General features: G+C 60.4%; 50 protein-coding genes and 3 pseudogenes (2 of these 53 cut by a window edge). 39 read left to right on the top strand and 14 right to left on the bottom strand.

The window, feature by feature from the left end; translation table 11 throughout:
* The 9 genes and pseudogenes from FNL56_RS20360 to FNL56_RS20320 all read left to right on the top strand — a co-directional run.
* Nucleotides 1-890: pseudogene (locus FNL56_RS20360) on the top strand (2-hydroxy-3-oxopropionate reductase); it begins 1 nt to the left of the window's first position.
* Between the two features lie 20 nt (nt 891-910).
* Entirely contained in the window at nt 911-2,188 is a 1,278-nt protein-coding gene (locus FNL56_RS20355) for a glycerate kinase type-2 family protein (RefSeq protein WP_143574775.1), read from the top strand.
* A 99-nt stretch (nt 2,189-2,287) separates the two neighbouring features.
* Complete coding sequence (garD, locus tag FNL56_RS20350) at nt 2,288-3,835, top strand: galactarate dehydratase (protein WP_143574774.1); 1,548 nt, start codon at nt 2,288-2,290, stop codon at nt 3,833-3,835.
* A gap of 629 nt (nt 3,836-4,464) precedes the next feature.
* Nucleotides 4,465-4,665, top strand: a complete 201-nt coding sequence (locus FNL56_RS20345; RefSeq protein WP_143574773.1) for a hypothetical protein — start codon at nt 4,465-4,467, stop codon at nt 4,663-4,665.
* A gap of 78 nt (nt 4,666-4,743) precedes the next feature.
* Nucleotides 4,744-5,370, top strand: a complete 627-nt coding sequence (gene nthA / locus FNL56_RS20340) for a nitrile hydratase subunit alpha (RefSeq protein WP_143574772.1) — start codon at nt 4,744-4,746, stop codon at nt 5,368-5,370.
* Nucleotides 5,370-6,026, top strand: coding sequence for a nitrile hydratase subunit beta (nthB, locus tag FNL56_RS20335; RefSeq protein WP_143574771.1), 657 nt, complete (start codon nt 5,370-5,372; stop codon nt 6,024-6,026). The genes nthA and nthB overlap by 1 nt, the downstream gene beginning before the upstream one ends.
* Nucleotides 6,026-6,412, top strand: a complete 387-nt coding sequence (locus FNL56_RS20330) for a nitrile hydratase accessory protein (protein ID WP_143574770.1) — start codon at nt 6,026-6,028, stop codon at nt 6,410-6,412. The genes nthB and FNL56_RS20330 overlap by 1 nt, the downstream gene beginning before the upstream one ends.
* Before the next feature lie 87 nt (nt 6,413-6,499).
* The gene (locus FNL56_RS20325) at nt 6,500-6,733 is read left to right on the top strand and encodes a hypothetical protein (RefSeq protein WP_143574769.1); all 234 of its coding nucleotides are present in this window, start codon (nt 6,500-6,502) and stop codon (nt 6,731-6,733) included.
* Nucleotides 6,734-6,824: 91 nt separating this feature from the next.
* Nucleotides 6,825-7,475 (top strand): glutathione S-transferase family protein, encoded by a 651-nt coding sequence (locus FNL56_RS20320; protein WP_143574768.1) that lies wholly within the window; start codon nt 6,825-6,827, stop codon nt 7,473-7,475.
* A 47-nt stretch (nt 7,476-7,522) separates the two neighbouring features.
* On the opposite strand, the gene FNL56_RS20315 is transcribed toward FNL56_RS20320, so the two are convergent.
* Nucleotides 7,523-7,954, bottom strand: a complete 432-nt coding sequence (locus FNL56_RS20315) for a GlcG/HbpS family heme-binding protein (RefSeq protein ID WP_143574767.1) — start codon at nt 7,952-7,954, stop codon at nt 7,523-7,525.
* A gap of 30 nt (nt 7,955-7,984) precedes the next feature.
* Nucleotides 7,985-10,945 (bottom strand): FAD-binding and (Fe-S)-binding domain-containing protein, encoded by a 2,961-nt coding sequence (locus FNL56_RS20310; protein ID WP_143578224.1) that lies wholly within the window; start codon nt 10,943-10,945, stop codon nt 7,985-7,987.
* Between the two features lie 226 nt (nt 10,946-11,171).
* Here FNL56_RS20310 and FNL56_RS20305 point away from each other — a divergent pair, with 226 nt between their 5' ends.
* From FNL56_RS20305 to FNL56_RS20285, 5 genes are all read left to right on the top strand, one after another.
* Nucleotides 11,172-12,368: a pyridoxal-phosphate-dependent aminotransferase family protein gene (locus tag FNL56_RS20305; protein ID WP_143582308.1), complete on the top strand. Its 1,197-nt coding sequence runs from the start codon at nt 11,172-11,174 to the stop codon at nt 12,366-12,368.
* A gap of 86 nt (nt 12,369-12,454) precedes the next feature.
* Complete coding sequence (locus FNL56_RS20300; protein WP_143574764.1) at nt 12,455-13,249, top strand: enoyl-CoA hydratase/isomerase family protein; 795 nt, start codon at nt 12,455-12,457, stop codon at nt 13,247-13,249.
* Nucleotides 13,250-13,433: 184 nt separating this feature from the next.
* Nucleotides 13,434-14,429 (top strand): Bug family tripartite tricarboxylate transporter substrate binding protein, encoded by a 996-nt coding sequence (locus FNL56_RS20295; RefSeq protein WP_143579176.1) that lies wholly within the window; start codon nt 13,434-13,436, stop codon nt 14,427-14,429.
* A gap of 283 nt (nt 14,430-14,712) precedes the next feature.
* A complete protein-coding gene (locus tag FNL56_RS20290; protein ID WP_143579175.1) occupies nt 14,713-15,252 on the top strand; it encodes a tripartite tricarboxylate transporter TctB family protein in 540 nt (179 codons plus the stop codon).
* 10 nt (nt 15,253-15,262) lie between these two features.
* Nucleotides 15,263-16,780, top strand: a complete 1,518-nt coding sequence (locus tag FNL56_RS20285) for a tripartite tricarboxylate transporter permease (protein ID WP_143578220.1) — start codon at nt 15,263-15,265, stop codon at nt 16,778-16,780.
* A 74-nt stretch (nt 16,781-16,854) separates the two neighbouring features.
* Here FNL56_RS20285 and FNL56_RS20280 read toward each other — a convergent pair whose 3' ends face one another.
* Complete coding sequence (locus FNL56_RS20280) at nt 16,855-17,298, bottom strand: NUDIX domain-containing protein (protein ID WP_143579174.1); 444 nt, start codon at nt 17,296-17,298, stop codon at nt 16,855-16,857.
* A 174-nt stretch (nt 17,299-17,472) separates the two neighbouring features.
* Here FNL56_RS20280 and FNL56_RS27825 point away from each other — a divergent pair, with 174 nt between their 5' ends.
* Entirely contained in the window at nt 17,473-17,640 is a 168-nt protein-coding gene (locus tag FNL56_RS27825) for a hypothetical protein (protein ID WP_168202985.1), read from the top strand.
* Nucleotides 17,641-17,691: 51 nt separating this feature from the next.
* Here FNL56_RS27825 and FNL56_RS20275 read toward each other — a convergent pair whose 3' ends face one another.
* Nucleotides 17,692-18,885, bottom strand: a complete 1,194-nt coding sequence (locus FNL56_RS20275) for a CaiB/BaiF CoA transferase family protein (protein WP_143578218.1) — start codon at nt 18,883-18,885, stop codon at nt 17,692-17,694.
* 311 nt (nt 18,886-19,196) lie between these two features.
* Between FNL56_RS20275 and FNL56_RS20270 the strand changes: the two genes are divergently transcribed.
* The 3 genes and pseudogenes from FNL56_RS20270 to FNL56_RS20255 all read left to right on the top strand — a co-directional run.
* On the top strand, nt 19,197-19,334 hold the full coding sequence (locus FNL56_RS20270; RefSeq protein WP_441351239.1) for a hypothetical protein: 138 nt from the start codon (nt 19,197-19,199) through the stop codon (nt 19,332-19,334).
* Nucleotides 19,335-19,546: 212 nt separating this feature from the next.
* A complete protein-coding gene (locus tag FNL56_RS29015) occupies nt 19,547-19,810 on the top strand; it encodes a hypothetical protein (protein WP_143582307.1) in 264 nt (87 codons plus the stop codon).
* Nucleotides 19,811-20,392: 582 nt separating this feature from the next.
* Nucleotides 20,393-21,165, top strand: a pseudogene (locus tag FNL56_RS20255) (tripartite tricarboxylate transporter permease); the annotation flags it as partial.
* Between the two features lie 120 nt (nt 21,166-21,285).
* Here the strand turns inward: FNL56_RS20255 and FNL56_RS20250 are convergent.
* Nucleotides 21,286-22,478: pseudogene (locus FNL56_RS20250) on the bottom strand (CaiB/BaiF CoA transferase family protein); the annotation flags it as partial.
* Between the two features lie 178 nt (nt 22,479-22,656).
* Entirely contained in the window at nt 22,657-23,583 is a 927-nt protein-coding gene (locus tag FNL56_RS20245; RefSeq protein ID WP_143579172.1) for a class I SAM-dependent methyltransferase, read from the bottom strand.
* Between the two features lie 347 nt (nt 23,584-23,930).
* On the opposite strand from FNL56_RS20245, the gene FNL56_RS20240 reads away from it, so the two are divergent.
* Both FNL56_RS20240 and FNL56_RS20235 read left to right on the top strand, forming a co-directional pair.
* The gene (locus FNL56_RS20240; RefSeq protein WP_246661466.1) at nt 23,931-24,815 is read left to right on the top strand and encodes an NAD-dependent epimerase/dehydratase family protein; all 885 of its coding nucleotides are present in this window, start codon (nt 23,931-23,933) and stop codon (nt 24,813-24,815) included.
* Between the two features lie 90 nt (nt 24,816-24,905).
* Nucleotides 24,906-25,835, top strand: coding sequence for a glycosyltransferase family 2 protein (locus tag FNL56_RS20235; protein WP_143582306.1), 930 nt, complete (start codon nt 24,906-24,908; stop codon nt 25,833-25,835).
* Nucleotides 25,836-25,847: 12 nt separating this feature from the next.
* Here the strand turns inward: FNL56_RS20235 and FNL56_RS20230 are convergent, their stop codons facing one another.
* The 4 genes from FNL56_RS20230 to FNL56_RS20215 form a co-directional block, all read right to left on the bottom strand.
* Nucleotides 25,848-26,765: a rhamnan synthesis F family protein gene (locus FNL56_RS20230; RefSeq protein WP_168204683.1), complete on the bottom strand. Its 918-nt coding sequence runs from the start codon at nt 26,763-26,765 to the stop codon at nt 25,848-25,850.
* 90 nt (nt 26,766-26,855) lie between these two features.
* Nucleotides 26,856-27,641 (bottom strand): ABC transporter ATP-binding protein, encoded by a 786-nt coding sequence (locus FNL56_RS20225; protein ID WP_168204682.1) that lies wholly within the window; start codon nt 27,639-27,641, stop codon nt 26,856-26,858.
* Nucleotides 27,642-27,643: 2 nt separating this feature from the next.
* Nucleotides 27,644-28,399: an ABC transporter permease gene (locus FNL56_RS20220; protein WP_143582566.1), complete on the bottom strand. Its 756-nt coding sequence runs from the start codon at nt 28,397-28,399 to the stop codon at nt 27,644-27,646.
* Nucleotides 28,400-28,718: 319 nt separating this feature from the next.
* Nucleotides 28,719-30,821, bottom strand: coding sequence for a glycosyltransferase family 2 protein (locus FNL56_RS20215; protein WP_143582304.1), 2,103 nt, complete (start codon nt 30,819-30,821; stop codon nt 28,719-28,721).
* Between the two features lie 316 nt (nt 30,822-31,137).
* Between FNL56_RS20215 and FNL56_RS20210 the strand changes: the two genes are divergently transcribed.
* From FNL56_RS20210 to FNL56_RS20180, 7 genes are all read left to right on the top strand, one after another.
* Nucleotides 31,138-32,604, top strand: coding sequence for a UbiA family prenyltransferase (locus FNL56_RS20210; RefSeq protein ID WP_210245415.1), 1,467 nt, complete (start codon nt 31,138-31,140; stop codon nt 32,602-32,604).
* Nucleotides 32,601-33,929 (top strand): FAD-binding oxidoreductase, encoded by a 1,329-nt coding sequence (locus tag FNL56_RS20205; protein WP_143582302.1) that lies wholly within the window; start codon nt 32,601-32,603, stop codon nt 33,927-33,929. The genes FNL56_RS20210 and FNL56_RS20205 overlap by 4 nt, the downstream gene beginning before the upstream one ends.
* Nucleotides 33,926-34,681 carry an SDR family NAD(P)-dependent oxidoreductase gene (locus FNL56_RS20200; RefSeq protein WP_143582301.1) on the top strand — a complete coding sequence of 252 codons (756 nt, stop codon included), beginning with the start codon at nt 33,926-33,928 and terminating at the stop codon, nt 34,679-34,681. Before FNL56_RS20205 ends, FNL56_RS20200 begins: the two co-directional genes overlap by 4 nt.
* 4 nt (nt 34,682-34,685) lie before the next feature.
* Complete coding sequence (locus FNL56_RS20195) at nt 34,686-35,615, top strand: NAD-dependent epimerase/dehydratase family protein (RefSeq protein WP_143582300.1); 930 nt, start codon at nt 34,686-34,688, stop codon at nt 35,613-35,615.
* Between the two features lie 9 nt (nt 35,616-35,624).
* Complete coding sequence (locus FNL56_RS20190) at nt 35,625-36,938, top strand: NAD(P)/FAD-dependent oxidoreductase (protein WP_143582299.1); 1,314 nt, start codon at nt 35,625-35,627, stop codon at nt 36,936-36,938.
* Nucleotides 36,935-37,321, top strand: a complete 387-nt coding sequence (locus tag FNL56_RS20185; protein ID WP_143582298.1) for a GtrA family protein — start codon at nt 36,935-36,937, stop codon at nt 37,319-37,321. The genes FNL56_RS20190 and FNL56_RS20185 overlap by 4 nt, the downstream gene beginning before the upstream one ends.
* Nucleotides 37,322-37,383: 62 nt before the next feature.
* Nucleotides 37,384-38,907 (top strand): hypothetical protein, encoded by a 1,524-nt coding sequence (locus FNL56_RS20180; protein ID WP_143582297.1) that lies wholly within the window; start codon nt 37,384-37,386, stop codon nt 38,905-38,907.
* 171 nt (nt 38,908-39,078) lie between these two features.
* Here FNL56_RS20180 and FNL56_RS20175 read toward each other — a convergent pair whose 3' ends face one another.
* Nucleotides 39,079-39,909 (bottom strand): class I SAM-dependent methyltransferase, encoded by an 831-nt coding sequence (locus FNL56_RS20175; protein ID WP_143582296.1) that lies wholly within the window; start codon nt 39,907-39,909, stop codon nt 39,079-39,081.
* 72 nt (nt 39,910-39,981) lie between these two features.
* Nucleotides 39,982-40,194 (bottom strand): hypothetical protein, encoded by a 213-nt coding sequence (locus FNL56_RS20170; protein ID WP_143582295.1) that lies wholly within the window; start codon nt 40,192-40,194, stop codon nt 39,982-39,984.
* Between FNL56_RS20170 and rfbC the strand changes: the two genes are divergently transcribed.
* From rfbC to FNL56_RS20140, 6 genes are all read left to right on the top strand, one after another.
* Nucleotides 40,189-40,758: a dTDP-4-dehydrorhamnose 3,5-epimerase gene (rfbC, locus tag FNL56_RS20165; RefSeq protein WP_143582294.1), complete on the top strand. Its 570-nt coding sequence runs from the start codon at nt 40,189-40,191 to the stop codon at nt 40,756-40,758. The genes FNL56_RS20170 and rfbC overlap by 6 nt on opposite strands.
* A 3-nt stretch (nt 40,759-40,761) precedes the next feature.
* Entirely contained in the window at nt 40,762-41,811 is a 1,050-nt protein-coding gene (rfbB, locus tag FNL56_RS20160) for a dTDP-glucose 4,6-dehydratase (RefSeq protein ID WP_143582293.1), read from the top strand.
* A gap of 7 nt (nt 41,812-41,818) precedes the next feature.
* The gene (gene rfbD / locus FNL56_RS20155) at nt 41,819-42,706 is read left to right on the top strand and encodes a dTDP-4-dehydrorhamnose reductase (RefSeq protein WP_143582292.1); all 888 of its coding nucleotides are present in this window, start codon (nt 41,819-41,821) and stop codon (nt 42,704-42,706) included.
* A 14-nt stretch (nt 42,707-42,720) separates the two neighbouring features.
* Nucleotides 42,721-43,590 carry a glucose-1-phosphate thymidylyltransferase RfbA gene (gene rfbA / locus FNL56_RS20150; protein ID WP_143582291.1) on the top strand — a complete coding sequence of 290 codons (870 nt, stop codon included), beginning with the start codon at nt 42,721-42,723 and terminating at the stop codon, nt 43,588-43,590.
* A 94-nt stretch (nt 43,591-43,684) separates the two neighbouring features.
* Nucleotides 43,685-44,671 carry a GDP-mannose 4,6-dehydratase gene (gmd, locus tag FNL56_RS20145; RefSeq protein WP_143582290.1) on the top strand — a complete coding sequence of 329 codons (987 nt, stop codon included), beginning with the start codon at nt 43,685-43,687 and terminating at the stop codon, nt 44,669-44,671.
* Nucleotides 44,672-44,679: 8 nt separating this feature from the next.
* Complete coding sequence (locus FNL56_RS20140; protein WP_143582289.1) at nt 44,680-45,648, top strand: NAD-dependent epimerase/dehydratase family protein; 969 nt, start codon at nt 44,680-44,682, stop codon at nt 45,646-45,648.
* A gap of 370 nt (nt 45,649-46,018) precedes the next feature.
* Here the strand turns inward: FNL56_RS20140 and FNL56_RS20135 are convergent, their stop codons facing one another.
* Nucleotides 46,019-49,285, bottom strand: coding sequence for a methyltransferase domain-containing protein (locus FNL56_RS20135; RefSeq protein WP_143582288.1), 3,267 nt, complete (start codon nt 49,283-49,285; stop codon nt 46,019-46,021).
* A gap of 336 nt (nt 49,286-49,621) precedes the next feature.
* Between FNL56_RS20135 and FNL56_RS20130 the strand changes: the two genes are divergently transcribed.
* Nucleotides 49,622-51,145 carry a hypothetical protein gene (locus FNL56_RS20130; RefSeq protein ID WP_143582287.1) on the top strand — a complete coding sequence of 508 codons (1,524 nt, stop codon included), beginning with the start codon at nt 49,622-49,624 and terminating at the stop codon, nt 51,143-51,145.
* 12 nt (nt 51,146-51,157) lie between these two features.
* Here FNL56_RS20130 and FNL56_RS20125 read toward each other — a convergent pair whose 3' ends face one another.
* Nucleotides 51,158-51,784, bottom strand: a complete 627-nt coding sequence (locus FNL56_RS20125; RefSeq protein WP_143582286.1) for a class I SAM-dependent methyltransferase — start codon at nt 51,782-51,784, stop codon at nt 51,158-51,160.
* Nucleotides 51,785-52,024: 240 nt separating this feature from the next.
* On the opposite strand from FNL56_RS20125, the gene FNL56_RS20120 reads away from it, so the two are divergent.
* The 5 genes from FNL56_RS20120 to FNL56_RS20100 form a co-directional block, all read left to right on the top strand.
* The gene (locus FNL56_RS20120; RefSeq protein WP_246661594.1) at nt 52,025-53,296 is read left to right on the top strand and encodes a glycosyltransferase family 2 protein; all 1,272 of its coding nucleotides are present in this window, start codon (nt 52,025-52,027) and stop codon (nt 53,294-53,296) included.
* A gap of 4 nt (nt 53,297-53,300) precedes the next feature.
* Complete coding sequence (locus FNL56_RS20115) at nt 53,301-54,260, top strand: SDR family NAD(P)-dependent oxidoreductase (protein WP_143582285.1); 960 nt, start codon at nt 53,301-53,303, stop codon at nt 54,258-54,260.
* A complete protein-coding gene (locus tag FNL56_RS20110) occupies nt 54,257-56,170 on the top strand; it encodes an HAD-IIIA family hydrolase (RefSeq protein ID WP_143582284.1) in 1,914 nt (637 codons plus the stop codon). Before FNL56_RS20115 ends, FNL56_RS20110 begins: the two co-directional genes overlap by 4 nt.
* A 77-nt stretch (nt 56,171-56,247) precedes the next feature.
* Nucleotides 56,248-57,231, top strand: a complete 984-nt coding sequence (locus tag FNL56_RS20105) for a GHMP family kinase ATP-binding protein (protein ID WP_143582283.1) — start codon at nt 56,248-56,250, stop codon at nt 57,229-57,231.
* 111 nt (nt 57,232-57,342) lie between these two features.
* Nucleotides 57,343-57,671, top strand: the start of a protein-coding gene (locus FNL56_RS20100; RefSeq protein WP_143582282.1) for a hypothetical protein. The gene runs 1,309 nt beyond the window's last position; only the first 329 of its 1,638 coding nucleotides appear in the window; the start codon lies at nt 57,343-57,345; its stop codon lies beyond the right edge, outside the window.

Below are 57,671 nucleotides of genomic sequence, written 5' to 3'. Positions count from 1 at the left end.
TGAGCAAGCTAGGTTTCGTCGGTCTCGGCATCATGGGCACGCCGATGGCGGGCCATCTCATCACCGCTGGTCACTAGGTGTTCGCCTATGACCAGAAGGATCTGCCGGCCGAACTGCTCGCCAAGGGCCTCGTCAAGTGCGATTCCAGCAAAGACGTCGCCAAGGCGTGCGACATCTTCTTCGTGATGGTGCCGGATACCCCGCATGTCGGTGCTGTGCTGTTCGGCAAAAACGGCGCCGCTGAAGGCCTGTCGAAGGGCAAGATCGTCGTCGACATGAGCTCCATCTCGCCGATCGAGACCAAGGAATATGCCGCCAGGATCGAAGCGCTCGGCTGTGAATATGTCGATGCGCCGGTATCGGGCGGCGAAGTTGGCCCCAAGGCGGCCACGCTCTCCATCATGGTCGGTGGCAAGGACGAGGTGTTCGAGATCGTCAAGCCGCTGTTCGAACTGATGGGCAAGAACATCACGCTGGTAGGCGGCGCCGGTGCCGGCCAGACCGCCAAGGTCGCCAACCAGATGATCGTTGCGATGACCATCGAGGCGGTGGGCGAGGCGCTGCTGTTCGCCTCCAAGGCGGGCGCGGATTCGGCGCGCGTGCGCCAGGCGCTGATGGGCGGCTTTGCGTCGTCCAAAATTCTTGAAGTACATGGCGATCGCATGGTCAAACGGACCTTCGACCCGGGCTTCCGGATTGCCCGGCACCAAAAGGACCTCAACCTCGCCCTGACCGCCGCACGCCAAATGGGCATTTCGCTGCCCAAACCCGCGACATGTCAGGAACTCTTCAACTCCTGCGCCGCCAACGGTGGCAGTGCCTGGGACCATTCGGGTATGGTCAAGGCGCTCGAATTGCTGGCCAACTTCGAGATCGGCCAGAAAGCCTGATCTCCACGAAAGACGACACCATGAGCTTCGACCCACGTGCCCTGTTGCGACAGATGTTTGATGCGGCGATCGAGGCGGCCCAGCCGTCGCATTGCATCCCGCCTCATCTGCCTAAAACGCCGAAAGGACGATTGATCGTCCTCGGCGCCGGCAAGGCGTCCGCCGCAATGGCGCGTGCGGTCGAAGATCATTGGTCCGGCGAAATGTCCGGGCTGGTCGTCACCCGCTACGGCTATGCCGTCCCGTGCGAGCGGATCGAGATCGTCGAAGCCTCGCATCCGGTTCCCGATGCTGCCGGCCTCGCGGCCGCAAAGCGGATCCGCGACATCGCGGTGGCGGCGGGGCCGGGTGACACCGTGCTGTGTCTGATCTCCGGTGGCGGCTCCTCGCTGCTGGCACTGCCGGCCGAAGGCATCACCCTGGAAGACAAGCAGGCGGTCAACCGCGCGCTGCTGAAGTCGGGCGCGACCATCTCGGAAATGAACTGCGTCCGCCGCCATCTGTCGGACATCAAGGGCGGCCGTCTTGCCGCGTTGGCCTATCCAGCCAAGGTGGTGACGCTGCTGATCTCGGACGTGCCCGGCGACGTCGAGGCCGACATCGCTTCCGGTCCAACTGTCGCCGACGTAACGACCTGCGCCGATGCGCTCGCCATCGTTACGCGTTACGGCATCGACCTGCCGGCCGCCGTTCGCGACACGCTGGAGAGCGGCCGCGGCGAAACGGTGAAGCCGGCCGATCCGCTGATCGCCGGCGTTGAGACCCATCTGATCGCGACGCCGCAGATGGCTTTGGAAGCCGCCGCCGCCGTGGCGCGCGAAGCCGGCATGCCGGTGCATATTCTGGGCGATTCCATCGAAGGCGAAGCAGGGGACGTAGGCACGGTATTGGCCGGCATCGTCAAGCAGGTCGCGAAGCGCGGCCAACCCTTCAAAGCGCCCTGCGTGCTATTGTCCGGCGGCGAGACGACGGTGACGGTCCGCGGCCATGGGCGCGGCGGCCGCAATGTTGAATTTCTGCTGTCGTTTGGCGTGACCCTCGACGGGCTGGCCGACATCTGGGCGCTGGCCGGCGACACCGACGGCGTCGATGGCATCGAAGAAACCGCCGGCGCGATCCTGACGCCGGATACGCTCGCGCGCGCCTCGGCTGCCGGCATCAAGCCGAGGCAGGCGCTCGCCGACAATGACGGTCACGGTTTTTTCGGCGCGCTCGGTGACGCCGTCGTCACCGGGCCGACGCTGACCAATGTCAACGATTTCCGCGCGGTCATCATAGGCCGACCGGACACGAAGTGATGCGTATGTGAGCCAACCGCGCAGGCCGGCCGCTCTCGAAATGTTTCGAGAGTGCGCGAGCAGGGGTGGCGAGCTGAACTGAAGATGGAGGCTATTGATATGACCAAAGCCGTGAATCCAGACGAACTGGCGACGCCCCGCTACATCAGGATCGACCCCCGCGACAACGTGGCGATCGTCGTCAATGATTTCGGCTTGCCGGCGAAGACGCGTTTTCCGGATGGCCTGGAGCTGCGTGATTTCGTTCCACAGGGTCACAAGGTCGCGCTGGTCGACATCGCCGAAGGCGATGCGGTCCGCCGCTACAACGAAATCATCGGCACCGCGATCCGCCCGATTTTCGCCGGCGAATGGGTCGACGAGTCCCGCATCTCCATGCCGGAGGCGCGCGAACTTGATCACCTCGAACTCGCCACCGCGGTGCCCGCGGCGCAGCCGCCGCTCGAGGGCTACACCTTCGAGGGCTTCCGCAATCCCGACGGTTCGGTTGGCACCAAGAACGTGCTGGCGATCAGCATGAGCGTGCAATGCGTTGCCGGCACCGTCGATTATGCGGTCAAGCGGATCAAGGAGGAACTGCTTCCGAAGTATCCGAATGTGGATGATGTCGTCGCACTCTCGCACAATTACGGCTGTGGCGTCGCCATCAATGCGCCGATGGCGATCGTGCCGATCCGTACCCTGCAGAACATCGCGAAGAACGCGAATTTCGGCGGCGAAGCGATGGTCGTCAGCCTCGGCTGCGAGAAGCTGGCGCCGGAGCGCCTGCTACCGCTGGATACGGATGGCAGCATCGTCCGCATGCAGGACGAAGCGTTCGATGGCTTTACTGCCATTGTCGATTCGATCATGGCAATGGCCGAAGCGCGGCTCGAAGTTCTCAACAAGCGCCAACGCGAGACCTGTCCCGCTTCGGATCTGATCGTCGGCCTTCAGTGCGGCGGCTCTGATGCATTTTCCGGCGTCACGGCCAATCCGGCCGTCGGCTTTGCCGCCGATCTGTTGGTGCGCGCCGGCGCCAAAGTGATGTTCTCAGAAGTGACCGAGGTGCGCGATGCAATTCATCTGCTGACGCGCCGCGCCATCGACGAGGAGGTCGGCCGAGCGCTCATCCGCGAGATGAAATGGTATGACGATTACCTGGCAAAGGGGGAGGTCGACCGCAGCGCCAACACGACGCCCGGCAACAAGAAGGGCGGCCTCGCCAACATCGTCGAGAAGTCGCTCGGCTCGATCGTCAAGTCCGGCTCGACCGCCATCGTCGACGTGCTGTCACCCGGCGAGCGCATCCGAAAGGCGGGCATGACCTTCGCGGCGACGCCCGCCAGCGACTTCATCTGCGGCACGCTGCAACTCGCCTCCGGCATGACGCTGCAGGTGTTCACCAGCGGACGCGGCACGCCCTATGGCCTGGCCGCCGCACCGGTGATCAAGGTGGCCACGCGTACCGAGCTGGCCAACCGCTGGAAGGATCTGGTCGATTTCGACGCCGGCCGCATCGCCACCGGCGAGAAGACGATCGAGGAAACCGGTTGGGACCTGTTCAAACTAATTCTCGACGTCGCCAGCGGACGCACGAAAGTCTGGTCCGACAAGTGGGGTATTCACAACAGCCTCACTTTGTTCAATCCCGGCCCGGTGACCTGAGCGGCGCAACCGATCAAGCATGAAGCGGGCGGCCCTTGGGCTGCCCGTTTTGCGTTTAGGCGTCATCGATCCAACGAATGCCGAAGGCAAAGCGGGATTTTCTCGCCCGCGTTTGCAAGGGCGGATCAATAGGCACAAAGCCTGCGTCGTGTAGACATCGGATGACGAGCAGCCGCGACCTCGTGCGAATGGCTCGCTGTCATCGTGCTCCGCGCGGGGCGTTGCTGGTGAGCCTGTTCGTCTGTTTGGTCGAATCTTTCCGCCGGACCGGCCGCATTGGAGCCAGCGCGCATTTTCCACCGCATTTCCGAAACTATCGTTCGCGGCTCCTCTTGGCCGAGAAACTCAACCGTCGCCGGCGCACGACGATGCGCAGAAGGAATTCCTTTATCGCGCAGGTTCTGTTCGAAATATTAGCAAGACGTCTGTCGTATTAATTATGTCGTCAACAATATCACGCCATTTGAACCGACTTTTTGCGTCTCAATTCTCGAATTGTAGTTCAGTGATCTAGATCAAGGCAGTATTCGATGCATGTCTTATGACGACTTACGAGACATTCGCGTGCTTCAACTCGATCGTACAGATCGAAGAGGGGACGCCGATTTCGCGAAGACGGCGATTTCCAGATGTCGAGACAGAAGGACTTCTCCGACATGCGACGTCATCGCCGAGCCAAGATCGTTGCCACCGTGGGTCCCGCCAGCGCTTCGCCGGAGATGCTGAAAGCCGGCGAAAAATATCGGCTGGCCGATACGCCTCCGCCCTCGCACGAACTGCTCGCGCGCACCCGCGCCGCCTTCAGCAATCAGGGGCTGATCGTCACCTGAACCCGATTTCCGTGGGCCTAGGTGCTGCACCTTGATGTCCCGGACCGCTGCGCTACAATGCGGGCCGAAGGAGACATCATGTCCGGTCACGATCATCACCACGACCACGAGCATTCCGAACTGTCGGAGACCGAGCTGCGCGTGCGCGCGCTGGAAAGCATTCTGACCGAGAAGGGCTATGTCGATCCCGCCGCACTCGACGAATTGATCCAGACCTACGAGACCAAGGTCGGCCCGCGCAACGGCGCGCGCGTGATCGCGCGGGCCTGGAGCGATCCGGAATATCGCGCGCGGCTGCTGGCCGATGCCACGCCGGCGATCCTCGAATTCGGCTATGCCGGCCGGCAGGGCGAGCACATCGTCGCGGTCGAGAACACGCCGGACCTGCACAACATGGTCGTGTGCACCCTATGCTCGTGTTACCCGTGGCCGGTGCTCGGCCTGCCACCGGTCTGGTACAAGGCCGCACCCTATCGCTCGCGCGCGGTGAAGGATCCGCGCGGCGTGCTGAAGGATTTCGATGTCACGCTGCCCGAAGGCACCAGGATCAAGGTGTGGGATTCCACCGCGGAGATCCGTTACCTCGTGGTGCCGCAGCGCCCTGCCGGCACCGAGGGCATGAGCGAGGAAGAGCTTGTCGGTCTCGTCACCCGCGACAGCATGATCGGCACCGGGCTAGCGCTCTCGCCCGCCGGGGTGGCGTAATGGACGGCGCACATGACATGGGCGGCGTGGCCGGCTTCGGCGCGGTTCAGCTCGAGCCGAACGAGCCGGTGTTTCACGCCGAATGGGAACGCCGCGTCCTGGCGATGACACTGGCGATGGCAAGGCCCGGCCAATGGAACATCGACGCCTCGCGCTTTGCCCGCGAAAACCGTCCGGCCGAGGATTATCTGAGCAAGAGCTATTACCAGATATGGCTGGCCGGCATCGAACGTCTGATGGCCGAGCGCGGTCTGGTGGCGCCGGAGGAGATCGAAGCCGGCGAGCCCTTGCTGCCGCGCAAGGACGTTCCGGTGCTGAAGGCCGACGAGGTGCCCGCCATGTTGCGCAAGGGCGGCCCGACGGTGCGTCCGACACAGGCGCCGGCGCGCTTTGCCGTCGGCGACCGCGTCCGCGCCAGAATGATGCATCCGCCGACCCATACGAGGCTGCCGAACTATGTGCGCGGCCATGTCGGCGTGATCGAGCTGCTGCACGGCGCGCATGTGTTTCCCGATAGCCATGCGATGGGGCAGGGCGAACAGCCGCAGTGGCTCTATACCGTGGCGTTCGACGGTCGCGAGCTGTGGGGCGAGGACGGCGATCCGACGAGCTTGATCTCCGTGGACGCCTGGGAATCCTATCTGGAGCCGTTGTGATGGCGCTCGATCCGCAGGCCGCCGCAGCGGCGGTGATCGCGGTGCCCGGCATTCCGCGCGACCACGACGGCCCGGTGTTTCGCGAGCCGTGGGAGGCGCAGGCCTTCGCGATGGCCGTGGCGCTGCATGCGCGCGGGCTGTTCTCCTGGACCGAATGGGCGGCGACACTCGCCGCCGAGATCAAGCGCGCACAGGCCGCGGGCGATGCCGATACCGGCGAGACCTATTACCGGCACTGGCTGGCGTCGCTAGAAACGCTGGTCGCCGAGAAGGGCGTCGCCAGCGCCGACACGCTGCACCGCTATCGCGACGCCTGGGACCACGCCGCCGACCGCACGCCGCACGGCATGCCGGTTCTGCTGCAGCCGGACGATTTTCACGGCTGAGGCGTGTGGCCGGCGTCGTTGCGCCATATCGCAATGTGTGGGAAGCCGCACTGTCGCCAGCAGGGCGGGGCGGTGCCGGGAGCGGATATGAGCAAGGCCTTCGAAAAACTGATCGACAAATATGCCGAGCGGCGGGATTTCGATCGCCTGACGGCGTTTCACGCCAAGCGCGTGGAGATGCTGCAGCAGCTGCAGAGCGGCACCTATGACAAGCCGCACCTCGTCTCCGAGGAAGATCCCGTGCCGCTGATGGCAGAACTCGCGCGCGAGATCGCCTATCTGGAAAAGGCGCTGGCGACGCGGAGCGACCCCGCGACCTGACCCCGCGCGATCTTGACGTTGCCGCGCGCATGGGTCTCACTGCCCGCCAATGCGGCGAACGTCGCCGCGCGCTGAGGGGATGAACCGCCGCATGATCACGCTCTATCACTGCGCTCGCGCGCGCTCGTTCCGACCGTTGTGGACGCTGGAGGAAATGCAGCTTCCCTATGAGCTGAAGATGCTGCCGTTTCCGCCGCGCGCGCTCGCCAAAGAGTATCTGGCGGTCAATCCGCTCGGCACCATTCCGCTGCTGATCGACGGCGACACGCGGATGACGGAATCGGCGGCGATCACCCAATATCTCGTTTCGAAATATGGTCCGACGCCACTCGCGGTCGGCGTCGATGAGCCGGACTACGGCGCCTTCCTGAACTGGCTGCATTTCGGCGAGGCGACGCTGACCTTTCCGCAGACTTTGGTGCTGCGCTATTCCGAGATGGAGCCGGAAGAGCGCCGGCAGCCGCAGGTCGTGGCCGACTACGCCAAATGGTTTCTCGCCCGGCTGCGCGTCATCGAAACGCTGACCGCGACATCGGAATATTTGTGCGCCGGCCGGTTCACCGCGGCCGATATCTCGGTCGGCTACGCGCTACTGCTGGCGCAGCGGCTCGGCCTGTCCGCGCAGTTCGGCCCGGCCGTGACGGCGTACTGGGCGCGGTTGCAGCAGCGCGACGGTTACCTCCGCGCGGTGGCGGCGGAGAATGCCGCCGGCGACGCGCAGGGCTTGGCGCGTCGCGCGTAAGGCGTTCCGTAAGCAAACTTCCCGGGAATCGCTGACGTCGGGCGGCTTCAGCCGGCGTTTGCTTTCAGGCCGGCCGTTTCGATGCCGGCGATTGCACAGATCTCGTCATTGTCCGAGGTGTCGCCGGAGATGCCGACCGCGCCGAGCAGCGCGCCCGCGGCATCGTGAAACAGCACGCCGCCGGGCACCGGGATCATCGCGCCTTTGGCGAGCGTGTTGGCGGCGGCAATGAAATAAGGCTGCTCCTGCGCGCGCTGGAAGATTGCGCGCGAGCCCATGCCCATTGCGAGGGCGCCATAGGCCTTGCCGTGGGCGATCTCGCCCCGCATCAGGCTGGTGCCGTCCTGGGCGACCGACAGTTTCACGCAGCCGCGCGCGTCGAGAATGGTGATGACCATCGGCTTCAGCTTCTTCTCGACCACCTTGGCGAGAGCGGCGTCGAGGATCTTTTGGGCAACAGCGAGGGTCAGGTCGGCCATGAAGTCAGTTCCTTGTGATTTGGCGACAAACTAGGGGCGGGGGGCGGCGCTGTCGAGGCTCATCGCCAGCACGCGCGCGACGTGCATGGCCTGGCGCGACGCGCCGTCCTTGATCTGATGCCGGCACGAGGTGCCGTCGGCCACGATCAGCGTGGCGGCGTCAGCGCGGCGCACGGCCGGGAGCAGCGACGCCTCGGCCATCTGCATCGAGACCTCATAGGTGTCGGCGCCGTAGCCGAACGCGCCGGCCATGCCGCAGCAGCTCGATTCGATGCTCTCGACTTGAAGGCCGGGAATCAACCGCAGGATCTGTTCGACCGGCTTGAAAGCGCCGAATGATTTTTGGTGGCAATGGCCGTGCAGCAGCGCTTTGTCGGCGATGGCGTGCAGTGGCAGTTGCAGGCGGCCGGCCTCTGCCTCGCTTACCAGAAACTCCTCGAAAAGCAGTGCCTGCGCACTGACGCGCTTCGCCGCATCGTCCGAACGCAGCGACAGCAACTCGTCGCGCAAGGTCAGCAGGCAGCTCGGCTCGAGGCCGACGATCGGTACACCGCGCTCGGCGAACGGCGCGTAGGTCGCGACCAGACGGTCGAGTTCGGCCCGGGCATGATCGACAAGCCCGGCGGACAGAAAGGTCCTGCCGCAGCACAGCGCGCGGCCGTCGTCGGCCGGTTTTGGCAGATGCACGCGGTAACCGCCGGCGACCAGCACCTGGATCGCGGCATCGATGTTCTCGCGCTCATAGGCGCGATTGAACGTATCGGCAAACAGCACGACCTCGCGGCCATCGGCGGGGCCGACGGCTTCTGCCTCGGGGGCGAACACATCGCGCCGCCACGCCGGCAGGTCGCGCTTGGCGCTAATCCCCGCCGTGCGCTCGAGCAGCCGGCGCAGCCACGGGCGCTGGTTGCGTGCATTGGCCAGGGGCGCGATCCTCGCGGCGAGGCCGGCATAATGCGGGAGATAGCCGACCAGACGGTCGCGCAGCGTCAGACCATGCTTCTTAACGCGTGCGGCCAGCACCTCGATCTTCATCTTCGCCATGTCGACGCCGGTCGGGCATTCGTGGCGGCAGGCCTTGCATGACACGCAGAGCTCGAGCGTGTCGGCCATCGCGTCCGAACTCAGCGCATCCGGCCCGAGCTGGCCGGAGATCGCGAGACGCAGCGTGTTGGCCCGGCCGCGGGTGACATCCTTCTCGTCGCGCGTAGCGCGATAGGACGGGCACATCACGCCGCCCTCGAGCTTGCGGCAGGCGCCGTTGTTGTTGCACATCTCGACCGCACCCTGGAAACCGCCGCCGGCGCCCGGCCAGGCCGACCAGTCCAGTTCGGTCTGCAAGCCGTCGATGCGATAGCCCGGCGGATAGCGGAACAGCGAACGGTCGTCCATTTTCGGGGGATCGACGATCTTGCCGGGATTGAGAATGTTGCGGGGATCGAAGCGCCGCTTCACTTCGGCGAAGTCGTTGACGATGCGCTCGCCGAACATCTGCGCGTGGAATTCCGAACGCACCAGCCCGTCGCCATGCTCGCCGGAATGCGAGCCCTTGTAGTCCCGCACCATCGCGAACGTCTCCTCAGCGATCGCGCGCATCGCGTGGACGTCCTTGTCGAGCTTCAAATTGAGCACCGGGCGAACATGCAGGCAGCCTTCCGAGGCGTGCGCGTACATCGTGCCGGTGGTGCCGTGTTTCGCAAAGATGGCGGTCAGGCGCTCGGTGTAGTCGGCGAGATGCGGCAGCGGCACGGCGCAGTCCTCGATGAAGGAGACCGGCTTGCCCTCCTGTTTCATCGACATCATCACGTTGAGCCCGGCGGCGCGGAATTCGGCAATGCCGGTCTGCAGCGCCGGCTGCGTGATCTCGACCACGCCGCCCCATTTGCGCTGGGAATTGTCCCAGCCGAAACCGAGCTCGCCCATCAGTTCGCCAAGCTGCTTCAGTTTCGCGATGTTGTCGCTGGCATCCTCTTCGGCGAATTCGACGATGAGCACCGCATCCGGATCGCCGCGCACCGCGGTGCCGATGATCGGCTTGAACATCGCGATGTCGCGGCCGAGCGCCAGCATGGTGCGGTCGACCAGTTCGACCGCGATCGGCTTCAGTCTGACCAGATGCTGCGTGGCGTCCATCGCCTCGTAGAAGCTGCCGAAGTGGCAGACGCCGAGTACCTTGTTGCCGATCAGGGGCCACAGTTTCAGTTCGACCTGCGTGGTGAAGGCCAGCGTGCCCTCGGAGCCGACCAGAAGATGCGCCATGTTGTTGGCGGTGTTCTTCGGTACCAGCGCGTCGAGATTGTAGCCGCCGACGCGGCGCTGCACTTTGGGAAAGCGTTCGGCGATTTCGGCGGCCTCGCGCTCGCCCAATGCCAGCATGTCGCGAAACAAAGCAGGGCCGTCATCGCCGGCATTCACGTCGCCGAAATGCAGCAGCGTGCCGTCAGCCAGCGCTGCGTCCATGGCGATCGTGTTGTCGCGCATCGTGCCATAGCGCAGCGATCGGCCGCCGCAGGAATTGTTGCCGGCCATCCCGCCGATCGTCGCGCGCGACGCGGTGGAAACGTCGACCGGAAACCACAGGCCGTGCTTTTTGAGCTGGCGGTTGAGGTCGTCGAGCACTATGCCGGGTTCGACGACACAGGTGCGGTTCGCAACATCGACCGAGATCAGTCTGTTGAGGTGTTTCGAGAAGTCGATGACGATGCCGTCATTGACGGTCTGGCCGCATTGCGAGGTGCCGCCGCCGCGCGGGGTGACGATGCGGCCATCGTCGTGGCAGATTGCCAGCGCGCGCAGCGCCTCGTCGATGCTGCGGGGCACAACGACGCCAAACGGGACGATCTGGTAGAACGAGGCGTCGGTGGCATAGCGCCCGCGGGTGAACGGGTCGAAGAACACGTCGCCGGAAATTTCTCGGGACAGCCGGGCCGCCAGCGCGCTATCTGCCGCCGAACTCCGCACGATAGTGGCCTTCCGGCTGGCTTTGGCCATTCGCTTCTTCCCGCACTGCAGCACCCTTGCGGTGCCCGCCTTTGTCTAGTTGTCTTGCATCCGGATTCCGCCTTGGCAAGCCACGGCATGGTGCACAGCGAGATAAGAAAACCTCATGGCTGCCCCACGTTTTTCTGTTGGCCTCTGGTATACCAGATGCGCGACAAGCCACCGGAAAAGTGATATCCGGTCGCCCGAACAAAAAATATTCCTGGGAGGACACCACATGACTGTGCACACCGGACGGCATTTTCTGCAGATTCCCGGCCCGACCAACGTTCCCGACCGGGTGCTCCGGGCGATGGACATGCCGACGCTGGACCACCGCGGTCCGGAATTCGCCGAGCTCGGCCTCAATGTGCTGGCCGGCTCGCAGCGCATCTTCAAAACCAAACAGCCGGTCATCATCTACCCGTCCTCGGGCACCGGCGCCTGGGAAGCCGCTATCGTCAACACGCTGTCGCCCGGCGACCGCGTGCTGATGGCCGAAACCGGCCAGTTCGCCGCGCTTTGGCGCAATATCGCCGAGAGATTCAAGCTCGATATCGAGCTGGTTCCCGGCGACTGGCGCCACGGCGCCGACCTCGTCCAGATCGAGGCCCGGCTGCAGGCCGACAAGGCCCACGCCATCAAGGCGGTGATGGTGGTCCACAACGAGACCTCGACCGGGTGCGTTACCCATCCGCAGGAAGTGCGTGCGGCGATGGACCGCGCCGGGCATCCCGCACTCCTGATGGTCGATACGGTGTCCGGCATCGGCTCGCTGGAATATGAGCATGATGCCTGGGGCATCGACGTCACCGTTGCCGGCTCGCAAAAGGGCCTGATGCTGCCGCCCGGCCTCGGCTTTAATGTCGTCTCGGAGAAGGCGCTCGCCGCCTCCAAGGCCAACACGTCCTACCGCGCCTATTGGGACTGGCAGGACGTCATCAATGCCAACAAGCTCGGCTCCTGGCCCTACACCCCCGCCACCAACGTGCTGTCCGGGCTGAAGGAAGCCATCGCCATGCTTGAAGAGGAGGGGCTGCAGAACGTGTTCGCCCGCCACAAGCGGCACGGCGCCGCCGCGCGCGCGGCCGTGAAGGCCTGGGGCCTGGAGACGGTGTCGATCGAGGCGCCCGACCACTCGCCGGCGCTGACCGCCGTGATGATGCCCGAGGGGCACGATGCGGATGCGTTCCGTAAAGTCGTGCTGGAGAATTTCGACATGTCGCTGGGCACGGGACTGGCAAAGTGGAAGGGCAAGATCTTCCGGATCGGCCATATCGGCCATTTCAACGATCTGATGCTGATGGGCACGCTAGCCGGCGTCGAGATGGGCCTCGACCTCGCCCGCGTCCCGCATCGCGCCGGTGGCGTGATGGCGGCGATGGAAGTGCTGAAGGGCAGGGACGTGGTGCAGTTGAAGGCCGCCGTCGCCTAGGCGTGCTGTCACTCAAACTTGGCTGGAGCGCCCGCGCTCCGGCCGCTATCGTGCGGCACCAGACCGCATCAAAAGAAAGAACAATCATGGACGCCCCGGTACCGACCGAAGACCTGATCCATTCCGTCGAAAATGGAATCGCCCGCATCACCTTCAACCGTCCGCAGGCGCGCAACGCGATGACCTTCGCGATGTATGAGCGGATGGCGGAAATCTGCGAGGCTGCCAATACCGACCACTCGATCAAGGCGATCATCCTGACCGGCACCGGCGACAAAGCGTTCGCTTCGGGCACCGACATCTCCCAGTTCCGAGCCTTCAAGACGGCGCAAGACGCGCTCGACTATGAATCGCGCATCGACCGCGTGCTGACCTCGCTGGAAACCTGCCGGGTGCCGACCATCGCGGCGATCGCCGGCGCCTGCACCGGCGGCGGCGCGGGCATCGCCGCCTGCTGCGACCTGCGCATCGGCACCGCCGCGACCCGCATGGGCTTCCCGATCGCGCGCACGCTCGGTAACTGCCTGTCGATGTCCAATATCAGCCGCGTAATGGCGCTGGTGGGCCCCGCCCGCACCAAGGACATGATCTTTACGGCGCGGCTGATTGAGGCGGACGAAGCGCTGGCGCTCGGGCTAATCAACGAGATCGTGCCGGATGTCGAGACGCTGCAGCGCCGCGCCCTGGAACTGGCGCAACTGGTCGCCAGCCACGCCCCGATCACGCTCGAAGTCACCAAGGAAGCGGTGCGCCGCCTGCGCCCGAAGCTGACCCGCGAGGAGGGCCACGACCTCGTGCTGAAAGCCTATATGAGCGAGGATTTCCGCGAGGGCATGGATGCGTTCCTGACCAAGCGCAAGCCAAACTGGCAGGGCAAGTAAGCGGATTGCACGGCGGAACGCTCTTTCATCACCTCTCCCGCGCAAGCGGGGCGAGGTGAAGCGCGACCTACCAAAGTCGTCTTGTGCATGCCGCTCGCATGCTTGAAGTCACGTCCGATAAGCCGCACACTACCGACCATCAACGGGCCGTTTGAGCCCGGGTTAACGAGCCAGGGAAGAGATGATGTCCAAGTTGATCAGGGCCACAGCCGCGCTTTCCGCGGTTCTGTTGAGTGCATCCATGACGCCGGTATCGGCCGCGTGGGAGCCGACCAAGCCGGTGGAAATCGTCGTTGCGGCGGGCGCCGGCGGCGCTTCCGACCAGATGGCGCGCATGATGCAAGCCGCGATCCAGAAGAACAATCTGATGAAGGCCCCGGTGATCGTGTCGCTGAAGGGCGGCGCGTCCGGTGCCGAAGCGCTGATCTACATGAAGTCCAGCGAGGGCGACGCTAACAAGGTGATGGTGGCGTACTCGCTGATCTACATGCTGCCGCTGTCTGCCAAGATTCCGTTCAACTGGCGCGACCTCACGCCGGTGGCGGTGGTGGCCATGGACCAGTTCGTGCTGTGGGACAATGCGGCCGGCGCCAAGAGCGTCAAGGAATTCATCGCAGCGGCCAAGGCCGCGCCGTCGCCATTCAAGATGGGCGGCACCGGCTCGAAGCGCGAGGACCATGTGCTCACCGTGTTCATGGAAAAGCGCACCGGCGCGAAATTCTCATATTTGCCGTACAAGTCCGGCGGCGAGGCGGCAACGCAACTGGTCGGCAACCACACCGAAGCCAACGTCAACAATCCCTCCGAAAATCTCGAAGTCTGGCGCGCCGGCCAGGTCCGCGCGCTCTGCGTATTCGACAAGGAGCGCATCGGCTACACCACCAAGGTCACCGAGACGCAGTCGTGGGCCGATATCCCGACCTGCAAGGAAGAGGGCCTCGACGTGCAGTATCTGATGCTGCGCGCGATGTTCCTGCCCGGCAAGGTGACGCCGGAGCAGCAGGCGTTCTATGTCGACCTGTTCGAGAAGGTGACCAAGACCGCCGAATACAAGGACTACATGGAGAAGCAGGCGCTCAAGCCGATCTTCCTGAAGGGCGACGCGATGCTCAAATTCCTCGAAGAGGATGACGCGCTCAACAAGTCGCTGATGACCGAAGCAGGGTTCGTCGCGAAGTAGCGATGTGATCTTCCTTCCCCTCTCCCACAAGCAAAGCGAAGCTTTGCGCAGGCGGGAGAGGGTGGATCGAAGCCCCGCGACTTGTCCGCCGTAGTTCGCAGAGCGAAGGCGGGACCGGGGTTCGAGACAGGAGAGGGGCTCTTTCTCTTTCGAACTTGCGGCACCCCTCTCCCGTCCGCGCTACGCGCGGCCACCCTCGCCCGCCTATCGAAGCTTCGCTTCGCGCGGTGGAGAGGGAAAGATCAAAGCTCTGCTCCTTCTGAAATCAAAACAGAAACATCTCATGTCCAATACCGACCTCGAAATCATCGTCGACGATCCCACCGCGCCCGAGCCGGATTCCCCCGCCGTCTGCAGCACGCGCACCGTCGAGATCGTCGTCTCGTTGTTGCTGCTGGCGCTGGCCGTGACGCTCGGCATCGATAATTACGCCACCGGCATCTCATGGGACGACACCGGCCCGCAGCCCGGCTACTTCCCGTTCTATCTTTCGGTGATCCTGGGCCTCGCCAGCCTGTTCGGCCTCATTACCACGCTGCTGGCGCGCGCGCCGTCGGACACCTTTGTCACCCGCGCGCAATTGCGCCGCGTGCTGCTGGTGTTCCTGCCGACCGCCGCGTTCTGCCTGGCGATGCAGGTTCTCGGGCTCTATGTCGCGAGCTTCCTGTTGATCTCCGGCTTCATGCGCTTCGTCGGCAAGATCGCGTGGTGGAAGTCGCTGCTCACCGCTTTCGTCTTTACCGCGATCATGTTCGTGACCTTCGACATCGCCTTCGACGTCATCATGCCGAAGGGCCCGCTCGAAGCGGCCTTCGGCCGCTAGGATCGATCTGATGGAAGCTTTTGGATTGCTGCTGCACGGCTTCGCCGTGCTGATGACGTGGAAGATCATGGCGCTGATGGTGATCGGCCTGGTGCTCGGCATCTTCGTCGGCGTGCTGCCGGGGCTGGGCGGCCCGAACGGCGTCGCCATCCTGCTGCCGCTGACCTTCACGATGGACCCGACCTCGGCGATCGTGATGCTGTCCTGCATTTACTGGGGCGCGCTGTTCGGCGGCGCCATCACCTCGATCCTGTTCAATATTCCGGGCGAGGCGTGGTCGGTGGCCACCACCTTCGATGGCTATCCGATGGCGCAGCAGGGCAGGGCGGCGGAAGCGCTCACCGCGGCTTTCACCTCGTCCTTCATCGGCTCACTGGTCGCGGTGCTGCTGATCACCTTCCTCGCGCCGATGATCTCTTCCTTCGCGCTGAAATTCGGCCCACCGGAATTCTTCGCCGTCTACCTGTTGACCTTCTGCTCGTTCGTTGGCCTCGGCCGCGAGGCCAAGCACAAGACCGTCATCTCGATGGCGCTGGGCCTCCTGATCGCCGGCATCGGTATGGACACCGTTTCGGGCACGCTGCGCATGACCTTCGGCTCCAACGAGCTCTTGCGCGGCATCAACTTCCTGGTGGCGGTAATCGGCCTGTTCGGCATCAGCGAGATCCTGCTGACCATGGAAGAACGCCTGGCCTTGCGCGGCCATGCCGCCAAGATCAGCCTGCGCACCGTCATCAACGTCTGGAAGGACCTGCCGAAATACTGGATGACGCTGCTGCGCTCCTCGGTGATCGGCTGCTGGCTCGGCATCACGCCGGGCGGCGCGATTGCGGCTTCGTTCATGGGCTACAACCTCGCCAAGCGTTTCTCCAAGGACCCGGAAAGCTTCGGCAAGGGCCGCATCGAAGGCGTGTTCGCCCCGGAGACCGCGGCGCACGCCTCGGGTACCGCGGCGCTGCTGCCGATGCTGGCGCTGGGAATTCCCGGCTCCGGCACCGCCGCGATCCTGCTCGGCGGATTGATGGTATGGGGGCTCAATCCCGGGCCGCTACTGTTCGTCGAGCACAAGGATTTCGTCTGGGGCCTGATCGCCTCGATGTATCTCGGCAATGTCGTCGGCCTCGTCATCGTGCTGACCACGGTTCCCATCTTCGCCTCGATCCTGCGGGTGCCGTTTGCCGCGGTCGCGCCAATGATCGTGGTGTCCTGCGCGATCGGCGCCTATGCGATCCAGAACGCGATGTTCGACATCTGGCTGATGCTCGGCTTCGGCGTGGTCGGCTACATCTTCAAGAAGATCGGCATACCCTTGGCGCCGTTCACGCTGGCTTTGGTGCTCGGCAACCGCGCCGAAGACGCGTTCCGGCTGTCGATGATCGGCTCCGGAGGCAGCGTCGGCGTGTTCTGGTCGAACGGGCTGGTCGGCACCATCACCACCATCGCCATTACTCTGCTGTTCTGGCCGCTGATCGACCGCGCCTTCGCCGGCATCGGTCGCCTGATGCGGCCGACGCCAGCATCCGCCTGATCCGTCCCGCATCGGACGAGACCTTTGGACGCCCGTCAGAGGTCGAAATAGGTCTTGGTATAGGGATGGGCGCGCTAGTCGTACCGTTGCATCCAGATCAGGTCCCGGTGCTGGCTGTCCGGCGTCAGCGTCGGCTGCCCCGGCAAGGTCACCTGATAGGCCAGCGCCACGTAATGGGTCCCGTATCCCGGTTCTGAAAAGCGGTTGGCCGGATACATCTGCTCGAAGATACCGGCGAACCTGGCCTGCTCGACGGAGAGGTCAAGGGCTATCTCCTCGCTGGCAATGCGGGCGAAAGCGGTCGCAATGGTCTCGTCCTTGCGAATGCAGCCGCCCGGCACGAAATAGGTACCCCGCGCCGGCTCATTGTTGCGCATTCCCAACAGCAAATATCTGAGTTCGTCGCGGATCAAAAGATCAATTGAAATCAGCGGCGAATAGCGGACAATCGGTCGGAATTGCTCGTCGGATAAAGGTGTCGGCATAACTTCCAGTTGTGTAGTTGGCGGCGTCGTCAAATGGTCTGCTGTCTGGCATCGCGACTGGCTAGAATTGGCCGAATGATACCACGATTGCCGTCCGCGTCCGTCCGGCAACGCTGGGCCATCTTGCAATCTCTGGTATTTGTGATATAAAAGTGTTTCCCTAAAGCGAGTTGCTGTGTAGCACGGAAGTGCCGAGCGATGAGTGCTATGGTTGATTTCCTGGGTTGGCTTATTGCGCCGCTGTGCATCTTGTCAGCGGTCTGGGGCGGCCTCACCTTCGCGGTCAGGAACGATGATCCCATGCCTTGGTCCGCAAGCGCCGCGCTGATCTCTTCGATCACTTGTTACATCGCCGTCTATGCGTTCCTGACGTAACGAACGACTGTATTTGGCGTTCATTCCTCATGTGGATAGACCGCCGCCGGACTAAATCACCTTGGCGCGGCGTAGCTCCGCGACTTCGAGCTGGCTAAAGCCAAATTCCAAGAGCACTTCGTCAGTCTGTTCGCCGAGCTCCGGCGGCCGCGCCGCCATGCGGCTCGGCGTGCGCGACAGGGTGAAGGGTTGAGCGACAAGGCGGATGTTGCGACCGTCGTCGGTCGGCACGTCCTGCGCGATCCCGAGATGCTTGACCTGTTCGTCGGCAAACATCTGGTCGACAGAGTAGATCGGGCCGCACGGCACGCCGGCGGCGTTCAGTTCGGTGACCCACTCGTCGGTACTGCGCGTTTCGGTCAGGCGGGAGATTTCAGCGTTGAGCGCGTCGCGGTTTTTCGACCGCGCCGGACCGGTAGCGTAGTCGGGATGGCTCACCAGTTCGGGCGCGCCGATCGCCTGCGCGCAGCGTTCCCAGATCTTGCCGCCGGTGGTGGCGATGTTGATGTAGCCGTCCGATGTTTTGAACACGCCGGTGGGGATGCTGGTGGGATGGTTGTTGCCGGCCTGCTGCGGCACGTCCTGTTCCATCAGCCAGCGCGCGGCCTGGAAATCCAGCATGAAGATCTGCGCCTGCAGCAGCGACGTCTGCACCCACTGGCCCTGTCCGGAAACATCGCGTTCCAGCAGCGCCGTCAAAATGCCCATCGCGCAGAACAGGCCAGCGGTGAGATCCGCCACCGGGATGCCGACCCGCATCGGGCCCTGTCCGGGAGCTCCGGTGATCGACATCAGCCCGCCCATGCCCTGGGCGATCTGATCGAAGCCCGGTCGCTTGTGATAGGGGCCATCCTGGCCGAAGCCGGAAATGCTGCCATAGACGATGCCGGGATTGATCGCGCGCAGGCTCTCGTAATCGATGCCGAGGCGATCCTTGACGTCGGGCCGGAAGTTTTCGACGACGACATCGGCCTTGGCGGCAAGTCGCTTGAAGACGGCGAGACCTTGCGGGTCTTTCAGGTTCAGCGTCATCGCCCGCTTGTTGCGATGCAGGTTCTGGAAATCCGATCCCTGCCGCGGCCCGCCGGGCTGCTCGCCGCCGGCATCGTCGGACAGCGCGTCGATCTTGATGACATTGGCGCCCCAGTCAGCGAATTGCCGCACGGCGGTGGGACCCGACCGGATCCGTGTCAGGTCGAGCACGGTGAAGCGGGACAAGGCCTGGGATGCGCGCGGGAAGGGCATTGATGGCTCCGAGGCGATTGGAGATTGAAGGAAGGTGGTGACGCAAGCGTCCCGCTAATCTTCGCGCAAAGTCGGCCCCCTGTCATGTGCGGCGTCTCGAAAGACGCGACGGGGCGCTGTGGGTGTCAGCGGCTGGGCTGCAGCAATTGCAGAAAATGACGTTTACGCTTGAGACTGGCCTAACAGCGACCTTGACGCACGTCCTTGCCGACCAGAACGAGGGCCGGAACCGGCGCAGATCGCTTATGTCGGGGCGTGAGCGTTGATTGCAAACGCGAAGCGGCCGATTTCATCAAGCTCACGAGAAGTCTGTGAAAGAGGTCGCCAAGATCGTCGGCATTCCGGAAAACACCTTGAAGAGGCGGCTGTTCTATGCGCGCATGAGTTGGCCTATCTGCTTAGGGCAGGCAGTATGGAGCAAGGCTGGCCATGATGGCAATCAGGAATAAGTCCAAGGACGCGCAGCCCGGTGAGATCGAGGCGTTGCGGCCTTGGCCCGCCGCCGGTGCGCTGAGCGCCCGAGACACCCGCCGCGTCGACGAGGCACTGACTGCGGATCCGGACCTCCGCCCGCCAGTACGAAGCCATCCAAGAGGAATGTGCTGAGACCATCCGGCTCGACGAGAGCCTCGGTGCGCCGTCCTCGCGAGCGCTACAGAAATTGTTTGCTGCGATCGACGCCGAACCGGCGCTCGCCGGTGCGGCTTCGCCGCCCATTTCCAGGCGGCTGGCCGAATTTTTCGCCGGCCTGTCGCCGCTAACGCTAATGGCGTTGGCGGTGGTCGGCGCGCTCGCGCTGCTGCTGCAGGCCGGCGTGATCGGCAGCATATTGATGCTCGCGACGCTGCCGGTCTACCCATTTTCAAGTACTTCAAGCCGAAAGTGCTATCGCTCTCTCGATAAGAGCGCTCAGGGCCCGGCCTAGCCGTAGGACAACATGGCCATGAGCACGCCCGCGGCGGCTATCCCCAGCAAGGTAGTCGCACATAGTCCAATCAACAGTTTTTGCAGAATATACATTGGCCATCCCCAGGCTGTTCAATTCTGCCCTCGCATTTGATACATCACAAGACTTGCATCGCCCCCCAATCGGGTTTCGCGGTCGCTTCCGGATGGAGAATGAATGGCGAACCTCGCTACCCTCCGGGCCGCGCACGCTGCATGAATGCCGACCACACCGCGGCTTTGAATCCACGCCGGTGATTAAGCGGGCTCATTGCCGCCAAGGCCCGCATTTAACGGATAGTAGCCCGCACCGGCGTGCCGTGGCTCATCGTCGCGGTCATCAAAAAGCGACAGTTTGGCGGTGATCCAAAATGGTTGGAGAGTATGGCGCAGCGGCAGCCCTGGAGCATGGAATTGAGCGTCATGGCCCCCTTGTTGCGATGCAGCTTCTGGAAGTCCGATCCCTGCCGCGGTCCGCGGGGCTGCTCGCCGCCGGCGTCATCGGTTAAGGCATCGATCTTGACGGCATCGGCGCCCCAGTACGACTATCGCCGACCGGCCGCCGCGCTACTGGAGAAAGCTGTCGCGATCGTCCGTAATCGGCTGCTGGCTCGGTGTTACTCCGAGTGGGGCCATCGCAGCGTTGAACACGGGCTATGATCTGGCAGAGCGCTTCTCCTAGGATTCCGAGAGTTTCGGCAATGGAAGCATCAAGCGTGTGATTGCACCGGAGACAGCGGCGCATCCCTCGGGCACCGCGGCGCTGCTGCCGATGCTGGCGCTCGGCATTCCCCGCTCCAGCACCGCGGCGATTCTTCTGGGCGGGCTGATCGTCTAGGGCCTCAACCCCGGTTCGCTGTTGTTCGCCAAGCACAAGGATTTTGTCTGGGGCCTGATCGCCTCGATGTATCTCGGCAATGTCGTCGGCTCGTCATCGTGCTGACGAAGGTGCCGATTTTCGCCTCCATCCTGCAGGTGCCGTTTGCCGCGGTGGCGCCGATGATCGTGGTGTCCTGCGCGATCGGCGCCTATGCGATCCAGAACGCGATGTTCGACATCTGGCTGATGCTCGGCTTCGGCGTGGTCGGCTATATCTTCAAGAAGATCGGGATACCGCTGGCGCCGTTCACCCTGGCGCTGGTGCTCGGCAATCGCGCCGAGGACGCGTTCCGGCTGTCCATGATCGGCTCCGGCGGCAGCGTCGGCGTGTTCTGGTCGAATGGCTTGGTCGGCACCATCACCACGATCGCCATCACGTTGCTGTTCTGGCCGGTGGTCGACCGTCTGTTCGCCGGAGTAGGCCGGATGATGCGGCCGGCGAGGGCCGTGGGATAATCGTAGGTGGGCAAAGCCTCGTCGCGCAACGCGCGGCGGAGCGTGCCCACCGTCAAGCCATGACGCTCGGCGGTGGGTACGGCGCAGGGGCGCCTTTGCCCATCCTACGCGCTCTGCTAACACCACCTTGGCTTCGCGCAGCGCCGCGATTTCGTCGGCGCTGAAGCCGAATTCGGCCAACACCTCCTCGGTCTGTTCGCCGACTTCCGGCGGTCGTGCGGCCATGGTGGCTGGGCGTTCGCGACAGCGTGAACGGCTGTCCGACCAGACGGATATTGCGTCCCTCGTCGTTGGGAACATCTTGCGCGATGCCGAGGTGCTTGACCTGCTCGTCGGCGAACATCTGTTCCACCGAATAGATTGGCCCGCACGGCACGCCGGCGGCGTTCAACTCGTTGACCCATTCATCGGTGGAGCGCTTTTCCGTGCGTGCGCTGATATCGGCATTGAGCGCGTCGCGGTTTTTCGAGCGCGCCGGGCCGGTGGCGTAAACGGGGTGGGTCACCAATTCCGGCGCGCCGATCGCCTGCGCGCAGCGTTCCCAGATCCTGCCGCCGGTGGTGGCGATGTTGATGTAGCCGTCGGAGGTCTTTGAAAACGCCGGTCGGGATGCTGGTCGGGTGGTTGTTGCCGGCCTGCTGCGGGATGTCCTGCTTCATCAGCCAGCGCGCGGCCTGGAAATCCAGCATGAAGATTTGGGCTTGTAGCAGCGAGGTCTGCACCCACTGGCCCTGGCCGGAGACATCGCGCTCCAGCAACGCTGTCAGAATGCCCATGGCGCAGAACAGTCCGGCGGTGAGGTCGGCGACGGGAATGCCAATCCGCATCGGGCCCTCGCCCGGGGCGCCGGTGATCGACATCAGACCGCCCATGCCCTGGGTGATCTGATCGAAGCCGGGCCGCTTGTAATAGGTGCCGTCCTGGCCGAAGCCGGAAATGCTGCCGTAAACGATGCCGGGATTGATCGCCCGCAGGCTCTCATAGTCGATGCCGAGCCGGTCCTTGACGTCCGACCGGAAGTTCTCGACCACCACGTCCGCCTTCGCCGCGAGCCGCTTGAACACGGCTAGCCCCTGTGGGTTATTCAGGTTCAGCGTCATCGCCCGCTTGTTGCGGTGCAGGTTCTGGAAATCCGGCCCCTGCCGCGGCCCGCCCGGCTGCTCGCCGCCGGCGTCGTCCGTCAGCGCGTCGATCTTGATGACATTGGCGCCCCAGTCAGCGAATTGCCGCACGGCCGTGGGACCGGACCGGATCCGGGTCAGGTCGAGCACGGTGAAGCGGGACAGGGCCTGGGAAGCGCGCGGGAAGGGCATTGATGGCTCCGAGGGGATGGGAGATTGACGGAAGGTGGTGACGCAAGCGTCCCGCTAATCTTCGCGCAAAGTCGGCCCCCTGTCATGTGGGGCGTCTCGAACGACGCGACAGGGCGCTCTGAGTGTCAGCGGCTAGGCTGCAGCAATTGCAAAAATAACGTTTACGCTGGAGACTGGCCTAACAGCGAACTTGACGCACGTCCTTGCCGACCAGAACGAGGGCCGGAACCGGCGCAGATCGCTTAGGTCGGGGCGTGAGCGTTGGTTGCAAACGCGAAGCGGCCGATTTCATCAAGCGGAGTGCCAGCCTGAGCGGAGCGGTCAGACGCCATGACGTGCTTGTCTGGTAAGCGTTTATCGAAGCGGTAAGCCGCTGCACTTCCTGCCCGTTGATAACCGCGTTGCCGAGCTGTTCATACGCGTCGCGGACCGAATTCGACAAGTCGCCGAGTTCTGTAAGCTCAAAAAGCTGCTGAAGCTGAACGGGCAAATCCGAACCGACGCTCAATACCCCCAACCCGTGCGCGTGCTTGAATTCGAAGTGGGGGTAATCTGCGGCTAGCTCGTTCCAGAAACGGCTGACACCAAAGCTGGCCTCGTTGGTGTCGTGGAACAGGACGACCGCCCGCTTCGACAGTTTCGGCTTCCAGTTCTCAAAATCGCTGCGCACGTCTTCGTAGCGGTGACGACCGTCGATATGCAGAAGATCAATCGATCCATCCGCAAACTGCGGCTGCGCCGCATCGAAGGTTGAGCGGATCAGCCGCGACGTCGATGCGTAGGGCTGACGGTGAACCAGCAGATTGTCGTAGACAGACTCCTCGTAGAAGCCGGCATGCTCGTCACCTTTCCAAGTATCGATTCCAATGCACTGGCAATCGCTGCCCATCTTTTTTACGGCTTGGCAGAAAACCAAGAAGGAGAAGCCGCAATGCACGCCCAGTTCCACGATGTTGCGGGGCTTCAAGACGTTGACCAGCCAGTACGCAAAAGGCGCGTGGCCAACCCATGCGGATGGCACGCAGTGCTGCGGGGTCCAAAATGAGGACGCGCGCAAGAAGTCCTGCACCGCGATTTCGGGAAATTCACGAACTATCATGTTCATAGCCACGTTCTTCCTACCATCGATCGCGAAGCATCAGCTTCTTCCACTACGTCCCCCCAGCGAGATCAGGTGGTAAGGATCGCATTCAACCGTTAACGAGTGGTTAACCATAATCACATGCATCAGAGTCCCCGAACACGTGCGGTCGTTCAGTCTGATAATTTGAATAATTGTTTGAATTATGATGGTTATTTTCTGTATGAGTCTGGGAGGAGGGGCTGCCGCCAGTAAGGTATTCAGTGGTCCCCCGCTAAGGTTGCACCGAATTTTCTCCTCGATTAAGAAATTCGTCAGACGACAGCCGGTCGCGTTTTGACTTGCCGAGCCATCCTGAAAGCACGCAGCGTATGATCGAACCGGTCAAAATGCAGGACATGGTCGTAGGCGGCACAGGCATCGTTGGCGGATACATCGTCGAGCAACTTGTGAAAGCGGGCCGGCGACCGATCGTGTTGTCTCGTTCGCCACGTAGCGGCGTCGGCGTCGATTGGGTGCAAGGCGATCTTGCCGCCGCCGATGCGTTACAACTGCCGCCGGTTGAGACGCTTTACTGCACTGCAGAGATCGGCCTGCTGGCCGACGCGCTGCCCTGTATCTACCAGCCGTCGATGAAGCGCGTGGTAGCATTTACATCCACCAGCATCGTCACCAAGCTCGAATCGGAGATTGCTTCCGAGCGTGAACTCTTGCGCCGCCTCGCCGACGGCGAACGGCGCCTCATTGCCGCCTGCGAACAGCGTTGTATCAGCTGGACGATTCTGCGGCCAACGCTAATCTATGCTGAGGGCAGGGACGGCAACGTGTCACGGCTGGCGCGGCTGATCAGCAGGTTCGGCGTACTGCCGCTGATGGGTAGCGGCGTCGGCCTGCGCCAGCCGGTGCATGCGGAGGATCTAGCGATCGGCGCGATCCAGGCCGCGGCAAGTGGAGCGGCCGCCGACCGAACCTATTCGCTGCCCGGCGGCGAGACGCTGAGCTACCGCGAGATGGCGGGCCGGGTGTTCGATGCCCTTGGCCTACCGCGGCGGATCATCGCTGCGCCGCCCTGGATGTGGCGGATCGCCTTTGCCGCCGCCAAGCCGTTCTTCCCCCAAGCAAATGTGGCGATGGGCAACCGCATGGCCAAGGACATGGTGTTCGATGCCACGCCTGCGGCGGCAGATTTCGGCTGGGCGCCGCGCGTGTTTCGTCCTGATTTCCGGACCTCGAAAGCATCCGCCGTCAGCGGCTAATTTCCTGTCGCCGGAAAATGGTCTAGACACCGCCGATCGGTGGCCATTAGCAGCCGCAGCAGCCTTCATCATCAGCAGGACGGTCTCGCATTGCCTTCCCTTCCTCCCAAAATCATCATTCTGCTCGCCACCCGGAACGGCGCTGAATTCCTGCAATCGCAACTCGACTCGTTTCGCGTGCAGACCTACGCCCATTGGGAACTGCTGGTGTCCGATGATGGCTCGACCGACGCCACGATCGAGATCGTCAACCGCTTCGCCGGCAGCGTTCCGCAGCGCGTGGTGATCGTGCCCGGACCGCAAAAGGGCTTCTGGCAGAATTTCGTCGCGCTGGTGCGCAGCGAGTCGCTCGACGGTGACCTGTTCGCCTACAGCGATCAAGATGACATCTGGTTTCCCGAAAAGCTGGCAAAGGCCGTCGACTGGTTTGCGCAGCGCGTCGTGCCATCGCCGGCGCTGTATTTCTCGCGCACCGAACTGATGCATGGCGACAGCACGCCCGCGGGCTATGCGCCGTTGTTCGTGCGCCCGCCGAGCTTTCGGAATGCGCTGGTGCAGAACATCGGTGGCGGCAATACCATGGTATTCAACCGCAGCGCTCGGGAAGCGTTGCTCGCGACGCCGGTCGATGCCGAACTGGTATCCCACGATTGGTGGACCTACCAGGTGGTGACTGGCATCGGCGGCGAGGCTTTTTATGATCCGTGGCCAAGCTTGAAGTACCGGCAGCACCGCCAGAACATCGTGGGCGCCAATATTGGCTGGCGCGCCCGCATGGTGCGCCTGAAGGCATTCGCCAATGGCCGAGTAGTGTCGTGGAACGATCTCAACCTGAGCTTTCTCCATCGGATACGCGATGCGTTGACTCCGGAGAATGCGAGCGTGGTCGATCTCTACGCCAAGGCCCGTCGTGCAGCCTGGCCGATGCGGCTGTGGCTGATCTGGAAGTCCGGCGTATATCGCCAAAGCCTGGTGGAAAATATCGGGCTGTCGGTCGGCGCGCTGTTCGGCAAAATCTAGGCAGCTTTGCTTTCACCGCGCCAAATGGCGTGAGATCATGCTGACGTCATAGCTGCTGCGCTCGGAAATCAACTCCTGCCAGCGCGAGGTGCCCGGCACGCCGTTCGGGTTCGAGGTTAACAGGTCGCGCTTGATAAATGGGCAAGCGTAGTCAGTGATCAGCACATCCCAAAAAAACTGGGTTGGATTGACGACGCCGTCTTTCATGATCTGCGCCCGAAACCGCTCGAAGGCGGCGTGCCCGACGTCCGGAGTGGCCTGGTGTGCGAGCCGCGCTTGGGCGATCTCGGCGACAGCGCCGTAAGGCGCCAGCACGCCGACCTTCAACTGCGCGTCCTGCAGAACCTGCGTCAGTTTAACTTCGGCGTTTCGAATTACCCACATCCGATGATTGATATACAGCAGGCGACGCCAGAAATGCCTGAAGGCCGTCGATCGAAGCGCGTTCGGCATGAACACCATGAAGAACGTCTGGATATGGTAGCGGTTCTCGAAACTGTCGGCGATGCCCCAGAAATCTGTGGTTGCAATGTCGATTTTGGCCAGCGTGTCGCGCAGGTTCCAGAACGGGCCGTAAACGCTGTCGTTCATCAGGATCAAGCTATCGAGCCGGTCGAGATCGGGGATCGACGCAATGCCATCCCTATAGGCGCCGAAGTCGTAGCCGATATTGAAGCGCCAGATCAGCTCCTTGCAGAATGGTTGCACGCGCGCGCGGCTTTCGGCGGGCAGGTAGGGCGCGTTCGAGACGAAGGTTACCCGGTAGCCGGCGCCAACCAGTTCGCACAATTGATGTACGACGTAGTCGTGCACGATTCCGGCTTTGTCGAAATGTACGAAAACAGCTGCGTGGAGGGCGTCGCGTAGCGGGTCATCGCCTCCAATCCGTTCGCGGACGTAATTTCCGCGCCGGCCGAATTTCCCGAACAAGCCGATCGCCCAATCCTGGATCGGCAAATATAGCCGGCGCCCGGCGCGAACGACGTCCTTTAGACGATCCATCGCGCTGCTGTCTCCGGATTAAACCACGCCCGCTTGGGCAGAATAGGCGTCCAGCACGTCGTCGATCGGGCCGGATGCCCTGATCTGCCCCTGGTCCATCCAGATTCCCTGATTGCAGAATTTGCGACAGGTCTCGATGCTGTGGGAGGCCAGCACCATGATACTGGCCTTTTCAACGAAGGATTGTACGCGGTGCTGAGCCTTGCTCAGGAAGCTGGCATCGCCGGCCATGATCCATTCGTCCATCAACAGAATTTCAGGCGCGAAGCAGGTCGCTACTGCAAAGGTCAGCCGTGTCATCATGCCCGACGAATAGGTGCGCACGGGAACGTCGAGATAGTCGCCAAGCGCGGTGAACTCGGCGATATCCGCCATCCGCTCTTCGATTTCCTCGCGCGACAGGCCTAGAATCATGCCGCGCAGCCGGATGTTGTCGTAGCCGCTGATCTCGTTGTCGATGCCGAGGCTGATATCGAACATCGGCGAGATCCGGCCGCGGCTTTCCACCGTACCGGTGACGGGCTCATAGACGCCGGCCATCACGCGCAGCAGAGTTGTCTTGCCGGCGCCGTTGGAGCCTATCAGCGCGACCCGGTCGCCGGCGACGAACTGCAGTGAGACGTCGCGCAGGGCCTGCACGATGATGCGATGGCTGGCGTCCGCCGCCATATGGCCGCCGGAGCCGCGAAACAGCAGGCTCTTCTTTAGCGACCGCGAACCGCCGTGATAGATCGGAAAAGAAACGTTGACGTTGCGAAGCGTCAGTTCGGCATTCATGACGGGGACCGATTTAGGAGCGTTCATGATCAGACCCAATAGGCGATGCGGGCGCGGAAGCGCGCGAAAAATGCGCTCGCGATGGCCAGATTGATCAGAGTGATCAGAAGCACGGCAAGATAGTGTTTCGAAGTGGGCATCTGGCCCAGGAGCGGCGCACGGACTATCTCGATAAGATGATAAAATGGGTTTAGGTCGGCAAGATAGGCGCGGCTCTGCAGCAGTTCGGGCTTCCAGAAGATCGGCGTGACAAAGAACACGATCTGCACGACGGAAACGACGACTTGCGGGACATCGCGGAAACGGGCCGAGATGATGCCGATGTAGAGATTGGCCAGCGCGCCGTTGATCAGCACAAGTATTAGACCCGGAATGGCCAGTAGCATCACCGCGCCGGGCCAGAACTGGAAATAGAGCAACACGCCAAAATAGATCACGAAGTTGTGGGCGAAGATAACGAACTTGCTCCAGGTCGAGCGGTAGACGTAGACAGAATAGGGTAGCCGGATCTGCTTGATGTAGGATTCGGAGCCGGTAAACAGCGTGCCGCCGTCCGACAGAAACCCGGACAATAGATTCCAGACGAGCAGGCCTACACATAGGAACGGCAAGAACTCGCGGATCTCCATCTTGAACAGTTCAGCGTAAAGCACGCCGAGCGCAATCACCATTATCGCCATGCTCGCCGTCAACCAGAACGGCCCTAGGATCGAGCGCCGGTAACGCTGCAGAATATCGTTCCAGCCCAGCGTGACCCATAGCCGCCACAGGGACAGGCCCTCCATGGCGTCGGACCACGCGACCGCGGCAACGTTGCGCGGCTTGCGCGCGGCAGTCTGGTCGAAAAAATTGCTGTCGAGGCTGGTTTTCAACGGGAACTCGTTCTTATCGGGAGGCCGCCTTTGGGATGCCGCAACCACCTGCGGCGCCTCAACCGGCGTTTCATAAGGGCAAAGGAACATCCTATCCGGACGATGGTGTCAACGCTGGTTTACGTGGGTTCCACCCATGCAAACCGCGAGGGGCGCGCCGCGGCCACTGAACGCCGCCTGCCGAAGCCGATGACTTGGTCGCGGCCTTTCCCGATCGCAGGCTGTCGTTCAGCTAGTGTTTCCATGGCTTTTGGACGCGAGGCGGGTGTGCTAGCGCGGGTCTGACGGTCTGGAGGGATAGATTCGGGTTAAAGAAGCGGTCCGAAGCCAAACGTTGTCCCCACCGGGTGCGCATGAAATGTGCCTCGCGCTGAAAGCGCGCAAGTTTTTCTCCCTCCAGATCAGAGCCCCGAGATTTCGACTCGTGATGGTTAAGGACGGCGTACGGCGTCCAAATGATGCGATATCCAGCCTCCTGCACACGCAGGCAAAGATCGACATCGTTAAAGGCGACCCGCAAGTTGTGGGCATCCAGGCCACCCACTTCCTCGTATATCGATCTGCGCATCAGCAGGCAGGCGCCGGTCACGCAACTGACATCTTGCGCCAACGCAAGCCGCGCGAATCGGCCAGGCTCGTCGCCCGGAAATCCGACGCAGCGATGACCGGCAACGCCGCCGAGACCTATAATAACGCCGGCATGCTGCAACGACCCGTCCGGATAAAGCAGCTTCGGTCCGACGATTCCAACCTCTGGATCGGCAAAGTACCGCACCATTTCTTTGAGCCACCCTACGTCGAGCATGGAAATGTCGTTGTTGAGCAGCAGTACTAGCTCACCGGTCGAAATGGCGACGGCCTTATTGTTGATTTCAGAATAGTTGAAGGCGCCTTTGCATTCGATGATTTGGACGCCTTGCTCCTTGAGCTTCGCCAGATAAGTCAGGGTTTCTGGAAGCGTGCTTTCGTTGTCGGCAATCACGATTTCCAGGCTTGGATAGTCAGTTTTCGTCCGTAGCCCATCGACGGCAATCTCCAGAACGTCGAGATGATCCCGCGTGGGAATGACAACGGATATTTTAGGCCAAGACTCCGGGTCGGGGCGGACCACTCGGTGAAACGAACCGCGGACGTCCTTGACCATAACCGAGACCCCGCGATCAGTAAAATGCTCGACGAGCGCCTGCCGCGCGGCGTCCGTTGCTTTTCCCAGATTTTGCGAAGACATCGTCCCCGCACCTTTGAAAATACGCCAGTGATAAAGAACGTGGGGGATATGAATGATCGGCGACGTCGTGGACGAGATCACCCGTAAAGCCAGGTCGTAGTCTTGGCTGCCTTCGAAGCCGAGGCGGAAGCCGCCGGCCTTCTCGATTGCCGATCGCTTATAGACGGTCAGATGATTCAGGTAATTCTGGCCATAAAACAGTTCCGGGCTCCAATCGGGTTTGAAATGCGGATCGCTTCGCTTTCCGGCGGCGCTAAGCTTGTCTTCGTCAGAGTAGAAAACATCGGATTTCGGATGGTGTTGAACGGCTTCCGCAATCATATAGAGTGCATGCTCGGACAATAAGTCGTCGTGATCCAGCAGGGCAACATAGTCGCCGGTTGCAAGCGCGAGCGCGGAGTTGCTGGCTGCGGATATGTGACCATTGCTTTCTCGATAGACACATTTGATGCGGCTGTCTTTCTGCATGTACTCGTCAAGCAGTTTCCGGACATGAGGCGCTTTAGACGCGTCGTCTGCAATGCAGAGCTCCCAATTCGGATAGATCTGTTGAACGACGCTTTCGATTGCCTCGCGGAGAATGGCGGCGGGCGTGTCATACACCGGCATTACCACTGATATCTTCGGAAGCGCTTCGAACCGGTCGATCTTGGTCCGAATTAAGGCGCGGTCGGCGTCGGACAGGGTATCGAAGTCCCGCACCCAATCAGGGTACTCTCCTGGTATAAGGTCGAGGCGAAGCTCTGGTATCGGCAAAAAGGAGGCCATTCGGGATCGTTGAACGTATCGCGATGCGCGGAGAACCACCCTGAGCGCGCCTTTGATGCGCAGCCTGACTCCGACGGGGAGTGTCGCGAACAGAGCTCTTATCAGATAGGTGAGGCGCCACGTAGTGGACCGCCGGATCTCGTCCAGTTCGCCGCTCAGCGCAGCGATTTTTGCGTGCGCATCTGCGAGCTCGCGCTTCAGCTGATCGTTGCTATTGAGCCCGTTGTCTTGGGTTTCGATGGGGTCGACAGTCTCGTTTTCGCGCTGGTTGGTGCCCTCGACGGGCTGCCGTATCCCGTATGGACGCGTCGCGGTCGTTTTTGCTGCTTCTACGGTCATTTTAGCTTATTGCTCTTCAAAAAACGGCGGCTGGATCCGGCAAGGCCAAACTATAGATGATGTTTAAGTTACAAAAGTTTAAAATGCTAAGGGCAGGCGAACATAAATTGATCTATCGGTCAATGGGTTACACTGTATAGATTGTCCGAGTAACTGGTTTTGCAACGGATCGCGAAGACCAGGGTCAGAGGGAGGCAAGTTGCGCGCTAGGCGTTTTGACCGTACATCCGGACGCCGAGCTTTTGAGCCTTGTCAATTTTACATTGGCTACTCGATCGCTTTTGGAGTTGCTAAGCCACTGTCGAGTCATGCGCCCGTGAAAAATCTGCTGGTTCCCGAATTGAGTTCGACAGCGAGAGACGCAGCAATTCTGCCGCTGGTTGTCGATCTCGACGGCACGTTTCTCAAGGTCGACAGCCTTTTTGAGACCTTTGCCTGCGGGCTGTTTGCCAATCCACTTCGGAGCTTGCTGGCCCTGGTCGAACTCCGAAACGGCATTGCCGCGTTTAAACAGCGGTTGACGCGCGTGGCTCAGCCGGATGTCGACAGTTTCCCTGTCCGCGAAGACCTCCTGGCCTATCTCGAGCAGGAAGCGCGTACGGGGCGCGAGGTCCATCTCGCCACCGCGGCCGACTTGGTCATTGCTCTTCGGGTTGCCGAGCGTTTTCCGATCTTCAAGAGCGTCAACGGCACGTCGGGCGACCTTAATCTGAAGGGGCAAAACAAGGCCGACCGGCTGCTGCAGCAGTTTCCCGGCGGCTTTGTCTATGCCGGTGACAGCCGTGCCGACCTACCGGTCTGGCGCAGCGCAAAAGCGGCCGTCGTGGTGTCGTCGGGCCGGTCGCAGGTTGGTGCCGTAGAGGCCGAAGGTATCAAAGTCGAGCGGTCGTTCAGCGACACGCCGCATTACCGCGCTGCCTGGCTGAAGGCCTTTCGGCCGCACCAATGGGCCAAAAACCTGATCGTGCTGGTGCCGGTCGCGCTGGGATGGCGCGACGTCACGCTCGAGGGGTTGCTCCGTACCCTCGTGATGGTTGGGCTGCTGTGCCTGGTTGCCTCGCTTACCTATCTCGTCAACGACATTGCCGATCTCTCGTCAGACCGCAAACATTGGTCGAAGCGCCGCCGCGGCTTCGCCTCCGGGGCAATTCCGGTCCGTGATGGCCTGCTGGCTGTCGGCGCCATCCTGCCGGTGGCGTGCATCGCCGCGCTGCTGGTCTCGCCGCCCGCCGGGCTGTGCCTGCTATTATACGTCGCCACGACGCTCGGCTATTCGTTCGGCTGGAAACGAATTCCGCTGTTCGATACCTTTATCATTGGCCTTTTATTCACCATCCGTATCCTGATCGGCATTGCCGCCGCAGATCTGGTGCCGTCGGCATGGCTGCTGACCTTTTCGATGTTCTTCTTCTTTTCGCTGGCGCTGGCTAAGCGCCATACCGAGATCCTGCGCGCCGCCGAACATGGCCTGCAGAAGCTGGAGGGGCGGGGATACCAGGCCGGCGACGAGAGCCTGACGCTCGCCTTCGGCAGCGCGGCTTCGATGGCGTCCATCATCATCGTGGTGCTGTACCTCGTCGAGGAGATTTTTGCCCGCCAGATCTACCACACGCCGGCCTGGCTTTGGGTGGCGCCGATCGCCATCTTCCTGTTCAGTTGCCGCATCTGGGTGCTATCGCACCGCGGCCGGATGACCGACGATCCAGTGGCTTTCGCGCTGCGCGACAATGTAAGCCTTGGCCTCGGCGTTCTGGTCGCCGCCGCCATCCTGTTGGCGTTATGAACGGTTTCGCCCCACGCGACGATATCATGCCGTGGAGCCGGACTCCGCGCACCCGGATGGAGGTGGCGCGCCCGGCGTTTCCGGACGAACTTGCCCCGTTGGCCATGCAGGGCGCCGATCTGCCGCGTGGGCTGCTGGCCGGCGGCCTGCAGCGTTCGTATGGCGACAGTTGCATCAACGACGGCGGCGCCCTGATCGAGATGACCGGCCTTGACCGCTTCATCTGTTTCGATCGGACCAGCGGGCTGCTGGAAGCTGAGGCCGGCGTCAGCCTGGCGGCGATCCTGAAGCTGGTGATTCCTGCCGGCTTCTTCCTGCCGGTTACGCCGGGGACCAAATTTGTCACCCTTGGCGGCGCCATCGCCAATGACGTGCACGGCAAGAACCACCATCGCGCCGGCACGTTTGGGCGTTGGATCCGCAGCCTCAGCCTGCTGCGCAGCGATGGCAGGGAGCATACTGTCAGCGACGACGACGCCTCCGGCTTGTTCGCGGCCACGATAGGCGGTCTCGGACTCACCGGAATCATCACCCGCGCCACTTTGCAATTGATGCCGATCGCAAGTTCGAACATGGCTGTGGAGACGATTCCGTTCGGCAACCTCGCCGAATTCTTCGCGCTGTCGGCGGTGAGCGACGCCAGCCACGATTACACGGTGGCGTGGATCGACTGCCTGGCCAAGGGCGACCTGCTCGGCCGCGGCATTTTCACCCGGGCGCGCCATGCCAGCGACGGCGTGTTGCGCGTCAAGCCGCCGGGCGGCCCGTCCATACCGATCGACGCCCCGGGCTTTTTGCTCAATCGGTTTTCGATTGCTGCATTTAACGAGGTCTATTTCCGCCTCGCCGGCCGGGCTCGGCAGTCTACCATGTCGTACGATCCGTTCTTTTATCCGCTTGACGCCATCGGCAACTGGAACAGGATGTACGGGCCCCGCGGCTTCTATCAGTATCAAAGTGTGGTCCCGCCAGAAGTGGCGGCAGAGGTCACGGCTGAGATGCTGCGGGCGATTTCCGACGCCAGACAGGGCTCGTTCCTCGCGGTACTGAAGACCTTCGGCGACATGACGTCGCCCGGTCTGCTGTCGTTTCCCCGGAGGGGCACCACGCTGGCGCTGGATTTCGCGAATCGGGGCGGGCCGACCCTGTGGCTGCTTGACAGACTCGACGCGATTGTCCGAGAAGCCGGTGGCCGACTTTACCCGGCCAAGGACGGCCGTTTGCCGCCAGCTATGTTCAGGGCTGGCCATCCCGCGCTGGATCAGTTCACAACGCACTTGGACCCTGGAATGTCGTCGACATTCTGGCGGCGGATGACCCCATGATAACATCACCCAATCCGCTCCGTGTACTGATCCTGGGCGCCGGTTCCGGGATCGCCCAGGCGACCGCCAGGCTGTATGCCGCCGAGGGCGCCACGGTCGGACTTGCAGGCCGTAACGTCGAGCGGCTGGCCGTCATCGCTGCCGACCTGAAGGCGCGCGGCGCTGCCGCGACCGAGAGTTTCGATGTCGATTTTACCGCCACCGATGCGGCCGCCACGCTGGCCGGCATGGTCGCGAAACTGGGCGGGCTGGATCACGTCATTCTCGCCTATGGCGTGCTCGGAGATCAGGCGCTTGCAGACCGCGATGAGGCCGCCGCGATGGCCATCATCGACGTTAATTTCCGCTCCGCCGCCGCTTGGACGCTGGCCGTTGCCAACCTGCTGGAACGCCAGGGAAAAGGATCGCTGGTCGTGCTGGGCTCGGTGGCCGGAGACCGCGGTCGACGCTCCAATTACGTCTACGGCGCCGCCAAGGCTGGCCTTGCCGTGCTGGTGCAGGGCATCAGCCATCGCTTCCGCGGCGTCGGTCCTCGCGCCGTTATCGTCAAGCCCGGGCCGACCGACACCGCCATGACCGCCGGCATGGCCAAGGGCGGCCCGATGTGGGTGACGCCCGAGGCGGTCGCGGCGGTCGTGCGCAAGGCCGCCGACAGCGGCGGCCCGGTGGTCTATGCGCCCGGCCGCTGGTGGCTGATCATGGCGATCATCCGTAATATTCCGGCCAGCATCTTCAACAAGATGAATTTCTAGGGCCATGCGAAAAATCATCATCACAGGCGCGGCGGGCCTGGTCGGCCAGAATCTGGTAGCTCGGCTCAAGGCGCGGGCGGATTTCGAGCTGGTGGGCATCGACAAACACACCGCCAACGTCGCGCTGTTCCGCGAAGCGCATCCCGAAGTGACGATGATCGAGGCAGATCTCGCCGTGCCCGGCGTGTGGGCGGAGTGCTTTGCTGGCGCTGATACGGTGGTGGTCAACCAGGCGCAGATCGGCGGATTGTTCATCGAGGAGTTCGTCGCCAACAACGTTACCGCCACCGAGCACATTCTGGCGGCCGCGCACGCTCACGCGGTGCCCTACGTGGTCGGGATCTCTTCCTCGGTAGTAAATTCCTCGGCCGATGATTTCTACACCCGCACCAAGACCGCGCAGGAAAAGCTGTTCGACGCCTGCAACATCCCGCACGTGACGCTGCGGCCGACGCTGATGTTCGGCTGGTTCGACCGCAAGCATCTCGGCTGGTTGCGCCGCTTTATGGACAAGGCTCCGGTGTTTCCCATCCCAGCCGACGGCAATTTCATGCGCCAGCCGCTCTATGTCGGCGATCTCGTCTCGATCATCGTGGCGTCCATCGAGCAGCGCAAAATCGGCACGTTCGACATTTCCGGGCTCGAGAAGATCTCCTATGGCGGCCTGATCGGCATGATCCATGACATCGTCAAGCCGCGGGCTCGCATCATCCATATTCCGTATGCGCTGTTCTGGGCACTGCTGTGGGTGTACGCGCTGGTCGACAAGCAGCCGCCGTTCACCACCGGGCAGCTCGAAGCGCTGGTGATTCCGGAGGTGTTTCCGGTGATCGACTGGCCCGGCGAATTCGGCGTCGCCTCGACGCCGCTGCGCCAGTCGCTGAGCGAAACTTACCTGCACCCCGACCATTCCAAGATCATTCTGTCCTTCTAGGAGTTTGCCATGAGCCGCATCGTTGTGTTGGGAGCAGGCCCCATGGGCCTCGCCGCCGCGCAGCGCGCGGTCACCTTGGGCCACGAGGTCGATCTGATAGAGGCGGACAGCAAGGCCGGCGGCATGGCTGCGCATTTCGATTTTTCCGGCGTCTCGATCGAGCGCTTCTATCACTTCGTGTGCAAGTCCGACGCGCCGACCTTTGAGCTGATGGCCGAACTCGGCATCGGCGACCGGATGCGCTGGGTCGATACGTCGATGGCGTATTACACCCACGGCAAGGTGCATAAATGGGGCGATCCCATATCGCTGCTGACATATCCGCATCTGACCCTGATGGAGAAGATCCGGACCGGGCTGCAGATGTTCCTGACCACGAAGTCGAGGAACTTCGACCGCATCGAGCATCTGACCTCGCGAAAATGGATCGAGGGCGGTTCCGGCGTGTCGGTCTACAACAAATTGTGGAAGCGGTTGCAGGAGCTGAAGTTCTACGAATATGCCGACGAGGTCGCGGCGTCGTGGATTGCGACCCGCATCAAGCGCATCGGTAACTCGCGAAAGTCGATCTTTCAGGAGCAGCTCGGCTATATCGACGGCGGCTCGGAGACCCTGGTAGAAGCCATCGTCGATGACATCCGCCGCCAGGGCGGGCGCATCCATCTGGGCACACCGGCCGAACAGGTGATCGTGCGGGATGGCCGCGTGACTGCGGTACGTGCCGGCGGCCGCGAGTTCGCGGCCGATGTGGTGATCTCCACCGTGCCGGTGCCGCTGGTCAATCGGCTGATGCCGGACCTGCCGCAGGACTGGCAGGACAAGTATGCCGCTATCAAGAACATCGGCGTCGTCTGCCTGCTGTTCAAGCTGCGCAAATCCGTGACGCCGCATTTCTGGCTGAACATCGTCGCCGACGATATCGAGATCCCCGGCCTGATCGAATTCTCCAATTTGCGCAAGGTCGGCGATACCATCGTCTACGTGCCGTATTACATGCCGGTGACCCAGCCGAAGTGGCAATGGTCCGACCAGCAGTTCATCGACGAGGCGTTCGGCTACATCAGGCGCGTCAATCCGGCGATCGCCGATGCCGACCTGCTCGATGCCAAGGTGGGCCGTCTGAAACACGCCCAGCCGATCTGCGAGCCGCATTTCGCCGACAAGCTGCCGCCGGTGCAGACGCCGATTGCCGGGCTGCAAATTGCCGATACGTGCTATTACTATCCGGAAGATCGCGGCGTCGCGGAAAGTATCCGGCTCGGGCGGCGGATGGCGGAGCAGGCCGGCGGCGCCGCAACGGCACCGCAGGGCTCCCGCTCGTGAGCCGTGAATTCATTCGCTTCGCGCTGGCAGGTGGCGCTGCGGCAGCCGCTAACATCCTCTCTCGATGGCTGCTATCCTTCTTCATCCGCTTCGAGATCGCCGTTGTCTTCGCCTATCTCATCGGCATGGCCGTCGCGTTCGTCCTGACGCGTCACTTCGTTTTTGCGCGGTCGGATCGTCAGGTTCACAGCGAGGCAATGCGCTTCGTGCTGGTCAATCTCGTCGCTCTTGTGCAGGTGTGGATCGTCAGCGTCGGGCTGGCCGAATGGGTGTTGCCATGGCTCGGTATTGTCTGGCAAAAAGACCTCATCGCTCACGTAGTCGGCGTCATCAGCCCAATCGCAACGAGCTATTTGGGGCATAAGAAATTCACATTTGGGTAGGTCTGCCGAATAGTGATTTTCAGGCTAGGTGCATGGAGCAGGCGGCTCGTGCCGGAGACAACATGAGTATCGATGTCGTTGAAGTGAAGCCATCATTGCAGACCGAGCGCCTTTGGAGGTGGCTGGCGATCGGGTCGCTCGGGCTGATTGTATTCGGCGCTAAGATATTGTTCATCCGTTACTTCGGCTCGGCTGTTCCTTACTGGGACCAGTGGGATGCAGAAGCTGACATTCTCTACAAGGCCTATCTCAATTCGAATTTGTCCTGGTCGGCGTTATTTGCCCCCCATAACGAACATCGCATTTTGCTGACGCGCTTGCTGTCCCTGCTGTTGTTCGAACTGGACGGCGGCTGGGATCCGATCCTGCAGATGATGGTCAACGCGGGCCTGCATGTGGTGGCCATCGTTCTCATCGTGCTGGCGCTGCAGCGCATTCTTGGCCCGGGCCAGCTGGTCTCACTGGTTGCGTTCAGCGCGGTACTGTTTCTCTTGCCAATCGGCTGGGAGAATCTGCTGGCGGGCTTCCAGAGTCAGTTCTATCTGCTGTTGATCTTCACCATCCTGGCACTATCCGGCCTTGCTGTTGCACCCGCATTCGGCGCCCGATGGTGGATCAGCGTTGCCTACGCCATCGCGGCTTTCTTCTCGATGGCGTCCGGTGCGCTGATCGGGGCCGCGGCGCTTGGCATCGTTGTGCTCCAGATGCTGCTGCGGGTACGCCTCGGGCGGAAGGAATATGCTGGCGCGGCTGTCTTACTGGTCATGTCTATGGTAATGATAGCGTTCGTTCCTAAGGTCGCCGGTCATGACGGTCTGAAGGCTCACAGCATAGGCGAACTTATCCGCGCGCTGCTCGCCTGCCTGGACTATCCACGATCTGGGTCCTTTGCAGGCATTCTGACGAACCTGCCGCTGTTGGCCTATGCCTATTACGTTCTGAAGACCCGACCGCCTCGTACATCTCCACACTGGATTGTCCTGAGCATCATCGTCTGGTGGTTCGGGCAAATATTGTCGCTGTCCTATGGACGCGCCGTGGCTCCGACTTCGTCGCGTTACCTAGACATCGTTATCGTGGCGCTGCCAGTAAATTTCGCTATCATTCTCTTTGCCGCGCGCACTGTTTCCGTCGACCGACAGCACGGTCTGTTCGTCGCGACGGCTGCCTGGCTTGTACTGATCTTGCCTGGGCTTGTTTTGAATAGCGCGAGTTCGGGATTCCCCAGCGTCTTTGAAAAGGCCGCACAGAGTTCGGAGCAACAGGCGAGTGTGGTCGAATACATCCGTACTGGAAGTATGGCAGTCCTGCAGAACAAGCCGTTTCTCGCTATCCCCTACCCCAGTCCCGATCGGCTTGCCTCGCTACTGTCGGATCCAACCATTCGAATGGCGCTTCCACGGTTAATTCGGCCTACTGATGTCAGCGACAGCGCCATGCTCGACCGGACGTTGTTAAAGGGTCGATTTCGCGCATGGATTGAGCGAGTAAAAGCGGTCGTGCTTAGCCTCGCATCCTTAATGCTTGGGCTCGGCCTAGCCCTGGCTTTTATGGCGACTTTTCAGAAATCGCACTGTAGGACATAAACAGAGTCGTCGCGGCTGCGTCTGTAGACAAACCTGCATGTACTAAGAATACGACCTATTTGCGGTGAGGTCAGGCGTGAGTCTCGCAAGGGAAAATTCCCGCCGGGGGCAAGCGCCACATAGACGGCAGCCGATCTATAAATGACAACGGACCGTGGATGCGGCCTTAGCCTAACGCGACGCACAGATTGCAATGGCCGGTCCATTTCGATGATCCGCATCGTCGAAGCCGATCTCTACCGAAAAACCGCGGTTCTTGAAAAAACCGACTAGAGAGTCACGTGTTAGCCATGTTGCTGTTTGGTCCATCCCGCCGGAAAAGCCGCTCCACTTAATGGCTCGTGAGGCATATGCCTTGCTTACGGCAGTGTATGGCGATCCGTGATGCTCGATTTGTTGGGGGCTTCCAAAAAGATTTTTGTCCCTACGACGGTTGATCGCGTCGCCATCGTAGTAATGCGTCCAGACAAAAACGCGATCTGCAGCGACTGTCATATTTTCGAGCAGGTCGAGAGGATTGGAAAGATGATAAAGCACGCCGCTGGCGACAATAATGTCGAAGCGTTGTGAAGAAGATTCAAAGAACCGCATGAAGTCGCCAAGCAGTATCTGCGCATCGCGCATTCCGTAGAGTTCCTTGACGCACAAGCATTTCAGAAATGCACGCTGATTTCCTTCGACGGCGGTTATCGAAGCGGCTCCGAAGTCTGTCATCATTTTTGTATGCGCCCCCTCAAGAGGGCCAAGCTCAAGGACCGACTTCCCCTTTATCTCAAAGAGTTTGTCCATCCATGTGATACGGTCGTCGTGAAAAAGATCGGCGTGTCCCGGCATGACGGAAAGTCCGGGTAGTGTTGATGACCATTCACCCGTGAATATGTCAGCCACGTTCTGTGCCGATGGAGCGCCTGAGGCAAATTGGCCACTGGGCTTTTTGGCCCTGGAGAGCCGCAGAAAAGGTTCAGCAAAGCTTCGGGCTTTCGCCGCGATCCGGTTATGCATTCGTTCTTTCCTTCGGACAAATTGTCCCCCACTGCGCCTTTTGCACAAACAGTGGCAGATTGACTGGGCCGGTTAGAACGTGTTCATCGGGTCGGCAAAAGTGCAAGGCACAAATTTGCCATCACCGCGGCTACGATTGGTACGAATCATCAAATTGACGAACCGCGACAAAGGCTTGTAAGGCTCTCCCGCGTCCGGTGTCTGATCCTGCCGGACCTTCGCAGCGACGATCACGCCGGAACCCGGCAGATCGACCGACCGGCTCAGGAACTGACGAACATGCACATCGAACGCCTGGAAATACCCGACATCTGGCTTGCCACGCCAAAGAAGCATGGCGACGCCCGCGGGTTCTTTTCCGAGACCTTTCGCGCCGACGTGTTCGCCGGCCAAGGCCTGACAGTACCTTTCGTGCAGGACAACCACGTCCGCTCGACGCAGAAAGGTGTGCTGCGCGGGCTGCATTTCCAGACCTCTCCCCATGCCCAGGGCAAGCTGGTGCGCTGTACGCGCGGTTCCATCCTCGACGCCGCGGTGGATATCCGCACGGGGTCGCCGAGCTATGGCCGCCATGTGACGGCAGAACTGTCGGCGGACAACTGGCACCAGCTCTGGGTGCCGCCGGGCTTTGCGCATGGCTATCTGACGCTGGAGGATGACTGCGAAGTCATCTACAAGGTCACTGACTATTATGCGCCGGAATGTGACCGCGGCATCGCTTGGGACGACCCCGCGCTGGGCATCGATTGGCGGATTTCGGCCGCCGAAGTCATTCTGTCGGACAAGGACCGGAAACAGCCGAAGCTGGCGGATGCGCCACCGGCTTTCAAATATATGGGTGAGGAGTAGCGGATGCGGGTTCTTGTAACTGGCGGCGCCGGTTTTATCGGTTCGGCCGTCTGCCGTCATTTCATCGCCGACCTCGGCTACGACGTGGTCGTGCTCGACAAGATGACCTATGCCGGCAATCTGGCGTCGCTGGCTCCGGTGGCCTCCAGCCCGCACTACGTGTTCGAAAAGCACGACATCTGCGACGCCGCCGCGGTTAACGCCATCTTCGCGAAGTACCAGCCCGACGCGGTGGTGCACCTCGCCGCCGAAAGCCACGTCGACCGCTCGATTTCCGGCTCCGATGTGTTCGTGCAGACCAATGTGATGGGCACGTTCACGCTGTTGGAAGCGGCGCGCAGCTATCTCAAGACGCGCACCGCCAGCGCCGTTGATTTCCGCTTTATCCACGTTTCCACCGACGAGGTCTACGGCTCACTCGGCCCCGACGGGCTGTTCACCGAGACCACGCCGTACGATCCCTCGTCGCCCTATTCGGCGACCAAGGCGGCATCCGATCATCTCGCCAAGGCTTGGCACCGTACCTATGGCATGCCGGTCATCGTATCGAACTGCTCGAACAATTACGGGCCGTATCATTTCCCGGAAAAGCTGATCCCGCTCGTCATTCTGAACGCACTGGATCGCAAGACGCTGCCGGTCTATGGCGACGGCTCCAACGTCCGCGACTGGCTCTACGTCGAGGACCACGCCCGCGCGCTTGGCGTGATTCTGGCGAAGGGCGTCCCCGGCGAGACCTACAACATCGGCGGCCGCAACGAACGCCGGAACCTGGATGTGGTCGAGCAGATCTGCACCTGGATGGACGAGCTGCGTCCGGCCAACTCCTCGCATCACGACCTGATCTCCTTCGTCACCGACCGGCCGGGCCACGACCAGCGCTACGCCATCGACGCCACCAAGCTGGAAAATGAACTCGGCTGGCGCGCACAGGAAACATTCGAGACCGGCATCGAGAAGACGGTGCGCTGGTATCTTGACAACACCCACTGGTGGGAGCCGCTGCGCCAGAAGGTCTATGGCGGCGAGCGCCTTGGCCTGGTCAAGGCATGAGGTCGGCATGCGCGTCTACGTAATTGGCGGCGAGGGCCAGGTCGCACGCGCGCTGCGCGAGGCCGCGGCTGGCCGCGGAGATCTCGTGCTTGGCAGCAGCAGTCGCGCCGAGGTGGACCTGCTGAATACGGCCTCGATCGGCCGGGCGCTGGACGCGTTTCGGCCCGACGTGGTGATCAACCCCGCCGCCTATACCGCGGTCGACAAGGCTGAATCAGAGCCGGAGCAGGCCTATGCCATCAACCGCGATGGCGCCGGTGCCGTTGCAGCGGCGGCGGCACGGCACAGCGCGCCGATCATCCATTTCTCGACCGATTACGTCTATGACGGCCGGAAGCCGGAAGCCTATGTGGAGAGCGACCCCGTCGCGCCGCAGGGCGTCTACGGGGCGTCCAAGCTAGCCGGTGAACGGGCGGTGGCCGCCGCCAATCCGAAGCACGTCGTTCTGCGCACCGCCTGGGTCTACGCGCCGTTCGGCAGCAACTTCGTTCGCACCATGCTACGACTGGCAGCGACGCACGACCGGCTGCGGGTGGTGGACGACCAAGTGGGCTGCCCCACCTATGCGCCGGACATTGCCGGGGCCGTAATGGCGATTGCGGCCAGCATTTCCGGGCGGGGCTGGTGCCCCGAACATGCCGGGGTGACCCATCTGGCAGGTCCGGACGCCGTGAGCTGGTGCGGTTTCGCCCGCGAAATTATCCGGCAATCGGCCGGGAGGGGCGGTCGGTCGGTGCCGGTCGATCCGATTACCACGGCGGATTATCCAACGCCCGCGGCCCGGCCAGCCAATTCGCGGCTCCACACGGCCCGGCTGTCTGAGGTGTTTGACATCCGGCTGCAATCGTTGGAAACGTCCCTTTCGAATTGCTTGGATCGTCTCCTGCAATCTTAGACGAGGGTGGGATATTGAAGGGAATCATTCTGGCCGGTGGCAGCGGCACACGGCTTTATCCGATGACGCTGGTCACCTCGAAGCAGCTGCTGCCCGTCTACGACAAACCGATGATCTACTATCCCCTGAGCACCTTGATGCTGGCGGGGATCCGCGAGATTTTGATCATCTCCACCCCGCACGATCTGCCGCTGTTCCGGGCGCTACTGGGCGACGGCCAGCGCTGGGGCCTGTCGCTGTCCTATGCCGAGCAGCCAAAGCCGGAAGGTCTAGCGCAGGCCTTCATCATCGGCGCCAAATTCGTCGAGGGCGGGCCCTCCGCGCTGATTCTTGGCGATAACATCTTCTTCGGCCACGGCCTGCCAGACCTGATGGCCAGCGCCGCCGCACGCCCAGCCGGCGCAACGGTGTTCGCCTACCATGTGGCGGACCCGGAGCGTTACGGCGTAGTAGCGTTTGGTGCCGAAGGGCAGGCTACTTCCATCGAAGAGAAGCCGCTGCAGCCGAAATCGAACTTTGCAGTCACAGGGCTTTATTTCTATGATCAGCAAGTGGTCGACATCGCCGCCAACATCAAGCCTTCGGCGCGCGGCGAACTGGAGATCACCGACCTCAATCGGGTCTATCTAGAGCGCGGCGAACTCAGCGTGCAGAAGATGGGCCGCGGCTTCACTTGGCTAGACACCGGCACGCCAGACAGCCTGCTGGAAGCAGCAGAGTTCGTTGCCACGCTTGAGAAGCGGCAAGGTTTCAGGATTGCGTGTCCGGAAGAGGTGGCGTTCAACCAAGGCTATATCGACCGCACGCAGCTAATGAAGATCGGCGAGGAGCTCGGCAAGAGCGACTACGCAAAATATGTGCGCGGGATCGCTGAGGCGAGTTAGGCGATGCCATGTGAATCCGCGCTCAGCTGTCGGCAGCTGGAGGTTAAGCTGAGCGTTCCAGTTTCAAAAAACTTGCGGTAGAAATCGACATTACATGCAAAAGAAAGCCTTTCTAACCGGTATAACGGGCCAGGACGGGGCCTATCTGGCCAAGTTCCTTGTCGACAAAGGCTATGCCGTGCACGGCTTGTTGCGCCGAAGTGCGTCGGCCGATGTGGTCGCAACCCGGCTAAAATGGATCGGTGTCGAAGATCAGGTCACATTGCACGATGGTAATCTGACGGATCTCTCCAGCCTCATCCGGATACTCGGTGAGGTTGGCCCCTCCGAAGTCTATAATCTGGCGGCGCAATCCTTTGTCAAATCATCCTGGCAGCAGCCCCTGCTGACCGGCAATGTCACGGGGATGGGTGCGGCCAACATGCTAGAGGCGGTGCGCATCGTTTGCCCGGAAGCACGTTTTTACCAGGCCTCTTCGTCGGAAATGTACGGACTGATACGGGAACCCATTCAGTCGGAAACCACGCCATTCTATCCGCGCTCGCCCTATGCGGCAGCAAAGCTGTATGCGCACTGGATGACCGTGAATTATCGCGAGAGTTTCGGCATGCATGCTTCCAGCGGCATTCTATTCAATCATGAGTCGCCGCTGCGCGGGATCGAATTTGTCACCCGGAAAATTACGGCGGCGGTGGCGCAAATCAAGCATGGTCGGCAGAAGACCCTGTCATTGGGCAATCTCGACGCCAAACGGGATTGGGGCCACGCGCGCGATTACACCAAGGCGATGTGGCTGATGGTACAGCAGGATGTGCCGAATGATTATGTAATCGCGACGGGGCGGACGACGTCGGTCAGGGAATTTTGTTCGCTGGCATTTGCCCACGTGGGACTCAGCATGGAAGACCATGTCGTAATTGATCCTAAGTATCTTCGCGCGGCGGAAGTCGAAGTTCTTCACGGTGATGCTTCGAAGGCCCATGAGAAACTTGGCTGGAAATCCGAAACGACATTGGAGCAACTGGTCGCGGAGATGGTGGAAGCAGATCTGATGCGGTTCAAGCTTCGCGAACATCTGTGATCCATCAGATGTCGTCTCTGCCTCGAATACTGATCACAGGTGCCGGCGGCTTCGTCGGACCGCATGTGGTGAATGCGTTGCGCGGCGTGTACGGGGATGCGGTTTCGATTTTGGGAACGGGCCTACAGAAGCGCGACGATCCGACTGGCTATCCGATTGTCGAGCTGGACGTAACCGATCAAGCTGCCGTCCGTCGGGCCGTTGCAAGGTACCGACCAACCCACGTCTTGAATCTGGCGGCAATAGCCGCTCCGGCGGCAGTCAGCGAGAGCCCGGACGCAGGCTGGCGCGTTCATCTGGACGCTACGCGCCACATCGCAAACGCCATTCTGGACGAAGTTCCGGAGTGTGTTTTGGTCCACGTCGGATCGGGACTTGTCTATGGCGACAGCGCCCGTTCCGGTCTGCCGCTCGATGAAAACACGGTGTTGGCGCCGGTTGACGAATATGGAGCGTCCAAAGCGGCCGCTGATCTCGCGTTGGGCGTCTTTGTTGCGAAGGGTATGCACTGCATTCGACTTCGGCCGTTCAATCACACCGGACCCGGACAAACGGACGCGTTCGTTATTCCGGCATTTGCAATGCAAATTGCCCAAATTGAGGCCGGTCTGATGCCCCCGGTAATGCGGGTCGGCAATCTTGAAGCGCAGCGAGATTTTCTAGACGTTCGGGATGTCGCCGACGCATATGTCCGGGCCATTCAACGTAGTTCTGTTTTGGAATCCGGCCTGATTCTGAATGTAGCTTCTGGAATTCCACGCAAAATATCCGACGTCCTGGAACTGCTGCTTTCGAAGACCAAAGTACACATCGAGGTCGAGATCGATACAGCGAGAGCACAGGGTTCGGTATTTAGTATAGTTGTCGGAAATGCCGACAAGGCTCGCCAGCTCTTAAACTGGGCTCCGGAACATGAATTCCAGCGGACTGTCAGCGACGTTTTGAACGACTGCCGGTCCCGCCTGGCGTGGACATAAATAGTCGGCTGGGAGGAGTGTTGTCACACGGCAGCGGGTGGTCACTCCCAGTGGGCGCCGTCGACGGAAGGGGTTATTTAAAGAATGGGGTATCTCTATTTGAGATAATTCGATTTCGGTATGGCCTCTATTGTGAGAAGCACTCGCGAGTGCTCTGAGACCGAAGTTTGGACCAGACCACCGGCAATTAGAGTTTTCCGGCTTTTGCTCTGATCTCCACGGCCCATCCAGATGCGACGGGGCGAGCGCTATAGCTTTGCTGAGGGCGGATTAAAGGAGGCTTGACAACAGATCGCAATTAAAGGGCCGATTGACACCGAGCGGAACATAACAGCCGTGACATTGCTCAATTTATGGATATTTTCGCAACTCAGTTTACGGCTCCACGTCCGATCGAAGTTTCGCCAAGTTTCAGGGCCGCCAGTACAGATTTTTGCATGGCTTCTCTAGAATAATTCTGACGGGCAAAAGCAAGCTGCGCCTGGGACTGAGCGACCCATGCGGCATCATCGGTGAGCAGGACTTTCAGCGAAGCTACGATTTCTTTTAGTCCGTCGTGAACCATCACCACGGATTCCAAGGATGGTATTCCCTGAGCACCGACCGATGTTGTAACGAGCGGAAGTCCCTTGCCCAATGCTTCGATAACCTTTCCCTTTACACCTGCGCCAAATCTCAACGGCACGACGCAAACCCGATGTTGCTCGTAAAGCTCGGCGAGCGCTTCCTCGGATATGTAACCGGTCACGGTCACATTCGGACGACGCAAGGCCTGCACGCTCTCGGTGGGGTTTGATCCCGCGAGAGTCACGCGAATAACACCCAGTTCCAGTTCCAGCAGTGGGATGATTTTCATCAATAGAAACAACGCGGCATCGACGTTAGGCGGATGAGCGAAGCCGGCAACAAACAAAATACTGTAACCCATCGGGGGCACGCATCGCGATTCTCTGACATCCGTGAAAAATGGCACAATGCCGGTGGCGTTAGTCCTTGGCGATAAGGATTGCACCATTATGGCTTCGTCGTTCGACGGATAGATGACCAGATCAAAATGGCGCCAGACGCGTCTCTCAAGCCGCTGCATCCGTTCAGATTCGTCCCCCAATTTAACATCATTTTGTAATTCAGCCTGAAGTCGCATTCGGGCAAAATGCAGATCGACGCCATAATAGCTCAGAACAGCGTCGGTGCGACTAATAATGGACGGCAAGACATCGCCTGCTATGTCGGGTCTTGCAACGAGAACGTGATCCAGCTCAGCGCCATTGAGATCCATCCACGTTGAAAGGTCGCCAGACCAACGGTGATCAATTACCTCTATGCCGAGCGCTTCCAATGCAACGGTATATGTTGCGCTGTATAAACGATTGTGCGGCCAGAATTTGACAACCCATCCAGCGGCAAGGAGGCTCTCGATGATTCCAAGCATGCTACGCGAGCCGGCATCCCTGTCGGGCTCTGGCACGTAGTGGTCAATAACCAGAATCACGCTGCGAAACTTGGCCCTGTCACGGGCGCGAAGGACATTCTGAGCATTGCGAAAATTTTCAACAACCAGGATCGACTTCCACTTTTCAAAAAAACGCGACTGATTGGTTACTTGGTGCGCCTTCACCCCTGAGCTCGTATCCGTTCCATGGGAGACGCCCTCATGGTGGATTACGACTGATCGCGGCTGAAACAGCACAGCCATCCCTCGTTCCCTGACGCGGAAAGCCAGGTCGACGTCCTCGTAATACGCCGGAACAAACGATTCATCGAAGCCGCCCAGTGAACTGAAAAGTTCGCGAGCGATCATGATAGATGCACCCGAGCAGTAATCGACCTCACGAACATAGTTGTATTCGGGCTTCGCGGCATCGTCACCGCGTCCATAATTCCACCCGGATGCATCGTTCCAAATGATCCCGCCGGCTTCCTGAAGTCGGCCGTCTGAAAACAGAAGCTTGGATCCTGCCATTCCGGCATCCGGTCGAGACTTTAAAAGGTCCACTAGTACATCGACGGAATTTCCCTCCAATTCGGTATCGTTGTTCAGCAGGTAGATGTACTGCCCTCGGGCGATCTTGGCGGCGCTGTTGCAGCTCAGTAAGAACCCCAAGTTTTTCTCATTCCTGATGCAGATTACGCCCCTGACTTGCTGAAGTGTCGCAAACTCCCTGCTATCAGGATATGCGTCATCGATCACGATGACTTCAATTGAGCAGCTAGGGGCATACAGCATGATGGATCGGAGGCACGCCAGCGTGACGCCGACGCTGCCATAAGTCGATATAATGATGGAAACTTCGGGCTTATCCGAATGGGGGACGACAATCTCGCTGGCAGATATCTCCCTGTCGAACGGAGGAATGGGCGGTCCCGATTCACCGAGTTCGCTGAGAGATATCTCCTTTTCGAAAAGAGGAATGGGCGGTCCCGATTGAACAAGCGATTGCTGTGTTTCGCGATGGCGCAACCACATTTTATAGCGTCGAAAGATCTGAAAACTTAGCACCCACCATGCGAGTCTTATACTTTTGCGCATATAGAGAGCGCTTTGCGGGAAGCGCATGCCGAAGTTGCGGAGGGGTTGAGTGAGGCGCCAGATCGTGCTTAGCTCGATCGAAGAAATCCTATGATCCGCTCTCGCAATTCTGGTGCTTACCTGGTCGTTCTCCGTCAACAGTCGCGCAACGTCCAGTTTGGCCGTTTCAAGAAGAGTTGACATGCGCGCAATGTCCAGTTCGGCCGTTTCAAGAAGAGTTGACATGCGCGCAACGTCCAGGTCGGTCGTTTGAAGAAGAGTTGACATGCGTGCAACGTCCAGCTTGGCCGTTTCAAGAGCAGCAGACTTCTCCCGGTTGGCGACCTCCGCCTCGAATCGTACCCTTGGATCTGTGTCGAGGTCGCTGCGGTGGACGTAGACACTATTGGGAACAGGAGGGAGCTCACCGTTGGACGCAAATGCTAGAAGATAGGGAGCACGGAGCAGGTGGGTACTTCGCTCGATGACGTCGCTGCTGCGTCTCTCGAACGCTTGCACAGCCGTGGCTTGTTCGCCGCCAATGATGACCGAGCCGATGAGGGAGCGCTGAGAGGTCAGGGTGCAATTGAGAAAATACTTTTGAACAAGCGCTTCGAACTCGATCTTCGTCAATTCTAGTACGTGATAGGGATTCGGGGCCGTTCCATTTGGAGAGTAGATATCCCTGTCGGGAGTGCTGATGATCAGCAGGCCGTCGTCACGCAAAACACGGCGCAACTCGCTCAAGAACGTATCTTGCTCCGCAAGATGTTCCAGAGTCTCGAACGAAACGGCGACGTCTATGCTAGCGTCCGGAATATTCAGCTTGCGGGCGTCGCCCTGTTCGTACCTGAGGTTCGGCCGGACAAATTCTGCCCGCGCGGCGTCTACCGCGTCCTGGTCTATCTCGATGCCCACGGCTGAGACGGCTACCTGCGCCAGGAGCGCCGTGCCGTACCCCTCACCAGCAGCTACGTCGAGTATGTCCTTGCCTCTGCAAAACTCACGCGCAAGGAGATACCGATGATAGTGCTCAATTTCGACCTGGCCGGAAGTTGCGGATGTAAGTCGTTCGCCGCTGAACAAAATAGGCTTTAATGCCGCTTCGCGGCGAATCAACTCACCCATAGCTTCCCTGTACTTCACGTTAGACTGATGAACGATAGCGACCCTGCACTTTGTTTACAAGTTTAGCAGCATGCAATACGGTCTTTTTCCCAGATTAGCTTGGACTTTAAAAATGTTCAACGCACGCTTCGGTAGTTGTAAAGTGTTCGGTTTTGGCCGTCAGCAGTGCAAAACGAGCGTTCGGATAACACGAGCGCGCGCGGCTTAGTGGTCCAATTTGGTGATATGGATAACTCTGGCTATGCAATTTGTCATTCTTGGCTACTTCCCCGGATCTGACGCGATGCCCATCTTTTGCTAAGGATGCGCATCTCTACATTGGGTTGGATCAAAAAGATGATTCGGAAATGGATTCGCCGGGTATTGGCGCTCGCAAAGGGCGTGGCCAATCCGACAATGCCGTCTGAAAATGTCAAAGAAATGAAGTTTCAACGCCACCAGCTTCACTCGATGAGCGACGAAAACGTTCGAGCCTTCGCGAAGAAGCACGAGTTACCATATCTAAATGAGTTTTTGCAAAGCGTTGCGCTGGCTCAACAGGGCTTTCAGGAGAGAAAAGTCCGAAATTTTCAGCTCGATTTGATAACCCGAGGCTGTTTCGACGTCACCTGCCCGTTCACTGGAAATGTTTTGACGACCGGCTCGTCGTTGTTGTTAAATGATAAATCCACGGTCTTCGGATTCGTTGGGAGCTCCAGCCTTATGGTGTGCATCGGAGACTTGAGCCAAGGCTATCCTATTTGTGGAGCGATTTTTCCTGGGTTGCGGATAGTGACGACGCTGGTTGCATCTGATTGGGGGTTTCTTGATCGGCACCTGGACGAAATGCTTGAAGTTCAAAGAAAGTGTGGATGGTTGCCCGGCCCGGCAGGTCGTTCCCTCAAGATCGTCACCGGCGACTCCAACTTCGCTCATCATGCTTGGAACCAGCTTTCCGCGTTCCAGGAATTGGCGGAACGCGGTCAATCGCCGGCCCTCGAATTGATCGTCACCCAGGAGCCATTCGGACCGATTCGGGAAATCTTTCCCGAGATCGATTTCTCGGAAGTCGCCTACGTGCCGGATATCGGATTGCATGGCTTAAACCACGGGGGCGAGTTGCTCGCGCCGATAGGTGCCATTTTCATTCAGGCCGCGTTGGTGGATCGTCTGATGCAGGTCGCCGAACGCAGGGCGTCGGCCGCTTGTCAGGAAATGTCGGCTGGTTTGGATCGCTGCCAAGGTCCCGTTCTGTGGATCAGCGTCCGCAGCCGGAATCGCACGCCGACGAACCAAGTTGCTCTATTGGCGTCACTCGCTGAGGCCTTCTTGCGGGCGGCGGAAAATGCCATGATCATCATCGATGGATTCTCGGTTTCCGACGACTTCGAACGGTCTCCCTCGTACCATCAGAACGCTGCCCGCGGCATTGTCAGCGAAGACATCGCCGTTGCGGAACAGGTGAAAGAAAAGATTGGGCACGAGTTGTCACAGCGAATGCTCGTCGCCATCGGGCTGAGCATCTCCGACACCATCCTGCTGGCCCGGCATGCCGACTTGTATTTCTGCCATCACGGTTCTGTTCAACACAAGATCGGCTGGTTCACCTCGGCGCCGGGCATGGTCCATGCGAACCTCGCCGTACTGGAAAGCTATCCCGCCATATGGGTTTCGCAGCAGTCCGAAGTCGCGACGAAGCCGACATACATTCCGTCGTCCCTGCTTCGCGGTACAGAAGAGCTGTCGGGAAATGTCTCCGAGCTCAATCACCTGCTGCATCACGAGAACTACGAACTGAATGCGGAGGGGACCGTTCAATTGTTCATGGCGTTCGCCAGGGAAATCGGCGTTGTCCCATCCGCTTCAGGCGCTCAGGCCTAAACCTACCTCCGATCAGTCGACCGACAGGTTGGCAATGAAGTGCAGATCGCGGTCGAACACCCAGGAAAGCGGCGCGGGATAGAGATTGAGTTTCTTGCTCAGCGACGTGGTGCTCAGTCCTGCCCCATCGAAGATGGCATCCCACTGTTTTGTCGAAAGATAGTTGTAAGGCAGCCTGACGCCGTAGGGCGCGTTGCCGACCCAGTCCATGCATCGCAGGATCGGGCGTGACAACATGCTGTCCGCCAGATGATCTTTTATGATTACGCTGCCCTGGGTCACGCGCGCGACCTCCCGAAGAACGGACTGCGGATCATCTGTGTGATGCAGGACATCGACGATCATGACGGCCGAAAATGACTTGTCGGCGTGCGGGATTGTTTTTCCGTCGAAGATCTCAACAGGGATAAGCGACGTCGGTCGTTTCAGCACGTCGATGCCGACGATGGTCACGTCCTGCCGATGTTTCATGATCAACGAGGCCAAAAGACCATCGCCCGATCCGTAATCCAGCACATTTGCATTGCGCGGCAGATGTACCGAAAGCAAGTCGGCCAGACGGCTGGTGCGACGAGCCGGTATCAGGGCCGTATGAGCGCTTCCAACGGCACGATGGATCGCTTTGATTTGGTCTGACATGCCGTTTGCCTGTGCAGTTGTTGGTAGCCGTTCAATCTTCGATGCAAGGGGTGACGCACAGCAGGATCAGGTCATCTTTCTGACGTGCCGTCCCAGTCTTCACCCTCGCAAGTCTCCCTCTGTGACATTACGTGTCCGAAAGCAAGAAGTCTCTGGGAATCGCGGCCCACATGCACCTAGACATTTTACCAAGAGTAAAATATCAACCGGCCACATCCGGTGGTCAAGATTGGGCGAAACGTGGACATTCAACTCAAAAATCGTTCTCAGAAGCAGGTTGTGTCCCCTGACGACCCCAGCATCGTGCTTTATGTTCCACAAAACGATGTGACCGATCCCATCATATCGATCGTCGTTCCGGCCATGAACGAAAAGATTGCCATCAGGCAATTTGTATCCTGGTGCCTCGAAGGCGCTTCCAAAGTGCAATCGAAGGTTGAGATCATCATCGTGGATTCCTCCTCAGACGAAACGCCTCAACTGGCGCTGGAACTCGGCGCCCGGGTTTTGCGCACGCCGAAACGCGGCCTGGGGCGAGCTTATATTGACGCCATACCTTTCATCCGCGGCAAATTTGTCATCATGGGAGATGCGGATTGCACCTACGACTTCCGCAGCATCGGGCCTTATATCGAGAAGTTCGAGCAGGGATATGAGTTCGTCATGGGATCGCGCTTCAAGGGCTCTATCGAACCTGGAGCGATGCCCGCTTTGCACCGCTACTTCGGGACGCCGGCCACGACGGCTATCCTGAATTTCATGTACGGCACAAAATTTTCCGACATCCATTGCGGGATGCGCGGCATCTCGATCGATGCTCTTCGCAAGATCGATCTGTCGTCGCAGTCTTGGGAGTATGCATCGGAAATGGTGCTCAAGTCGGTTCACGCGCGCTTGCGCTCGACCGAGGTGCCAATTCACTTCCTCAAAGATATGAACGGTCGGCAGAGCCACATGGTTCGCGGTGGCTGGATGGAGCCCTGGAGAGCAGGCTGGATGAACATGCGGGCCATGTTCACGTTTGGCGCCGATTTTTTCCTTCTCGTGCCGGGTGTCCTTCTTCTGGCGCTGGGCTTGATCGGACTTGCTACGCTGTCGCTGGGGCCGATCGACCTCGGCGCCTTCAGTTTGTCACTGAACACGATGCTGATCGCGCTGGTTGTCGGATTGCAGGGGTTGAACATGGTCCTGCTGGCGCTTGTAGCCAGATGCCTGTATGACGGCGATGGCATTTACCGGCGATCACTGTTGCGGGTGTTCGCGTTTGATCGAACCGTGATCGTTTCTGCTTCAATGGTGATTCTGGGCGTTGCGTTGCTCGCGCCGTTTATACTGGAGTTCATGAAAGCCGGCTATCAGTATGACGACAGAACCGTGCTGCTGAATCATCTGGCCATCGTGGGAATGTTCTTTTTCGCAAGCGGCGCGTTCCTATTCGTTTCTATGCTGCTGATGCATGCCTTGAACATCTATCAGTCGGATCGCGTCAAATCTCACTTGCAGGTACGTTAGGCCGATGCGCACTCATCTGATCACCGGCGGTGCAGGATTTATTGGTGCCAATCTGGCGCAATCACTGCTGAATGCCGGCGATCGTGTTGTTATCTTCGACAATCTGTCCCGGGGAAGCCGTCGCAACATCGAGGCGCTTGGTTCAGGTGCCGAACTGGTTGTGGTCGATATCGCCCAGCATGTGTCGGTGGATGCTGCCTTCGAGAAGGTCGTTGCGTCGTCGGGGATCGACGAAGTTTGGCATCTTGCCGCGAATTCCGACATCCCGGCCGGAGTCAGTGACCCGAACATTGATTTGCGAGATACGTTCCTGACGACGTTTAATGTGCTCCTGGCGATGAAGCGGCACGGGATCGGCACGCTTCATTTCGCATCGACATCCGCCGTTTATGGCCTGCAGGTTAGCGGTGCCTTTTCCGAACTGGATGCGACCCTGCCGATCTCGAACTACGGGGCAATGAAGCTGGCGTCCGAAGCGCAAATACGCGCGGCGCTGGAATCGTCCCTCGAGCGCGTGAATGTCTTCCGCTTTCCGAACGTGGTGGGCCTGCCTGCCACGCACGGCGTCATTCTGGATTTTGTTCGCAAGCTCCAGCTCAATGAAGGCACGCTCGACGTCCTGGGGAACGGGACTCAGAGAAAGCCTTACATGCACGTCTCTGAACTTGTCGAAGCAATCCTGTTTGTACGAGAGCACTCGAAAGAGAGTTATTCGCTCTACAATATGGGCCCCGAAGACGAGGGCGTGCTGGTGAGCGCGATCGCGGAGGAGGTGCGCAATCAGTTTTGCCCGAACGCTTCCATTGCCTTTGGCAAGGAAGACTTCGGCTGGGTCGGCGACGTTCCCCGCTTCTCCTATTCGACGGCCAAGCTCGCGAAACTCGGATGGCGACCTCAATACAGCTCCATGAACGCCATTCAGCGCGCCGTGGCTGAAGTGGTCGGTCAGGAAGCTGCCAGGTGAAACAGGCGGTCATCCTGGCTGGCGGCAAAGGCACAAGGTTGGCAGACAGGCTTGGTGGCCTCCCAAAGCCGTTGATCGATGTGGATGGCATACCGCTGCTGCAACGGCAGATCGAACTGCTCAAGGACCAAGGCTTCCGTAATGTCCTGGTGCTCGTCAATCATCGTGCAGAACTGATCGAGCAATTCCTGGCAGAACAACAACGTTTCGGAATCGATATCACTTGTATCGACGATGGCGAGCCGCGCGGAACCGCGGGCGCGGTGCATGCCGTCATAGGGATGCTGCAGCCGGAATTCCTGGTCGTCTACGGGGATACATTGTTCGATGTCGACCTCAATCGTCTGTGGGAAAACCATATCGGTTCCGGAGCGGAAGCGACGCTTCTGCTTCATCCGAACGATCATCCGCACGACTCTGATCTGGTCGTGATCAATGATGACAATTCGATTGCAAGATTTATTCCGTACCCTCACACGGACGGCGAGTTTCACCGAAATCTGGTGAATGCCGCCCTCTACGTGATCAACCGGCGGATATTCTCGCAGCAACCCAAAGACGGAATCTTGGATTTTGGAAGGGACTTCTTTCCGGGCTGCCTGAAGGCCGGCATCGCCCTGAATGGCTACGTCAGTCCGGAGTATATCAAAGACATCGGAACGCCATCCAGGTTGGATCGGGCGATTTCAGATTTGCGACGCGGTGTTATCGAGCGGGCGAGCCTGGCCAGAAAACAGAAGGCGGTGTTTCTGGATCGCGACGGTACTTTAAATGTCCTGAACGGATACGTTCGAACGCCCGATGATCTGGAACTCGTTCCGGGCGCTGGTCGCGCATTGAACATGTTCCGGTCGGCGGAATTTCGATCGATCGTGGTTACCAATCAGCCGGTGATCGCGCGAGGCGAGTGTTCGGTTCGTGAGCTGAATCGCATTCATGCGAAAATGGACACGCTGCTGGGAGCCGCCGGCGCTTTCGTTGATGGACTATATTTCTGTCCCCATCATCCGGATGCGGGTTTTGAAGGAGAAGTGTCGAACCTCAAGGTCGCTTGCGATTGCCGCAAGCCGGCGATTGGCATGATCGAAAGGGCACGTAAGGATTTCAACATCGACTTGTCGTCGAGCTGGATGGTTGGCGACAGCTCGGGTGATATGCGCGCCGCGCGTAACGCGGGCGTACGAGCCGTCCTAGTCCGCACCGGCGAAGCCGGAAACGATGGAAAGTTTGTCGTATCGCCGGACTATGAGTTTGCCGATATCGGCGAAGCCGCAAGGTTCATCACAGGTGGTTACCATTCGTTGAAGTCGTCCCTCGAAGAGGTTCTCGAAGGTATCCGCTCCGGCATGCTGGTTCGCGTCGTGGGACGTGCTAGGGTCGGCAAATCGACGGTTGCGCAGCTCATTGTCGATGAACTTCGAAGCCGTGGCTTTTCGGCCGAGCGCGTCGGTCTCGATGGATTCATCAGGCCGCTCGATGAGAGGACTGACGATGGCGTTGTCGGTCGCTTCGACGTGGATCTTGCGCGGAGCTTGCTTGATCCCTGGCTTCGGGGCGGTGCGTTGCTCGATGCGAAGATGCCCGTGTATCTGAGGAACAAGCGGGTCCGCGCCGGGGAATCGGAGAGTGTCACGCTAGCAAGTGATGCAATCGTGGTCGTCGAGGGTGTGGTGGCCGGTCTCATCGAACCTGTTTCGCGCGCCGAATTGCTGGTTGGCGTTACCGATGGCGAGGCACGCAGGCACGACCGTTTCGTTCAGGAATACCGGGCCCGATCGTGGAGCGACGACGTGATCGAGAAAGTATATAATGAGCGCATCGCAGACGAGAGCTGGCTTACGGATAGCTGGGTAGCGCAAGCAAGCCACGTCGTCGACATGCAATCGATACTTGGAAAAGAGTTGCTGTAGCTGGGGCCCGGCTTGCGCCGATGTTTGCAAAGCGAGGCGGCCAGCGGCCTTGAAGACCGTCGAGAGAGGAACGTTTTTTGATAATCACCCGGACGCCCCTTCGTGCAAGTTTTGCTGGCGGTGGCAGCGACATTGCCAGTTTTTATCGGCGCTTTGGCGGTGCGGTAGTCAGTACGGCGATCGACAAGTATATCTATGTCACCGTGAACCGTAAGTTCGATGATGGTCTCAGGGTAGCGTATTCGCGCAATGAAGAAGTCGAGAATCTGGGGCAGATCAGGCACCCCATCGTCAAGAACGCGTTGAAAATTCTGGGAATATCCGGCGGGGTCGAAATAACCACCATCGCTGACGTGCCCTCGCGCGGCACGGGCCTGGGATCGTCAAGCTCGTTCGCTGTCGGGCTTTTGTGCGCGCTGGGCGGATTCCAGGGGCGTTTCATGGCAGCGCAGGAATTGGCGGAACTGAGCTGCGAGGTGGAAATCGAGCTATGCGGGGAGCCTATCGGAAAGCAGGATCAATATGCTGCTGCATATGGCGGCATGTCTTTGATCGAGTTCAATGCCGACGATACGACCCGTGTCACCCCCATTATCATGCCGAAGGAGCGCCGGCAGGCCGTCGAGAGCCGGCTGCTAATGTTCTACACGGGGTCGACCAGAAGTGCTTCCGCTTTGCTTGAAGTGCAGAGTGAAGCGGTCAGCAGCAACTTGGCCAAGCAGAATGTGTTGCGTTCGATGGTTCAATTGGCGTATCAGTTGCGCGATGAACTGCAGAGCGGAGCGGTCGATAATCTGGGCGCGATATTACACGAGAATTGGATGTTGAAGAAGAGTATCAGTTCCGGCATCAGCAATCCTGAAATCGACTACCTGTATGACCGGGCCATCGCGGCTGGAGCGACGGGCGGAAAAATTCTTGGTGCCGGCGGCGGCGGCTTTCTGCTTTTCGATGGGCCGGCCGAAAAGCATCTCGCGATCGAAGCCGCGCTAGTACCTTTGAGGCGGGTGCCGGTCGGCTTCGAGCGGCAGGGGTGCCAGGTCATATTTTACCATGCCTGACGTTGCGCCGCGGTCGTACGTGGCAGTCCCTTTGGTAGCGGAAAAATCTCGAGACAGGCTGTGTGGCAGAACAAGCTACACAATTGATGCGGCAACGAACGGGAGATCAAATTGGCGTCGGATAACAGGTTGGAGTTCAAGGCGGTCGCACCCGGACTCCTGATCATTGCCATACTGTTTTTGAGCGGAGCGCTCGCTGAAATCCGGACGCCTGGAATTTATATGGACGCCGTCAATAACGACTACATGGTTGGTCGTTTGTTCAGCCCCATTCGGGACCAGATCTCCGCATGGGTTGCGCCGGGAAGCGTTGTTTTCGACCGCTTTCCGATTGTCTCTGCGACCTATGTTGGATCCTTAAGTTTTTTCGTTGGTCTGCCCGTGTACACGCTTCTCGGTACTTCGATCGAGGCGATCAGAATAGTCAATGCGTATTACGG

The organism is Tardiphaga sp. vice304, from assembly GCF_007018905.1.
Classification (GTDB): Bacteria; Pseudomonadota; Alphaproteobacteria; order Rhizobiales; family Xanthobacteraceae; genus Tardiphaga.
This window is presented reverse-complemented; position numbering and strand designations above follow the sequence as displayed.

Excerpts from the sequence above, each read along its gene's own strand:
- FNL56_RS20355 (WP_143574775.1), top strand. The coding sequence starts at position 911 with ATGAGCTTCGACCCACGTGCCCTGTTGCGACAGATGTTTGATGCGGCG.
- garD (WP_143574774.1), top strand. The coding sequence starts at position 2,288 with ATGACCAAAGCCGTGAATCCAGACGAACTGGCGACGCCCCGCTACATC.
- FNL56_RS20345 (WP_143574773.1), top strand. The coding sequence starts at position 4,465 with ATGTCGAGACAGAAGGACTTCTCCGACATGCGACGTCATCGCCGAGCC.
- nthA (WP_143574772.1), top strand. The coding sequence starts at position 4,744 with ATGTCCGGTCACGATCATCACCACGACCACGAGCATTCCGAACTGTCG.
- nthB (WP_143574771.1), top strand. The coding sequence starts at position 5,370 with ATGGACGGCGCACATGACATGGGCGGCGTGGCCGGCTTCGGCGCGGTT.
- FNL56_RS20330 (WP_143574770.1), top strand. The coding sequence starts at position 6,026 with ATGGCGCTCGATCCGCAGGCCGCCGCAGCGGCGGTGATCGCGGTGCCC.
- FNL56_RS20325 (WP_143574769.1), top strand. The coding sequence starts at position 6,500 with ATGAGCAAGGCCTTCGAAAAACTGATCGACAAATATGCCGAGCGGCGG.
- FNL56_RS20320 (WP_143574768.1), top strand. The coding sequence starts at position 6,825 with ATGATCACGCTCTATCACTGCGCTCGCGCGCGCTCGTTCCGACCGTTG.
- FNL56_RS20315 (WP_143574767.1), bottom strand. The coding sequence starts at position 7,954 with ATGGCCGACCTGACCCTCGCTGTTGCCCAAAAGATCCTCGACGCCGCT.
- FNL56_RS20310 (WP_143578224.1), bottom strand. The coding sequence starts at position 10,945 with ATGGCCAAAGCCAGCCGGAAGGCCACTATCGTGCGGAGTTCGGCGGCA.
- FNL56_RS20305 (WP_143582308.1), top strand. The coding sequence starts at position 11,172 with ATGACTGTGCACACCGGACGGCATTTTCTGCAGATTCCCGGCCCGACC.
- FNL56_RS20300 (WP_143574764.1), top strand. The coding sequence starts at position 12,455 with ATGGACGCCCCGGTACCGACCGAAGACCTGATCCATTCCGTCGAAAAT.
- FNL56_RS20295 (WP_143579176.1), top strand. The coding sequence starts at position 13,434 with ATGTCCAAGTTGATCAGGGCCACAGCCGCGCTTTCCGCGGTTCTGTTG.
- FNL56_RS20290 (WP_143579175.1), top strand. The coding sequence starts at position 14,713 with ATGTCCAATACCGACCTCGAAATCATCGTCGACGATCCCACCGCGCCC.
- FNL56_RS20285 (WP_143578220.1), top strand. The coding sequence starts at position 15,263 with ATGGAAGCTTTTGGATTGCTGCTGCACGGCTTCGCCGTGCTGATGACG.
- FNL56_RS27825 (WP_168202985.1), top strand. The coding sequence starts at position 17,473 with ATGGTTGATTTCCTGGGTTGGCTTATTGCGCCGCTGTGCATCTTGTCA.
- FNL56_RS20275 (WP_143578218.1), bottom strand. The coding sequence starts at position 18,885 with ATGCCCTTCCCGCGCGCATCCCAGGCCTTGTCCCGCTTCACCGTGCTC.
- FNL56_RS20245 (WP_143579172.1), bottom strand. The coding sequence starts at position 23,583 with ATGAACATGATAGTTCGTGAATTTCCCGAAATCGCGGTGCAGGACTTC.
- FNL56_RS20240 (WP_246661466.1), top strand. The coding sequence starts at position 23,931 with ATGATCGAACCGGTCAAAATGCAGGACATGGTCGTAGGCGGCACAGGC.
- FNL56_RS20225 (WP_168204682.1), bottom strand. The coding sequence starts at position 27,641 with ATGAACGCTCCTAAATCGGTCCCCGTCATGAATGCCGAACTGACGCTT.
- FNL56_RS20220 (WP_143582566.1), bottom strand. The coding sequence starts at position 28,399 with ATGGAGGGCCTGTCCCTGTGGCGGCTATGGGTCACGCTGGGCTGGAAC.
- FNL56_RS20215 (WP_143582304.1), bottom strand. The coding sequence starts at position 30,821 with ATGACCGTAGAAGCAGCAAAAACGACCGCGACGCGTCCATACGGGATA.
- FNL56_RS20205 (WP_143582302.1), top strand. The coding sequence starts at position 32,601 with ATGAACGGTTTCGCCCCACGCGACGATATCATGCCGTGGAGCCGGACT.
- FNL56_RS20200 (WP_143582301.1), top strand. The coding sequence starts at position 33,926 with ATGATAACATCACCCAATCCGCTCCGTGTACTGATCCTGGGCGCCGGT.
- FNL56_RS20195 (WP_143582300.1), top strand. The coding sequence starts at position 34,686 with ATGCGAAAAATCATCATCACAGGCGCGGCGGGCCTGGTCGGCCAGAAT.
- FNL56_RS20190 (WP_143582299.1), top strand. The coding sequence starts at position 35,625 with ATGAGCCGCATCGTTGTGTTGGGAGCAGGCCCCATGGGCCTCGCCGCC.
- FNL56_RS20180 (WP_143582297.1), top strand. The coding sequence starts at position 37,384 with ATGAGTATCGATGTCGTTGAAGTGAAGCCATCATTGCAGACCGAGCGC.
- FNL56_RS20175 (WP_143582296.1), bottom strand. The coding sequence starts at position 39,909 with ATGCATAACCGGATCGCGGCGAAAGCCCGAAGCTTTGCTGAACCTTTT.
- rfbC (WP_143582294.1), top strand. The coding sequence starts at position 40,189 with ATGCACATCGAACGCCTGGAAATACCCGACATCTGGCTTGCCACGCCA.
- rfbB (WP_143582293.1), top strand. The coding sequence starts at position 40,762 with ATGCGGGTTCTTGTAACTGGCGGCGCCGGTTTTATCGGTTCGGCCGTC.
- rfbD (WP_143582292.1), top strand. The coding sequence starts at position 41,819 with ATGCGCGTCTACGTAATTGGCGGCGAGGGCCAGGTCGCACGCGCGCTG.
- gmd (WP_143582290.1), top strand. The coding sequence starts at position 43,685 with ATGCAAAAGAAAGCCTTTCTAACCGGTATAACGGGCCAGGACGGGGCC.
- FNL56_RS20140 (WP_143582289.1), top strand. The coding sequence starts at position 44,680 with ATGTCGTCTCTGCCTCGAATACTGATCACAGGTGCCGGCGGCTTCGTC.
- FNL56_RS20135 (WP_143582288.1), bottom strand. The coding sequence starts at position 49,285 with ATGGGTGAGTTGATTCGCCGCGAAGCGGCATTAAAGCCTATTTTGTTC.
- FNL56_RS20130 (WP_143582287.1), top strand. The coding sequence starts at position 49,622 with ATGATTCGGAAATGGATTCGCCGGGTATTGGCGCTCGCAAAGGGCGTG.
- FNL56_RS20125 (WP_143582286.1), bottom strand. The coding sequence starts at position 51,784 with ATGTCAGACCAAATCAAAGCGATCCATCGTGCCGTTGGAAGCGCTCAT.
- FNL56_RS20115 (WP_143582285.1), top strand. The coding sequence starts at position 53,301 with ATGCGCACTCATCTGATCACCGGCGGTGCAGGATTTATTGGTGCCAAT.